Raw genomic sequence first — 57671 nt, forward strand, 5'->3', positions numbered from 1 at the left:
AGAAAAAATTATACAACAGGTCTCCATTAAAGCAAAAGCATGAGTCTCTCGACTCCAGAAATCCATATTTAACTGCAAGAATAGACATTTACTAAAAAAATACACTGCGACTTTCAGCTCCGATTGAAACTCTTGATATAAATAGCCATTTTGTAGATTATTATTATATACATCATATAACATTTGCAGGAAAGGTAGTAGTTTACCTACAAGCACCAATCTCCTACTTTTTTTGATACCTCTCCCTTGCCTGATTTTATAAAAGTAACTGTAAGTTACCCTTAATACTCATCACAGCACACTTCGATATAGATCTAGCTTAAACCCAAGTTATGCAAGGAGTAAAAGCTCTAGGCTGAGGTAATAACCTGCCAAGATTTACTACTGTGCTTGACTATATTGATAAAACATCAAAGATATTTGAAACGGCCAATTATATTAATCGTATAGTCAATAATAAAACTAATACACAAAAAATTATGTTTCCAAGCTTAGAAAATATTACCAAGAAGTGCTTGATCATAAGACTAAGAGATTACTATTGTCTTCTTATACTTCTATTAAATAAATCTCATCTAGGTTTTAAAAGACTTTACAAAATTTGAGCTTTGTATGTATTGGATAGTAATTATAAAAGTGAAGCTAAAATTATTAGAATAATAATGTTTATTTTTATATTGACTATTGAAGTTTATTATTTTATAACTAAAACTTAAGTTGTTTTAATGATCCTGAGTTTTTAATGTATGCCTACGATAAATCAGTTGGTACGCAAGGGTAGGTTAAAGTTACTCTGCAAGAAGAAGGTGCCTGCTTTAGGGAAAAGTAACCCTCAGAGAAAAGGTGTCTGCACTAAAGTATACACTACAACTCCTAGGAAACCCAACTCAGCACTACGTAAAGTGGCAAGAGTAAGGATTAGTGGATATGGTGAAGTAACGGCTTATATACCTGGTGAAGGCCATAACTTACAGGAGCATTCCGTCGTTTTGATACGAGGTGGGCGAGTTAAGGATTTACCAGGTGTACGCTATCACATAATAAGAGGTACTCTTGATCTACATGGTGTACAAAATCGAAAAAAGGCTCGTTCAAAATATGGTGTAAAAAAATCTGGTTAAGTTTATGGCCCGTCGAAACAAAGCAAAAAAGAGGGAGATAATTCCTGATTCACGTTATGGTAGTGTTTTATTAATGCGCTTTATTAATGTCATCATGAAATGTGGCAAAAAGTCCACTGCAGAAAAGATTGTCTATAATGCTCTATCTCTAGCCGAAAAGAAAATAAAGGAAAGTGGAATATCAATTTTCGAAACGGCGGTGGAAAATGTTACTCCTTCTATAGAAGTTCGTCCTCGTCGCATTGGCGGTGCAACTTATCAAGTACCTGTCGAGGTTAGAAAGGATAGAGCAGTTTCTTTAGCATTAAGATGGATTGCTGAAGCAGCCACTTCAGCTCGAAAAAAAAGTGGGAAAACTTCTGCTGATTGTCTACAAGCTGAAATGATAGATGCTTACAATAAACGCGGTGGCGCATTTAAGATGTATGAAGAAAAATATAAAATGGCTGAGGCCAATAAAGCTTTTTCCCATCTTAGTTTTTAATGTTAATTAATAGTAATATGGAAATTAGTATATCTGAATATAGAAATATAGGTATAATGGCTCATATAGATGCTGGCAAAACTACTACAACAGAGCGTATTCTATTTTATACTGGTAAACAAAACAGAATTGGCGAAGTGCATGATGGTGCAGCTTCTATGGATTGGATGGAGCAAGAAAAAGAGCGTGGTATTACAATCACATCTGCTGCTACAACTTGTTTTTGGAACGGTCATAAAATTAATATAATAGATACTCCTGGACACGTTGACTTTACTGTTGAAGTTGAAAGATCCTTAAGGATTTTAGATGGTGCAGTTGCTGTATTTGATGGAGTTGCAGGAGTAGAACCTCAATCTGAAACTGTCTGGCGTCAAGCTGATAAATATAATGTCCCTCGTATCTGTTTCATCAATAAAATGGATAGAATAGGAGCAAATTTTCATCGATGTGTTGATATGGTTAAAAGTAAGCTAGGAGCAGTACCTTTAGTTATTCAGCTACCAATAGGGAATGAAAAAGATTTTAAGGGTGTAGTAGATCTTATCTCTATGAAAGCTATTACATGGGAAGAAGAAACATTAGGTGCTAAATTTTTCCATGAAGATATTCCGTCTAATTTACTTGATAAGGCTCAAGAGTATCGAAGTCTTTTATTAGATACCGTAGCTGGGATGGATGACGAAGCAATGAACATTTACTTTGAATTTAACGACTTACCAGTAAGTTTACTAAAGAAGTGTGTGAGAAGCGGTACCATTAAAGGAATATTTGTCCCAGTATTATGCGGATCAGCTTTTAAAAATAAAGGGGTGCAACTACTCTTAAATAGCATAGTTGATTTTTTACCTTCTCCTATTGACGTTGATGAAATTATTGGAAATAATCCTAAAGATCTAGGAAAAAAAATTGTAATCAAGCCTTCAGAACAAGAAAAATTTGTTGCTCTTGCATTCAAAGTGATGACAGACAAATTTGTAGGCAGCTTAACATTTATTCGTATTTATTCTGGTAAGTTAAAGTCTAAGTCTACTATATTGAATGCAGGGAAAAATGAGACTGAATGGATTGGTAGAATGCTACTCATGCACGCAAATAACAGGGAAGATATAAGTGAAGCTAAGGTTGGAGATATAGTTGCTTTGGTTGGGTTAAAAAAAACAATCACTGGTGACACTCTATGTTCACATGATTTTCCTATATTATTAGAGCGTATGGAGTTTCCTGAACCTGTTATCGAGATTGCTGTAGAACCTAAAACTACTTCAGATCAAGAAAAATTAGGTATTGCTTTGAGTAGATTAGTAGCAGAAGATCCTTCTTTAAGAATGTCAATAAATGCAGAAAGCGGTCAGACTATATTAAAAGGCATGGGTGAGTTGCATCTTGAAATTGTCACAGACAGGGTAAAACGTGAATTTAACGTTGATGTTAATATTAGTGCGCCCCAAGTTGCATACCGTGAGACTATCACTAAATCTGTTGAGGTTGATTACACTCACAAAAAACAATCTGGTGGTGCTGGTCAGTTTGCAAGAGTAAAGATCTTATTTGAGCCTCTTCAAGCTGGCTCTGGATTTCAATTTGAAAGTAAAATTGTAGGTGGCGCAATTCCAAAAGAATATATTCCTAGTGTGCAAAACGGTTTGGAATTAATAAAAGAGGAAGGTATAATTTCTGGTTTCCCAGTCATTGACTTTAAAGCTACTCTTATTGATGGTGCTTTTCATGAAGTCGATTCAAGCCCTTTGGCTTTTGAGCTGGCTGCTAAAGGCGCCTTTAAAGACATGGCAAGTAAAGCTAGTCCAAAGATGTTGGAGCCTATAATGAGAGTTGAAATTATTACACCTGAAGAGTATATGGGTGATATTATGGGTAATGTAAATAGCAGAAGAGGGCAAGTTTCAAGTATGGAAACACATAACAACAGTACTATAATCCTTGCTTTAGTGCCTCTTGCAAGTATGTTTGGCTATATAAATGTTTTACGTTCTATATCTCAAGGAAGAGCTCAATATAGTATGCATTTTTCCTGTTATGAGCAAGTGCCACAACGTGTAGCTGACGAGTTAAAGTATAACTAGGAGTAATAATTATGGCACAAATAGTAGAGGCATTTGGTAAACCGCATGTAAATGTAGGAACAATAGGACATGTAGATCATGGGAAGACAACGTTGACAGCAGCAATAACGAAGTACTATGGACATTTCGTAGCATATGACCAAATAGATAAAGCACCCGAAGAGAGAAAAAGGGGAATAACAATAGCAACAGCACATGTCGAGTATGAAACAGATAAGAGACACTATGCACATGTTGACTGTCCCGGGCATGCTGATTACGTAAAAAATATGATAGTAGGTGCAGCACAAATGGATGCAGCAATATTGGTAGTGTCCGGAGTCGATGGGCCAATGCCGCAAACAAGAGAGCATATATTACTAGCAAAGCAAGTTGGTGTTAAGTATATTGTTGTGTATATAAATAAAGCTGATGTAGCTGATCATGATATGATTGGTTTAGTGGAGATGGAGGTCAGGGAATTGTTGAGCAAGTATGAATTTCCTGGTGATGATGTTCCTGTAGTGATTGGGTCTGCATTAAAAGCGCTAGAAGATGAAGACAGTGAATATGGAAAGAAGTCAATAGAAAGATTGATGGAAAAATTAGATGAATATGTAGCAGTTCCACCAAGGCCTGTGGATTTACCATTTTTGATGCCAATTGAAGATGTATTTTCAATACCGGGACGTGGGACAGTAGTAACAGGAAGAATAGAAAGAGGAGAAATAAAAACAGGTGAAGAGATAGAGATAGTAGGTTTGAAAGCAACGCGGAAGACAATATGTACAGGAGTAGAAATGTTTAAAAAGTGCTTAGATAAGGGGTGTGCTGGGTTGAATGTAGGAGTATTGCTAAGGGGAACAAAAAGAGAAGAAGTAGAAAGGGGTCAAGTATTGGCAAAGCCAAATTCAATAACACCGCATAAGAAGTTTAAAGCAGAGGTATATGTATTGAAGAAAGAAGAGGGAGGAAGACATACACCATTTTTTGAAAATTATCAGCCGCAGTTTTATATAAGAACTACGGATGTGACAGGAAGTATAAAATTGTTAGAGGGAAAAGAGATGGTAATGCCAGGAGATAATATAAGTATAGAAATAGAATTACAGGTACCGATAGCAATGGATAAGGGATTGCATTTTGCAATAAGAGAAGGCGGTAGAACTGTTGGTTCTGGTGTTGTTTCCGAAATTTTGGAGTAGAAAGTTTCAGCTATAGGAGCGTAGCTCAATCGGTAGAGCACTGGTCTCCAAAACCAGAAGTTGTAGGTTCAATTCCTATCGCTCCTGCATTAATATTGTATTAGAGATGTTAAAAAATTTGAGTAGTTTTTTTTATGATATAAAACAAGAAATAAGAAAAGTTGTCTGGGCAAAAAAGCAAGAGGTATTGTCGTCTTTATTTGTTGTAGCAGGCATTATATTATGCTTCTCAATTTTCTTTTGTTTAGTAGATTTTATATCTCTTTATACAATTAAAGCTTTATTTGGAATCGTTTATGGAATATAAATGGTATATCATCAAAATTAATTATGGGCATGAAAAACATGTACGTGAATTGGCAAATAATGCTCCCTACTTCAAGGAGGTATTTATTCCTTATCAAATAATGTGCAGTTCAAAATCTGATACACAAGAGCCATGTAATATATATATATATATGCATCTATGTGACAGGAGCAAGGATATATTGAATCAAACATTAAAATGCTGTAGCGATGTAACTAGTGATCTTGAAACAGTCTCAGATGATGAAGTAAGTCTGAAGCGTAGAGAATTCAATAAGTATAAATGGTATATCTTGAGAGTCGTTTCTAACTACGAGGAGAAAGTATGTCAACACATATTAGAAAATTCTATGAGATTAGGGGTCAGTAATTACTTTAAGGAAGTTTTTATTCCATATGAAGAACCAAATGAAGCAGAGTTAAGATCTAAAAAAACTGCCATGCGAAGAAAGTGCTTTCCAGGTTATGTCTTTTTATATGTAAATCTGTGCGACGAAGTGCTAAATTTTATTAATAATATACCAAAATCTCTTAAAGTTTATGGATTCTTAAAAAATGGTAACCTTCCTAAGGTAATCTCTAATGATGAGATTTACTTAATGTGTAATGCACTCTATAATGCTCAAGAAAAGAGAAAATTAAGTCACGGCTATGAAAAAGGAGAAAAAGTAAAGATTAATGATGGTCTTTTTCAAAATTTCACTGGCAAAGTAGACATGATTAATGATGAGAAAAAAATTATTAACGTAGAAGTGTCAATTCTAGGTAAACCAACAATAATAGAGTTAGATTTAGTTCAAGTAGAGAAAGTAGAAAATTAGCTATGAGTGGTATAATTGCCAAGATTAACTTATTAATAGAAGCAGGGAAAGCAGTCCCTTCTCCAAAGATTGCTTCAGTACTCGGCCCACGTGGTATATCAGTCCCTAAGTTTTGCGAGGCTTTCAATAAAGTGACCAGCACAGCTAATGCCAATTACAAAGTAGGTGATTTAGTAACAGTTCGAATTTCCATAAAGGATGACCGTTCCCACAATTTTATTATCAGTGGCCCACCTGTAGCTTACTTACTTAAGCAAGAAGCCAAATTAAATAAAGGCTCTCGTGAGCCAGGTAAAGAACTGGTGGTCAAGTTGGCTATGTCTGCTATAATTAAGATAGCAAGACATAAAATGGTTGATATGAAAGTGGATAATGAAAATTCAGCAGTAAAAATGATTATAGGCACTGCTAAGTCTATGGGCATAGAAGTTATAAAAGGTTAAAAATATGGGTACACATTATGATAATCTTAAGCAATGTTTAGAAAAGATTATCAAGTCCGCTCCAGCAAAGTTTAACGAATCAATTGATATTGCAGTCAATTTAGGTATAAACTCACGTAAATCTGAAGAGCAAGTACGTGGTATAGTAGTTTTACCTAAAGGTGTTGGAAAAGATATCAAAGTAGCTGTTTTTATTCAAAGTAATCATTTATTAGAAGTTGAAAAAGTCAGTGCTGATATTATAGGAGGAGAGGATCTAGTTGAAGAGATAAAAAAAGGTAGAAAGCTAGATGTTGATTGGTGTATCACTACTCCTGACTTTATAACAAAAATTACTCCTATTGCAAAAATACTAAGTGCTAAAGGGCTGATGCCTAATCCTAAATTTGGCACAGTAACTCCTAATATTGCAGGGACTATTAAAACCATTAAATCTGGTCAAGTAAAGTTCAGAACGGATAAAAATGGTATCATTCATAGTAAATTAGGAAATATCAAGTTCAGCATTGATGATTTACTAGAAAATTTTAAAGCTTTTCTTAAAGCAATTAAAAACAATAAGCCTATTTCTGCAAAGGGGGTATACTTTAAAAACGTCTTTTTAAGTTCAACTATGGGAAAAGCTTATGAAATAAGCAAAGTGGAAGATATAATCAGGGAGTAATAAAGTGAAGCGTAAAAGTAAGGATGAGTTTATACAAAACATAACAAACGTGTTTACAAACAATGATTTTTTAATACTGGTAAGTTTTAAATCTATAAATGCTAACGATTTATTAACTTTCAGGAACAAGCTAAAGTCTATGGCAGGCGGGATGTTAGTAGTCAAAAATACTCTAGCCCGTTTAGCTTTAGAAAGAGCTAGTAAGTTTTCTTATCTCTCAGATAGGTTTTTTGGTCCAGTTGCTATTATATACTCTAATGGTATAGTGAAAGCTACAAAACTGGTAGTTGATTTTACTAGTGCTAATAAAGAGAAGATGTCTGTGATTTGTGCAGCTCATTTAAATCAATTGCTTACAGTAAAGGATGTCAATAAATTGGCTAAATTGCCTTCTTTAGATAAGTTGCATATTAAAATTATGCGTTTAATATCTTATAATATCCCTGCTCGATTAGCGTTATCTATCAACTCACCATTCATGAGGTTTATGAGAGTGTTGGATTATTATAATTCTAAAAATAAATTTATTAATAATTAAGGTAGTAATATGAGTAATGTAACAAATAGTTTAGCCGATAAAATATTATCTTTAAATCTCTTAGAGGCCGCTGAACTTGTAAAAATTTTAGAAGAAAAAATAGGTTTACCTGCTGGCTCTTTTGTTGACAGAGCTGTTAGTGCTGACACACCAACTAATGACAATGCCATTAATCTTGCTGTTCAAGAAAAAACTGAATACAAAGTTGTAATTAAAGAAATTGATACGAGCAAAAAGATGGAAATTATTAGAACAGTCAGAAAGGTTAATTCTACATTAGGTTTAAAAGAAGCAAAAGAGCTAGTTGAATCTCTACCTCAAGATTTAACTGCTAATATTCCTAAAGATGAAGCAGAAAAAATAAAGCAACAGCTCATCGAAGCAGGAGCAACTAAAGTGGAACTTGAATAAGATGTTTGTTTTAGTATATTAGCTATATATTGATGCAGCATTTTCAGTTAGTTTGAGGTATTTTGATGGTTGATTCTTCTTGTATGCATGTTTCTAGTGCTTTTATTCCTAGAATTTCCTATTCTAGGTCAATTGATTTAAAAGATTCTTTACTCGATCCAGTTAAGGTTCAAAAAGAGTCATATAAGTCATTTACTCCTGGAGGCCACGGTAATGAAAGACTCGAATCTATCTTTCATTCAGTCTTTCCAATAGATGATCCTCTGCACAGGGCTACTATTGAGTTTATAAGCTGTAGGATAGATAACCCTAAATATGATGAGTCTGAATGCATAAAGCGCAGCATAACTTTTTCCTCTCGTGTTATTGCTTTTATACGTCTCATTGTTATGCAAGATGGTATTTCTCTCGATGAATATAAGCTCATTAAAAAAAACGGCGATCATGCTAAGCTTACAACCATTATAAAATTTACGGGAGAGCAAGAAGTCCATTTTTGCGAATTACCGATGATGACTGATAAGGGTACTTTCATCATTAATGGTGTGGAAAAAGTCATCGTTTCACAAATGCACAGGTCCCCTGGTGTATTTTTTGATAGTGACAAGGGAAAAACTTACAACTCCGGTAAGCTAATCTATTCTGCTAGAGTTATTCCTTATAGAGGCTCTTGGCTCGATATTGAGTTTGACGTCAAAGATCTTTTATATTTTCGTATTGATAGAAAAAGAAAACTACCAATCTCAGTTTTGTTAAAGGCACTAGGTCTGTCAAACAATAGTATACTCGATAAATTTTATGAGAAGGTAAAGTATACAAAATATAAAAATGGTTGGAAAGTACCTTTTATACTTGATAGGTTTAAAGGAATCAGGTTACCCTTTAATTTAATGGACACCGAAGGTAATATATTGCTTAAGGATAATATTCGCATTACTTCAAGGCTAGCCAAAAAGCTATATGAAGACGGTTTAAAAGAGTATCTAGTCCCTTTTAATTCTATATGTGGTTTATTTCTTGCAGAAGATTTAATAGACAGCGCTAGTTCTACAAAAATTTTATCTGCTGGTGAGCTTATAAAGGTGGAAGATGTAAAAAAGCTTGAGCTATTATCTATAAATGAAATATCAGTATTAAACATCGATAATCTATCTGTTGGACCTTATATATTAAATACACTTCTCCTAGACGAAAATATGTCTTATCAAGATGCGCTATATGAAATATATAGAGTCCTACGTCCTGGTGAAGTCCCTGTTTTAGAGATAGTAGAGGAGTTTTTTCATAATCTTTTTTTCAATCCTGAATATTATGACTTATCTAACATTGGCAGGTTAAAACTTAATTCCTGCCTTGGATTAAATTACAATGAAAATTTAACTGTCCTAACACATACAGACATTATTGAAATTGTAAGAAAAATAGTACTGTTACGTGACGGCCAAGGATCTGCAGATGACATTGATCACTTAGGAAATAGAAGAGTGAGATCAGTTGGGGAATTTATAGAAAATCAGTTTAGAGCTGGGTTATTAAAACTAGAACGTGTAATAATCGATTCTATGTCTACTTCTAGTTTAGATAAAGTTTCCCCATCTGATTTTATTAATCCGAAAGTGTTAACCAACACCCTAAGAGATTTTTTCAATTCTTCTCAACTATCCCAGTTTATGGATCAGACTAACCCATTATCTGAAATAACTCATAAAAGAAGGCTATCAGCATTAGGCCCTGGAGGTCTAACAAGGGATCGTGCAGGGTTTGAAGTGCGTGATGTCCATCCAACTCATTATGGAAGAATTTGCCCAATTGAAACCCCTGAAGGGCAAAATATAGGGTTAATCAATAGTTTAGCTATATATGCACGTGTTAATAAATATGGTTTCATCGAAAGTCCTTATAGAAAAGTAATTAATAGGGTCGTTACTAATCAAATTGAGTATCTATCTGCAATAGATGAAGGTTCATACTATATAGCTGATACTAGTGCAAAGCTTGATAAGGATAACTGTTTTATTGATGATATGCTATATTGTAGGTACGCTGGAAGTTTCGTTATGGTAAGTAGTGATCAAGTAAGCTACATTGATGTATCTCCTAAGCAAGTAATATCAGTCGCAGCCTCTTTAATTCCATTTTTAGAAAATGATGATGCTAATAGGGCATTAATGGGTTCAAATATGCAACGCCAAGCTGTACCTTTATTAAAACCTACTGCTCCTTTAGTTGCTACTGGCATGGAGTCTTTCGTGGCTTCCGGTTCTGGTGCCGTAGTTTTGGCAAAACGCGATGGCATAGTCGATAGCTCTGATAGCAATTCTATAGTTATACGTGCTTTTGATGAAAAAAGAGTTAACTACCTAGGCGTGGACATCTATCATTTAAAAAAGTTTCAACGTTCCAACCATAATACTTGTATTAACCAAAGGCCATTAGTACGTGTAGGTGACTATGTTAAAGAGGGTGATGTAATAGCTGATGGCCCTGCAATCAACAGTGGTGAGCTAGCACTTGGCAAAAATCTGCTAGTCGCCTTTATGTCTTGGCAAGGTTATAATTTTGAAGATTCTATTGTTATCTCCAGTGAAGTTGTTAGAAGAGATTTGTTTACTTCTATCCATATAGAAGAATTCGAGTGTATCGTACACGATACTCCTCTAGGATCAGAAAAAATAACTCGTGCTATACCTGGTGTCAATGAAGAAAATTTATATCACTTGGATGATAGTGGTATAGTAAAAATTGGCACAAGAGTAGGACCAGGGTATATTCTAGTAGGTAAAGTTACACCTAAGCCATCCTTTTCACTACCTCCTGAAACAAAATTGTTGATGACAATCTTTGGTGAAAAGTCATTCGATTGTGCAGATTCCTCTTTATATACACCTCCAGATGTTGAAGGAACAGTAATCGATGTACGGGTCTTTACACGCAGAGGGGTTGAGGAAAGTGAGAGAGCACTGCTTATTAAGCAAAAAGAAATGGAGGATTTAAAAAAAGAGCGAGATTACATAATTAATGTAACTAGTAAGTATTTTTATGATGAACTAAAAAAGCTTCTTGCCTATCCTTGCTCTCAAGATCAGAAGAAACTTGACACTATTGAACGTGAACAATGGTGGAGTATAGGATTAAAAGACCGGTCTATCTCTGAGCAAGTCAAAAGCTTAAAAAAGGATTTTGATGAAAAAATACTAAACGCAACTATACAATTCAAACAAAAAGTAGAAAAACTAGACGAAGGTTATGATCTGCCTCAAGGTGTATCGATGTCAGCAAAAGTCTTTATTGCTGTGAAGCATAGCCTACAGCCGGGAGATAAGATGGCTGGTAGGCATGGAAATAAAGGAGTAATTTCCAGAGTTGTACCAGTGGAGGACATGCCTTACTTAGAAGATGGTACTCCTATTGATATCATCCTTAATCCTCTTGGTGTTCCATCAAGAATGAATGTAGGACAAATATTAGAAGCTCATGTAGGTTGGGCTTGTAAAAAGCTAGGAGAAAAAGTGAGCGACATCCTAGATGAAATTAATAAAATTAAAAGTACTTTCTGTAAAGAAATTAGGTCCCTTGACAGTGATAGCTTTGCAAAATTCACAGCAGCATATCTCAACAATAAAAAAGTTGGAGAAGTTAGTGATGATGAAATATTAGCATCCATTTTCAACACATCTAATAAAAAAGCACTAAATGATAAGCTAAATGCATTAGTGGAAAATTATTTAAACTCTTATAAAAACGCACATGACAATTTACGTAATTTCCTTATTGAAGTTTATAGCTGTGGTAGTAACACATCTATTTGTAACAATATTTATGAAGTTAGTAATAGTAACTTAATTGAGTTTGCATACAAGTTACGTGATGGTGTCCCTGTGGCTGCACCTGTATTTGAAGGTCCAAAAGATGAAAACATAACAAAACTATTTAAACTTGCCGATTTAGATAATTCTGGGCAAACCATACTGTACGATGGCTGTACCGGTGAAAAATTTGACCGTAAAGTTACAGTTGGTTATATGTATATGCTTAAGTTACATCACTTGGTTGATGATAAAATTCATGCACGTTCAGTAGGTCCTTATAGCTTAGTTACTCAGCAGCCTCTTGGAGGAAAATCCCACTTCGGTGGCCAGCGTCTTGGTGAAATGGAATGTTGGGCATTACAAGCCTATGGTGCTGCTTATACTCTACAAGAAATGTTGACTGTGAAATCTGATGACATTAATGGCAGAATTAAGATTTATGAGTCAATAATAAAAGGTGATAGTAATTTCGAATGCGGAATTCCTGAATCTTTCAATGTAATGGTAAAAGAACTACGTTCTCTATGTTTAAATGTAGCTTTAAAGCAAAACGATGTGGCTATTGAGGATATATCTCATACTAATATTGCACAGTCCTTCGATAAAATTAGCATATCAATTGCTAGTCCTGAAAGTATTAAATCTATGTCTTATGGTGAAATAAAAGATGTTTCAACTGCAAATTATCGAACATTTAAAGTTGAGAAAGGTGGGCTATTTTGTCCTAAGGTTTTCGGCCCTGTCAATGACGATGAATGTTTATGTGGAAAATACAAAAAAAGAAGGCACAGAGGTCGCATATGTGAAAAGTGTGGAGTAGAAGTTACATCCTCTAAGGTAAGAAGAGAGAGAATGGGTCATATAGAGCTTGCGTCTCCTGTTGCTCATATATGGTTTTTAAAATCACTTCCTTCAAGGATTGGAGCATTATTAGATATGTCTCTAAAAGACATCGAAAACATTTTATATAGCGATAACTATGTTGTAATAGATCCTCTCGTTTCTTCCTTTGAAAAAGGTGAGATTATTAGCGAGAAAGCCTACAATGAAGCTAAAGATAACTATGGAACAGATAGCTTCATAGCTATGCAGGGTGTTGAAGCTATAAGAGGATTACTCACTCGTCTTGATTTATATGAAATTAGAAAAAATCTAAGACAGGAGTTAGAATCTGTTGCTTCTGAAATAAGAAGAAAGAAAATTATAAAAAGGTTACGTATTATTGAAAATTTCATTAAATCAGGAAATAGGCCAGAATGGATGATACTCACAACCATACCTATTTTACCACCTGACTTACGTCCTCTAGTATCTCTTGAAAGTGGCCGTCCTGCAGTTTCTGATTTGAATCACCACTACAGGACTATTATTAATAGAAACAATAGACTAAGGAAATTATTAAGCTTAAATCCTCCTGAAATCATGATTCGTAATGAAAAAAGAATGCTACAAGAAGCAGTTGACTCTCTTTTTGACAATAGCCGTCGCAACGCTTTAGCAAATAAAGTTGGTAGTATTGGATATAAAAAGTCTATCAGCGATATGCTAAAAGGAAAACAAGGTCGTTTCCGTCAGAATTTATTAGGAAAAAGGGTAGATTACTCTGGACGTTCTGTAATAGTTGTTGGTCCAACTTTAAAGTTAAATCAATGTGGGTTACCAAAAAGAATGGCTCTTGAATTATTTAAACCTTTTGTTTACTCAAAGCTTAAGATGTATGGTATGGCTCCAACTATCAAATTTGCTAGTAAATTAATAAGAGCAGAAAAACCAGAGGTTTGGGATACACTAGAAGAAGTAATAAAAGAGCATCCTGTTTTATTAAATAGAGCACCTACTTTACATAGACTTGGTATCCAAGCTTTTGAACCAATTCTTATTGAAGGCAAGGCGATACAACTTCATCCACTTGTCTGTACAGCATTTAATGCTGATTTTGATGGCGATCAAATGGCAGTGCATGTACCAATCTCACTAGAAGCTCAGCTTGAAGCTAAAGTATTGATGATGTCAACCAATAACATTTTAAGTCCTTCTAATGGTAGACCAATCATAGTTCCTAGTAAAGATATAATTCTCGGCATATATTATCTAACTCTACAAGAGCAGCCTAACAAAAAAAATGATTTGCTATTCTTAGGAACCTTTAGTGAAGTTGAACACTCTTTAAGTAATAAAACTTTACATATTCATTCTAGCATAAAGTACAGAATGAAACATAGTAGCAATGGCAAAATCTGCTACAAAACTGTTTACACAACTCCTGGTCGCTTAATGCTATGGCAGATCTTTCCTAAACATAAGAATCTAAGCTTTGATCTCATAAATCAGTTGTTAACAGTTAAGGAAGTAACTAATATAGTTGATTTAGTATATCGCAACTGTGGACAAAGTGCTACAGTGGAATTTTGTGACAAGCTAATGGTACTCGGTTTTGAGTATGCTACACTTTCTGGTATTTCTTTTGGTCGTTGTGACCTAGTTATACCCGAAACTAAGGCCACGCATGTTAATCATGCAAGAAGTGAAATTAAGAAATTCTCTATGCAATATCAAGATGGGCTAATTACTAGAAGCGAGAGGTACAACAAGGTTATAGATGAGTGGTCCAAGTGCACAGATATGATAGCCAATGATATGTTAAAAGTAATATCTGTATATGATAAAAGCAGCAAGTATAACTCAGTATATATGATGGTTAATTCTGGTGCAAGGGGTTCTACTTCACAGATGAAACAGTTAGCTGGAATGAGAGGACTCATGACTAAACCTTCTGGTGAAATTATAGAAACACCTATAGTTTCTAACTTCCGTGAGGGTTTAAACGTATTCGAGTATTTCAATTCTACTCATGGCGCACGTAAAGGTCTCGCTGATACTGCTCTCAAAACTGCAAACTCTGGATACTTAACTCGTCGTTTAGTTGATGTATCTCAAAATTGTATAGTCACAAAACATGACTGTGGAACTAAAAATGGTCTTGTTGTGAGAGCTACAGTTGAAAGAGGTACCATAGTTGCATCTTTAGAGAGTGTAGTATTAGGAAGAACAGCTGCAAATGATATATATAATCCAGTAACAAAAGAATTATTAGTAAAAGCAGGAGAATTAATCGATGAAAGTAAGGTAAAGCAAATTAATATTGCAGGTCTTGATGCTATAAAGATTAGGTCACCGTTAACCTGTGAAGTAAGCTCCGGCATATGTGCGTTATGTTATGGAAGAGATCTCGCAACTGGCAGAGTTGTCTCAATAGGTGAAGCAGTTGGTGTAATAGCTGCTCAATCCGTCGGAGAACCTGGTACTCAGTTAACAATGCGTACTTTTCATATAGGCGGAGTAATGACTAGGAGCGTTGAATCCTCAAATATCACAGCTTCTATTAATGCTAAAATAAAATTAAATAACAGTAATATAATTACAGATAAAAATGGAGATAAAATCGTAATAAGTCGTTCTTGTGAAGTTATATTGATTGATAGCCTCGGCAGTGAAAAATTGAGACACAGTGTACCTTATGGTTCCAAGCTTTATGCAGATGAAGGTCAATCAGTAAAAATCGGCGATAAAGTTGCAGAATGGGATCCTTATACATTGCCTATCATCACAGAGAAGACAGGTACAGTATCTTATCAAGATCTGAAAGATGGAGTATCAATTACTGAAGTAATGGATGAATCTACAGGAATATCAAGTAAAGTAGTAAAAGATTGGAAATTACACTCTAGTGGAGCTAATTTACGTCCTCGCATAGTATTACTTGATGATAATGGCGAAATAATGATATTAGCAAGTGGTGTTGAAGCATGTTATTTTATACCAATAGGTGCAGTACTCAACGTACAAGATGGTCAAAAGGTCCAAGCAGGCGACATTATTACAAGAATGCCAAGAGAATCAGTTAAAACTCGTGATATTACTGGTGGGCTACCAAGAGTTATAGAGTTATTTGAAGCACGACGTCCTAGAGAGCATGCTATTGTTAGTGAATTAGATGGCTATGTAGTTTTCTCCGAGAAAGATAGGAGAGGAAAACGTAGTATATCAGTTAAGCCTGTTGATGAACAAATTTCTCCAGTTGAATATTTGGTACCAAGAAGCAAGCATGTAATAGTCAACGAGGGTGATTTTGTGCGCAAAGGTGACCTCTTAATGGACGGTGATCCTGACCTCCATGATATTTTACGTGTACTTGGGTTAGAAGCTTTAGCACACTATATGATTTCTGAAATACAGCAAGTTTATAGATTACAGGGTGTTCGCATAGACAACAAACACTTAGAGGTGATACTAAAACAAATGTTGCAAAAAGTAGAAATCACTGATCCTGGTGATACCACATACCTGATAGGAGAAAGCATTGACAAGCTGGAAGTTGACAGAGAAAATGATACCATGAATGCTTCTTGCAAGCGTCCCGCTAAATATCTTCCTATTTTGCAGGGAATTACAAGAGCGAGCCTTGAAACCAATTCCTTTATTTCTGCTGCTTCTTTCCAAGAAACAACTAAAGTGCTAACAGAAGCAGCATTTTGTGGAAAGGAAGATTCTTTAAGTGGGTTAAAAGAAAATGTTATAGTAGGAAGATTAATTCCTGCTGGTACAGGTTTAATTATGAGCAAGATTAAGGCACTCTCACTTCGCGATGATGTAAATAAATACGAAAAGTATTTCGACATTGAAACTTATGATGAAAAATTATTAAGGAACAACAGTCATAGCTCACATCCTAGTGAGAAAGGAAGTTTAGTAGGATCACACTATGACCAACTAAGTTGAATGAACAACCAGAGCAGTGTTTAATAAGCATATACCATCGCATATATATCATATATAGCAGTTTATTGAATGTCTAGTATAGTTTTAAAATGCTTATTGTTCAAATTCAGGCACACAATTCCTCTACCGTAAATACCAAATTTACAAACTATTGGTATTCTCACGCTTTTCATCTATAATCTAGAATCAACGTTTCAAGCAGCTGTTCTTAACTTAAAGTACATAACTATATGTCACAATATTAGCTTTCAAAAATGTATCAAAATGCTGAGAGTCATAAGTTTGACAAAAAAAATCTTACGGCATTACTCTGTAATAAGCCATAAGCAAGAACTATTAACTTTTGCACAAAAGTGTTATGATAATTACAGTAATACATGGAAAACATGAATATAACTATACATTCACAAGAAGACTTTGATTTTATGCGCAAAGCTGGCAGGTTAGCAGCTGAAACTCTTGATTTTACTGCACCGTATGTAAAGGCAGGGATAACAACTAATGAGTTAAATGACTTATGTCATGACTTTATAACCAAAGCAGGCGCAATTCCAGCCCCACTTAATTACAAAGGATATCCTAAGTCAATTTGTACCTCAAAAAATGCTGTTGTCTGTCATGGTATTCCTGATAATAAACCACTCAAGAGCGGAGATATTTTAAATATAGATGTTACAGTAATTTTAGATGGCTGGCATGGTGATACAAGCCGCATGTTTTGGGTTGGTAAACCATCAATAAAAGCAAGACGTTTATGTGATGCAACCTATGGTGCATTGATGGAAGCAATAAAACAAGTCAAGCCTGGCAATAAATTAAATAAAATAGGACTTGCTATAGAAAAATATATTGAAGATTTTGGATATTCTATAGTACGTAACTACTGCGGACATGGTATAGGAAAAGTCTTCCATGCCCTGCCAAATGTATTACATTTTTATGACAGGAATGAAAATCTTATCTTAAAGGAAGGCATGTTTTTTACAATAGAACCTATGATCAACGCTGGGAAGCATGAAACCTTGCTCAGTAAGTTTGACGGCTGGACAGTAACAACATGCGACCTTTCACTTTCTGCACAATTTGAGCACACGCTTGGAGTAACAAAAGATGGTGTTGAAATATTTACATTATCACCCAAGGACTGGCACTTCCCTCCTTATAACTAAGCCGCCTTGCAGATATTACTCTGTATCTGTCTATGATAGCAGTAAAATTTACTTTAAAAGCTAAATAAAATAGCTGTTGTCTATTTCCCTGTCGATTTTAAGGATGATTTTTTTATACGGTGACTCTTATAGTCTTGCTAATAAGTTTTATTAGCAACTAAGTCTGAGAAAAAGAATCAAGAGTAGTAAACACTTCTATATTTACTGACAAAGCCTAGAGCAAGAATTACAATGATTACCGTAACTTTTTCCTTATCACTAATTAATTATATCTGCTGCTAATGCCTAAAGACCTAGATAGATTTTCCCTTCTTTATTGAAACATTACTCCACATTCTAGATTATACAGAGAACTTTCTTAGGTATCAAAATAGCTAAGATATTATAAAAATATCTCTAAAAATTAGAGAAGCCACGTACTTCACTATTTTAAATAGCGAAAACTGGAATTAGTAGGCATATTAATTACCCTTTTGTCATATCAAGCTCTTTCAAGTATATCCACTTTTCAGACCACTTTCTCTTACTCTCTACATTTGAGTTCTTAAAGAACAGAAGAGCATACTTTCTGCAGCACTTTGCTTTTCCCTTTAAAAGGATCAATCTTTTTCTTACTATATTTAATTTTCAGTGCATCTGATCCTTTAAAGAACTTTTTTCTACCACTATATTTTTTGAACTGTACATTACAATCAAAATTTGGTTCTCCTTCCGTTCTTGAAAGTGCAGGCAGCCTTCTTTCATCTTGAGGTGTGACAAAAGATAACGCATGTCCTTCAGCTCCAGCTCGTGCAGTCCTACCTATACGATGGATATAGTCAGCCTGCGATTGTGGTACATCATAATTGATAACATGTTGAACGTGGGGAATATCAAGACCACGAGAAGCAACATCTGTCGCAACCATAATTTGATTGTAGCCATGACGAAAAGAATTGATAACCCTTGCACGTTTGTGCTGCCTTAAATCACCATGAATTGCCAAAGCACTATAGTTATCTTTGCGCAATTTGCTAGCTAATTGATCTGCTCCTTGTTTTGTTTTGACAAAAATAATGATTGACCCTTCACATTGACATAACTGTGCAATAAGCTTACCATATTTTTCAAGCTCTGATGCATAAACAACCTCTTGCTTAACTTTTGTAGAAACCGTGACCTCATACTCAATAAAAATATACTCCGGTTGATCAAGGTATTCCGCAGCAAGCTTTACTATATTACTAGGAAGAGTTGCAGAGAACATAAGGGTTTGTCGTATTTTTGGAAGATATTTCATAATTTCTTCAACTTGAACCCCAAAACCCATATCAAACATACGATCTGTTTCATCAAGCACAAGAGTATTAAAATTGCGGGCTACTAAAGCTCTACGTTCAATATGGTCTATAATACGACCAGGAGTACCTATCACAATTCGTGGCTTTCTCCGAAGCTGACTTAGCTGCTTAAAAATAGGCTCACCACCAATTAGCAAGGCAATTTTTAACACAGAATCTTGAGATAAGAGCTTTTTCATTTCATTCATTATCTGCTGTGCAAGCTCTCTAGTTGGCACAATGATTAAAGCTGAACTAACAGTAGAATCATTTAATAACTTAGCAATCAACGGAATAGCAAACGCTAAAGTCTTTCCAGTCCCTGTTTGAGCAGAACCAAGAATATCTTTACCTTGTAGAGCCAGAGGAATCGCCTGTGTTTGAATAGGAGTTGGGATAAAAAAATTAAGTTTATCCAGAATTTGCTTAAGTGAAACTGGAAGATCCATCTCGTGAAAGCTGCTTATAGATTTGTTAAAAACCCCTACCATCAAAATCAAGTTAACCTTCTAACAACTTTAAGTTTATTGCAGATTTTCTCTCTTCTCCATTTTTACCACGCTCCTCCCTGAGCTCATAGCTCACCCTTTCCCCTTTTATTCCCTTTTCCTTATTTTCCCCTTTAAGAGAGTCAGGCCTGATCCCTGAACGCTCTAATGTACTAATGTGCACAAAAACATCACTACCCTTAGCTTCTGGTTTAATAAAACCATAACCTTTTTCAGTACTAAACCACTTTATATTACCAAATTCCATTTAAACAACCCTTAAAACTATTAACTAGTATTACTAACGTGACAAAAAACTTTGAAATTACAATTAAAAATGCTTGAAGCTTAGCTATTGAAACTAACCCCCATATACTTCATAGTCTCTATTCCAACATTACATGATTATAGTACACAACTATTGTATTTAATGCAACTAGAATTTCTAATTACCGAGCGAACCTGCAACTGTCATTTCACTAACTCTAATCGTTGGCGAATTAAACTGCCCACAAAAAGTTAAATCGTTTGCAACAACTAAGTTAGCAAACATATCTTTTAAGTTACTAGCAATAGTAACCTCGTGTACTGGATATGTTATTTTCCCATTCTCTATAAAAAAACCTGATGCACCTTGACTGTAATCACCATTAACTAAGTTAATACCAAAACCAAATAAATCAGTTACATATACTCCCTCCTTCACTTCCTCAATTAATTCTTCAAACGATACATTACCATTTTCAATATAGAAGTTACTAGCCGCAGGAATGATTGCAGCGTTGCTTGCACGCATTGCGTTTCCAGTTGTTTCTAAGTTCAGTTTTTTAGCTGAGTATAGATCTAAAATCCAATTTTGTAGCACTCCGTTCTTTATAAGTGCGTTTTTTTTACTAATCACCCCCTCTCCATCAAAAGGCCTTGATTCTGTACCCTTTAGTAATAATGGGTTATCAGTAATATTAACTCTATCACTAAAAACCTGAGTATTTAAACTATTTCTCAAGAAAGAACTGTTACTTACAATACTACTGCCATTTACAGCAGAAGCAAAACTTTTCACTAGTTCTTTTGCTGCTCTTTTTTCAAAAATAACTGGAAGTTTACCAGTCTTAATTGAACGTGAATTCAATTGATCAATTGCTCTTTTCGCTGCTTCTTTTCCTATTAACTTTGGCGATTTTAAATCTTTGAAATTACACGCTATATCATAACTATAGCCAGCCTTCATTTTACTTTTCTCTCCAGCAATAATAGAAACCCAGTTAGCAAAGGTTGATTTACTAAATGAGCCAATAAACCCAGAAACAGTAAATAATACTGTATTTACTAAAGTATATGAAGCAGAAGCTCCTTCAGAATTAACTATTTTCTCATACAAAAAAGCTGAACTTTCCGCAGCTTCAGCAATTTCTTTTAGATTATCAATAGTTATAATATTATTATCTAAGATACCTAAATCCGCAGAAGAAGTATAACCACCTCCATCTACAGCAAAATTAATGTAGGGGTCCTCCGGTGCATTCTCTGCCATCTCTACTACTTGGCTCACCGTATTACTAAGATTGTTTAAATCATTCGTAGAAATATATGCAGCTTTGGTTTTGCCTGCTATAGCTCTGATTCCTACAGTGCAATTTTTAGATTGTGATATTTGTTCAATTTTTGAGAGGCGTTGAGAAACTGAAATTTTGTTAATTTCATATATTGAAACTTCTGCATCTTGATTTTTCTCTTTCACTAGCTTTACAATATCCGCTGCAATATTTAATATATTCATTTTATCCTCTCAGGTTTTTTATAAAGATTCTGCACCACCTACTACTTCAATCAAATCTGTTGTAATTGCTGTTTGACGAGAACGATTGTAAAGCAGAGTTAATTTATTTAACATTTCTTTAGTATTTCTATTTGCTGATTCCATAGCAACCATTCTAGCGCTGTTCTCACTTACTGCACTTTCAAGTGAAGCAGAGTAAAGAGCAGCTATAACGTAATCCTGAATCAAAGATTGTAAAATAAATTCAGTATTTTGTGGCTCACACTCAGAGCTATAATCTATTATAGAAGTAGCTAAAGAACTATCAATCAAAGATGAGACTTTACTCCATGGCTTTATTGTTTCCAATATTGGTTTTTGTGTTAAGGAGTTATAAAATTTATTATAGAAAACTTTGATTTCATTGTATTTACTAAAATTAATACTATTAACTAAAAATTCTACTCTTCTGAACGTAATTCCCTTACTATTTTCAATCTTCAAAATACCTTTAGGATCAAACCTATTTTTACTCATATCAAAAGCTTTATTGCCAAGAAATATAACATCTACTTTTTTACCATTCGCAATTAATCTATTAATATTTTCTTGACTAAACCTTACAATAGAAGAATTAAAATTACCACATAAGCCACGGTCAGATGCAATAATAAATACCAGACAAGTACTGCTACCATCAATATTTAAAATCTTTGTTAGCAGTTCTTGATCAACTGACACCAGCAATGAAGAAACAATGTTATGCAGCTTAGATATATACAATTTTGAACTTGATAACCTTTTTTTACTCTGCAATAACTTTGCTGCAGAAACCATTTGCATTATCTTCGTGATTTTTTGCACAGACTTAATATTCTTAATCCTTAAAGATAATTCCTTTAAGCTCTTCATTCCATGAATAACTACGATCTACCAAAGAGTACAATTGTTCATTTAAAAAAACAAGTTTTTTAACACAAAGAGGACACAAGATACATAGTATTAGAATTAGTGTTTATAATGTTACCTAAGTAGTTAATACTAGAAATTTTAAAAAAGAAATACAGGTTGCAGTTCCTACATGTTGACAATGCCATCTGTTGTAAAAACAAATATTTACCTATAATTGTGATTAACTATAAATACTTAAGAAGCTTACTAAGTAGAAAAAAGGTAAAAGAAACCTCTTGGCAGCTGGTTATTTATTTTCTAACTCTGAAAGCTAACATTTTACACTATCTTAAACAATTTATAAGCACGCTTCAGTTTAAAAAACCTAAAAGCCTTTAGGTCAAATCTAATAAAGCCATGAATCACAGATAGTGTAAAAAAACTAAATATAAGATATTAACCAAATATATAACTTTCATTATTTAACCTGCATAGCTTTAAAATAATTAAATATTTTCGTTGCCATGAAGAGAAAATTGGCAAGTTTTACCAAGTAGTTCTATGACTGTACTCGAATTTATGAAGTCAAAATGTTTGTGCAGTGTAGATAATAAGGAACAAGTACTAAAATTATAAGTTTACAGCACCTTCTCACTTCCGCTCAAACAATTTTTCAATATCACTTAGTTTCATTTCTATATAAGTTGGCCTTCCGTGGTTACACTGTCCAGAATATGGCGTCTCTTCCATCTGCCTAAGTAGCATATCCATTTCTTCCAATTCCATTTTTCTGCCAGCTCTAATTGACCCACGGCAAGCAACCGTAGCTAATATCTTATTCACTCTATCTTCTATTGGTAAAGTATCTTCCATTTCTGTTAATCTATCAACTATACTCATCAGCATCTCCTTCACATCTATTATCCCCAAAATTGCAGGTATTTCTCTTACTACGATTTCATTCTCTGATTTGATTTCAATATCAAAACCTATTTCAAAAAGCTTATCTTTATAAATTTCAACCATCTCTATTCCAGATTGATTTTTAATCTCAACCGCTTCAGGAAGAAGAAGCTTCTGTCTTTTTATGCTTGACTTTCGTTTTAAACACTCATAAATTAACCTCTCGTGAGCTGCATGCTGATCAACTATAATCAATTTATCTCTAGCCTCAGCAATAATATAAACATTATAAACCTGACAACGTGCAAAACCGAGAGGATAGCTTTTTATCAAATTAATTTGTTCCTCTTCTAGAACCATAGTCTTTACCTGTGACAGAGATTTTCGCACACCATCATAACCACCAAATGACTCCCACCGCTTCAACAAGCTTTTCTTCCCCTTATTTGGTAAACTAAATCTTTCCATTATCCGACTTTCTAAATAGCTTGAGCTTGGCTTTTTTTTGTAAAATCTTTCGTGAGTACCAGTTACACTAGGTAACACACCTTTAATAAAACTATCTGTTATTGAAGTAACTGGATGCTGAAATTTAGTGCAGATTCCAGAGTTATACATTGAAACGACATCAGAGACACCTATTTTCCTTGATAATGCTTTTATTAACTCTCTTGTTACTATCTCATATATAGCCCTCTTATTCTGAAACCTCACCTCTAATTTGTTCGGATGCACATTTACATCCACCTGGTCATATGGTAACTCTAAATGTAACGCTACAAAGGGGTACCTATTACTCGGAATAAAATCATGATACGCATATCGAATTGCACTAATCAATAGATCGTCTTTAATTGGTCTCCTATTAACAAACGTATAGATTATAGTTGACTTACTACGATTAACAGTTGGCTTACAGATGTGTCCTATAAGTCTAATACCGTCTTTTTCTCCATCAATTCTCAAAGCATTACCCTGAAACTCCTCTTCTATTTCACATAATCTACTAAATAATGAAGCCTGCTTAGGGTATTTCAAGAGCTTTTTATTGTCTGAAGTGAGATTAAACCCAATATCATAGTTGATCATTGCTAAGTTATTTATAATATCAACAATGTTTTGAGTTTCTGCTCTTTCAGTCTTTAAAAATTTCAGTCTATTTGGAGTAGCAAAAAATAAATCACGAACTTCAACGTGCGTACCCTGAGATAAAGAGCAAGGAGTAATCTCTAGTACTCTTTCTCCACCCTCATAACTTATAGACCAAGCTTCACTTTCTCCTCTTACTCTAGACGATAATTTTACCCTACTTACTGCTGCTATCGATGGTAGCGCCTCCCCCCTAAAGCCAAGATGCTTAATTTCCATTAATTTACTATCGTTCACAATTTTGAAGTAGTATAGCGCATAATGCAAGTTCCAAATCACTCTTCCCTATTCCACTCCCATTATCTATCAACAGTATATAAGATTAGCACACCACTTTCTATTTTAATCTCTATCTTTGAACTCCCAGCATCTATTGCATTTTCTACTAGTTCCTTAACTACACTTGCTGGCTTCTCAATTACTTCTCCTGCTTGCTAGCTATACGATTTATGGTTTTTGCATCTAAAAGAACTATTGCCATTGGTCTGTCATAGCACTGGTTTTTCTTTTACTGAATCGGTTTGTTTTTTTCTCCATTTTTTCAACCTACCTGCAATTTCACTGTTAGAAATTGATAATATAGATGCAGCAGCAATAGCAGCATTGTATGCCCCATTTTCTCCTACAGACATTGTTGCAACCGGAACACCCTTTGGCATCTGCACTATAGATAATAGACTATCCAACCCACTCAACTCTTTACTATACATAGGAACACCAACAACAGGCAAATAAGTAAGCGACGCCACCATACCAGGTAAATGAGCTGCTCCCCCTGCACCAGCTATAATAATTTTATAACCCTTTTCTTGCGCAGATTTAGCAAAATTAAAGAGTCTTTCTGGTGTCCTATGCGCAGATATTATAAATATATCATGTGAAATTTCTAATGCCTCTAACATGTCAACAGTATAAACCATAGTGCTATAGTCTGACTGGCTTCCCATAATTACAGCAACATCCTTCCCCATTTCTGCCATATTAAATATAATTCATCTACTAACTAAACAATACCTAAGTTAAAAACAACAAATATTTGAACTATATTACGAGCAATAGTATATAATATCTTCGTTAAAATAAAAATTATAAGTAAGTACCTATATTTTATAAGATATAGAACATAAATTTCTCTTTTCTCACACAAGATAAAAAAATTCACTCTAAGTTTTATAGTTATTACTTGTTCTTGCTATGAATGACCTTTTTAGATTAAATAACGATTTAAGATTAAGATAAATTTGATAAAAATATCAATAGATAATAAACTCAAAGTCCTGAGTATTAATATCATATAATTATTCAGCACAAGTTATATGATATTAATACTTTGAGATATTAAATTTATGTTGTAATGTTTTACAGAGCTATTAATAGGTGAGTGTATATGGAAATAATATCGTTAAATAATAATTCATGCAATGTAGAAGTAAAAAAGAAGTTGCTTAACATAATTAGCAAAGTCATAGAAAGAAATGCTTGGACTCAAGCTCATGCAGCCGAAAAGCTAGGTGTTGACCAACCAAAGATATCACAAATTAAAAATGGCAAAACAGATGGTTTTTCTCTAGAGCGCTTGTTAAGCTTCCTCAAAAAATTCGAACATGAAATAACAATTACGATAACAGAAAACCAAGCAGTAAGACCTGAACATGAAGCTAGATCTTAACAGAGATACATAGTTGACATTTTGTTTTCCATAGTATAGTGTAAACCTTATTCAGGTAGTGTTTTATGGCTGAATCCATTATCGAAAAATGTATAGGGCAGGTAAATAACCGCTTTAAGTTAGCTCTGTTAGCAAGTCAGAGGACACATGATTTAAATACAGGAGCAAGAAGTTCAATTCAAACAGCTGAGTTCAAGGGCCATAAAAATACTATTATTTCCTTATATGAAATAGCAGAAAGGCAAGTTGATGTTTATGAGCTGTTTAGTCTTTTGGTAAGTAGGTGTAAAGGATACATGAAAGGAAATATAAGTAACACAAATAATCTAGAAAGGCTACTAAGTTCTTTCAATGATAGATTTAACATAAGCTCCAGTGCAGGTCAAGAGAGTACTAATATTCAAGACAACAAAGTAAAAAGTGAAATGGATAATCAAGATGACAAAGATGACAGAAAACAAATCAAGTAGAGTAGTACTGAAGTTGTATAATTTATAAATGATTCACGTTACTATTTATGTACTACTGTTTTGCATTATTGCAATGTTATACTATATAGTATCCAACTCAAATGATGTTTATAATAAGGTGCTAGCGTTTAATAGTTTTTCAACACAAGTAATTCTACTCATATCAGCAACATCAATTATTTTAAACAGTTTCTTTTTGCTTGATATAGCGCTAGTATATGCTAGTATTAGCTTTATATCAACTATAGCATTAATGAAATTAATGTTGCTTCAATAATCCATGATAGGATCCATTTTCACATTTCTAGGCATATGTTTAATAATTACATCAACTATAGGAGTGATTAGATTTCCTAATTTTTATACTAGATTACACGCAGCAAGCATTACAGATTCTAGCGGTGCAATGTCATTGTTAATTGGTTTTGCTCTGCAAAATGAACTTTCAACTAACACCATTAAAATTATATTACTGATTCTTATAATATGGGTGGCTAATTCAACTAATAGTTATATTCTAGCACGTACTTACTATAAAAGTAAGAAAAAGACTATTAAAGAAGATTAATATGTTTGAAATACTAAATATAACACTACCTTTGCTATTACTTATGGTCACAGTTTTTATAGTCCTTTCAAAACATTTAGTTGTAAGCGGTGTCCTAATGTGTGCATTTAGCTCACTTACTGCACTTATATACTTAATCATGAACGCACCTGATGTAGCAATGACTGAAGCTTCAGTCGGTGCGGGACTTAGTACAGTTTTTATGTTTGCTGCACTTTCTCTGATAAAGAATCATAAAATAAATCTATCTCACAGTCCTACAACGCTTTTTTTTATGTTATTTTTATCTGCATATTTATCATACTTTATGGCTCAATTACCAGATTTTGGCAGTTATGATGCTCCAATTCATCTGCATGTTGCTCCTTACTATATAGAAAATACTGAAAAAATTACTGATATTCCTAACATAGTAACGGCTATTCTAGCAAGCTTCCGTGGTTATGATACATTTGGAGAAACTATAGTAGTTTTTACTGCAGCACTTTGTATAATGTTGACACTAAAAGAAGGAAAAGAATAAAAATGATTAAAGATCCAGTATTAAATACAGTAACATTTTTAACAGTACCCTTTATTGTCCTGTTTGCTTTATATATACAATTTCACGGTGACTACACTCCAGGTGGAGGGTTTCAAGCAGGAATAATTACCGCTTCTGGAATAATACTGTATTCAATGGTATTTGGTATATCTACAGCTTTAAAGGCGATACCTTATTCTGTGATTAAATCTACTAATATACTAGGAATTTTAATTTATGGGGGAACAGGTATTGTACCAATTTTACTTGGCCAAAATTTTTTATCTTATAACATATTGTTAACTAATAAAGTTGCTGGTCAAAAATTAGGTATTTTTTTGGCAGAACTAGGTGTAGCATTCACTGTCTGTTCTTCCATGCTTACTATATACATAAGCTTCGCTCGTAAAAAAAACAATGACTTTATATAATTACACAACCATTATTATATTAATGATACTAGGTTTGTACATTATTATAAATGACAAAAATTTAATTAAGAAAATGATAGGAGTAAATATTTTTCAAGCATCAGTTTTACTATTTTATATATCTTTAGGATATATAAAAAGCTCTTTACCCCCTATACTAGTGCCAAATTTTTATTTATATAGTAATCCTATACCGCAAGTTCTAATGCTTACTGCCATAGTAGTTGGAATTGCAACATTTTCAGTTGGGCTATCTATAGCAGTGAAAATAGAAGAAAAATATGGAACAATTAACCAAGACAAATATATATGATGAATTAACAGTATCTTAAACTATATTAAGTAACAAGTAGCCAGAAGCTAAATCATAGCTTTTATTTACTGTAGGTCTACTTACTAGCAAGTAATAAAGTTTAAATTACAAAGGTAATGATGTCAGCTATTAACAACGAAGAAGATAAGAAAAAAATCATTAGAGATCTCGTAACAAAAAGTATAAGAAAGGGTGGTTTTATCACTTTTGATGATATAAATGAAAAATTGTCAGACGAGAATTTTTCGTCCGATTTTATAGATGACACTGTATCCCTATTGCAAGACTCAGGAATTAACATACTTGAAAGTAGTGAAGAAGAAGAAGCTTCTTCCAATAATGATGACAACAAACTCGATGAGGATGATACATTATCAAGCACTGCTACAACTTTAATACAAAATGACGACCCGGTAAGAGTTTACCTACAAGACATGAGCTCTGTAAAACTCTTATCAAGAACAGATGAAATTACAATAGCAAAGAAAATTGAATCTGAAAAGCACAATATGCTACGTGCAATAATTGAAACACCAGTAACATTAAGAATAATAAAGGCATGGCGTGATGATTTAAGCAGCGGATCTCTCTCACTAAGAGAAATTATAGATCTAGATGCGATTTATAACTCCGATTTTAACGCAATGCCTAAAGAAGATGTCAAAGATAGTATTGAAGATATTAAGAGTTCTGAAGACACTGAAGATAATAAACACTATGAAGATGATGAAACGGACAACAAAAAAGACGATGATGAACAAGAAAGTAGCAACGAAGATATAAATTCAACGAACTTAAATGTTTCTGTCCTTGAAATGGAAAACGATTTATTACCCAAGGTCATAGTTGCACTAGATGAAATAATTGCTTTAGCAAATAAAGCACTAGTACTAAAGAAAAATTCTTCCAGTGAATTAGCATACAAAGATTTATATAATCAAATATGGTCTACAGCACTGCAAATCAAGTTAAGTGATGCCGCTGCTACTAAAATCACACAAAAACTTTATAATATAAATAGATCTATCATGCTCGCGGAAGCCAACCTTATTTCTGAGGCTAAAAAATACGGAATCGATAGAGAAAGTTTCTATAAGGTTTATGATGACATATTATTAAAGTATGGGTTAAAAAATATAAATCTTTTGAAAATTGATAAAAATCTATCTCCTCTCAAAGACGAACTAAAAAACAAATTCACAAGGTTCATAGATGACAATTTTGAGCATGTAAATAACGTTTTAAATGATATAAAGCAGTACGTACAAGAAGATAATGTGCAAGAATTTAAGGAATTAATCAAAAGGATACAAAAACATGAACGAGAAGTCTCTGAAGCAAAACAAGAGATGATCAAAGCTAATTTAAGGCTAGTAGTTTCCATCGCTAAAAAATATTCAAACAGAGGTCTTGCCTTGCTTGATTTAATACAAGAAGGCAATATCGGTCTTATGAAGGCTGTAGATAAATTTGATTATAAACGCGGATATAAATTTTCAACTTATGGAACCTGGTGGGTAAGGCAATCAATCACTAGAGCAATACCTGAGCAATCTAAAGTAGTCAGAATACCAGTTCATATGGTAGAAATTATTAGCAAAATCAATAAGGCACTAAGAAAGCTAACTCATGAAATGGAAAGAGAACCTACATTAGAGGAACTGAGTACAGAACTTGGGATGCCCCTGGAAAGGATACGTAAAGTCATGAAAATAGCAAGAGATCCGGTAAGTCTTGAAGCTCCAACAGGAAAAGATGACAGTAGTACTTTCGGTGATTGTATAGAAGACAAGCGAGTCTCAAAACCAGAAGATGCCGCAATACTTGCTGACTTACGAGGTATTACAACTAATGTTCTTGCAACTTTAACACCAAAGGAAGAAAGAATTCTAAGAATGCGCTTTGGTCTTGGTAAAGATGGGAAGGAACATACATTAGAAGAAGTAGGAAGAATATTTAATGTAACACGTGAAAGAATTAGGCAAATAGAGGCAAAAGCTCTGCGCAAATTAAAACATCCAAGCCGCGCTAGAAAACTCAGAGGGTTCTTTTAAGGAATATTTAATCTCTACTATAATTAATAGTAAATATAGTATATCTCTTTTTTTTCTGATTAATAGCAGCTATAGTATAGCTATACAGACTTAATATTGTAAGTGTATATAAGAAACCAGTCAGTAAAAAAGAGAGCAAAAACAAGATTAGCATTGCTGCAACTTGAAAATAAAGAAGGTATATAACAACAATATTTGGACGCTAAGTTTTTTGCGTGGTTATACTATTTAATTCCTTGATGAGATTAATCTATATCAACTACTAATTACTAGAACTTGGCGATAATGCCTATTTAAGATACGAAGAAAATAAAATTGAAAACTAAATTTTCCATGTAAAAAAAGATTCTTATTAGTTACCTGTCAGTACGATACCAATAAGGTAATAAAACATCTACCAGACGCTTACAAAATGCTACTAAAACATATAGTAAAAAGAAAAAAAAAGGGACTTCTAAACAAAAAAGATACAAGATAAAGGATCTTTCTAATTAATTAATAATTCTGAAATAATTCCTTTTACATCTAACTAGAGAAGTAAAACTATACAAGTATAAATCAATAATATATAACCTCACTATATAATACTAACTAAGATTAGATTTTAGACAAGCTATTAAAAATCATGACTTTTTAAAATCAAGCCTGACCAAATCTAAAAACAGCAGCTTATTAAATATTTCATATTACTAAACCATCAAGACTCTTTAATTTTATTAAACTAGTAAACATAACATTTAGAACATCAACTGCTCAAGCAGCGGTAGCATGCTTTTTTAGTTCAAGTTTACTGCTGGATAATTTATAAAAAACTTTTCAGTTTAATAGATAAACTTCCTATAAATAAACCAGATTCAGCGTAAATTTGCTCACTTTTCCGGGAGATAAAGACAAGTTCACCCAATTTTTATTATATAAGGTACTTCATACAAGGCTCATTCAGTACCATACGGCATATATAAAATAGTATATAACGTAGACTTCTTACTAAGACCAGAAATAAAATGCCAAGAGGCAGTGATCATTTCATATTTCACTACATTTTTTTATATTTCCTGCTTTAACCTCCCTTGCGCCTTTTACATTCAAAAAATCCTCCTTCTATTTTTAAATATCAATTCTCTCATACTAACCTAGTGATAACTGAATATCAAGTACATATCTAATTTTAATGGCTAATTAGCTAACTACCTCCTTTACCAATTATAGTATTAAATATTAAATCTTCATCGAAACTCATTCTAGGATGCCAAATAGGACCATCTAAATGTACATCAACATAGATTGGATTACTATGACCTGGTGGGATAAAGAAGAACCTAGATAAAGAAATTAAAGCAAAGCTAGATAAAGTCAAATTAGAAGAGACAGACCCTGATGCTTGATCGATTTCAAACTGTAGACTAGTTGAACATATACCGTTTTTAATATTTGCTTTCCCACTGATATTCTTAAAAACCGTACTACCATTATATATACTAATATGAGTAAGTGTGGAAATCCCAGATTTATTTTTACTGCTGAATAAATCAGTGATGAAAGAATTAAAGTCTACATTAGCAAATTCTATTCCCTGTGCTTGCAGATTTACCTCCCCTGACAAAGTGTTAGCCCAATTATAAAAGCTTTTTCCTTGAGCTTTAATTTCACCGTTCAAGTTTATCTTACCACTTAAATTATCAATTCCAATAACTTGACCAACCCTTTTAGTATCTAAATCCACAATAAAAAATTTTATATACATTGAATCTAACCTTAAGTAACCCTGAAAAGAAACTTGTCCATGTTCTAGTACATAATTTACTTTTTTAATAGTAATAGTATTATTTATCACTACTGCATCCAAATTAAAGTCCTTTAAAATACCCTCTCCAGCCTTAAGATTTATAACATTGATCTGCACATTTGCATCAAAACCTTCTTTACCATCCAAGAAATTAAATTGTTCTGTTGACCACTGAACCTGATCTATCTTATTTCTCAAACCTTTTTTTACTTCTATTAAATTTGGTAACTTTAAAATATCGCCATTAAATCTATCACCAGTTAAGCTTACATTCAACAAAGGTTTAGTATATTTTTGATCTGCTAGTATTTTTACACTACCAGTAACATTAAAATCTTCTCCAAACAACTTTATTTTACCTGCAACAAGTCTGCCCTTTTCTATATTCAGCAAAAAACCTAAATCTTCAACTTTTATACCATTAAACATAAAATTATTAACATTGATTTTCATATTTACATCATACCTCAGGTTTTTTAACCATTGCATTCTTGATAAATCGCTTAGTAACAAATAATCGTATTTATTTACATCGAAATTGTACACACTAAATCTACCACTAATTGCATTATGCTTTTTTGTGTAGTTCACCTTAACTGATCCTCGCCAAAATTCTTCATCATTTAGTAATTTAATATCTGAAATAGAGAATATTCTAGGTGCAAAATGTAACCTTGAGCTTATCGTAAATTGATTTCTCTTGTTTTCTCTCATTTTTATAGAAGGAAAAAAACATGAAATGAACGACTCAAAATCATCTCCTTTTACTAATAAATCACCATCAAATTCAGACAGGATAAGATTATTTGAAACTTCCCCTGATAAACAAGATACATTGTTAACCCCTGGAAGCTGAAGAAGCATATCAACTTTTATTTTACCATCAGCAAATTTTAGCATAGCATGAAACTTGTCCAATATTCTATTTTGGTATTGAATGCTTAAAGCTTCTATATTAAAATCTAGATTCAAGTTTTTTGGTATAACTTTCCTAAAACACTCTAGAAGATCCTTAATACCCACTGTTTTTCGTGAGCCATCTTGCACAAAACCTAAGTCAACTTTACTGAAATTGATATCAACATTAGTGTGATTATTTCTTTTATCATTTCGTACTGCACCACTAGCTTGTATGCTTTTAGAATCAATCTTTAAGTCAGTTGCTATGAACTCACTTCTATTAAAGCTAATATTAGATGACATCTCAACATTTTCACTAGGAACAACATAAGTAAAAAAGCTAAGACCAACAACTTTTGCTAAATCATCTACAAAGCTAGAACTATTATCAATTGACAGCATTAATTTACCATGAAGCCATTCTTGGTTTCTATTGCCCTCAAATAGTACATTTCCAAAATTTGATTTGGCATTAATATATACATTCTTTTTCGTGATATTAACTTTTCCTAAAAAATTATAACTATTATCATCTACTTTTACTTTACCAAAAAAGTGTCCGTCCTTCTTAATAGCAACCTCTTTTATACCAACAATACTTCTATAATCAGCAAAATTATTGTTTAAATTTATCTTGCTATCTTTTATTACTACATCTACATCAATCTTACTGGCTCTTCCATTTATAATACCAGTAAAATTTTTTTTACTACCTTTCATACCAAATAAAGTAATCGACTTTGGTTGTAACGAAAACAAAAAAAACGATAGAAAAGATGGTCTTACTTCAATCCTATTTATACTAATTAAATCTGATAATTTTTGCTTCTCATCATCGAGACACTGCACATATACATTATCAATAGTGAGCTTTGGAGTAATCAGTGAAACTTCAATTTTTCCTCCAATATATATTTTAGCATTATAATTATTTTCCAATTTTTGTACAATAAGCTCCTTATAGCTGTCCCAATCTTTGAAAATTGTAACAATGTGTAGAATGGTTAACACTAAAGAGATTGACAATATTATGTATATGAAAAGTCTCATAATTTCATATATTTAAAATCATCCATAAACATTAGAGTACCAAAATAAATAACAACACCTAAAGCCACTAAAGCTGCTAAATGAATAATACAAACAAATGCTTTATCAAAAGATAATCCTGCCAGTAAGGAGCTAGAAATGTAAAGAGCTATCGACATGATTAAAGTTGCAACGATGATTTTTACAATATTTAATAATAGCACTTGGCTAATCTTATACATTTTGTTTATTATTAAATAATAAATTAGCAAAATAGAATTCACCCAAGTGGAAATAGAAGTAGCAATAGCAATCCCTACATGTTGGTACTTACCTATTAATAGAAGGTTAAGTACTACATTAATCCCGAGGCATATTAGTGAAAATATAGTTGGTATTTTAAAATCACCCTTAACAAAAAAGGTGATTAGTAATACTTTATTTATAATAAACGCAGGTAAAGAAAAAGAAAATGCTGTTAACGTAGAGGCAATCTGCTGCATTGCATAGTGATTAAACTTACTGTAGGAAAAAAGCGTAAGTAAAATTATATGAGGAACAATAATAAAAGCAGCAGTTACTGGCATAATCAGCATTAACCCGGCATTAAGGGCACTATTCTGTATTCTGATCATATTTTTAGTATCACTTACTTGTTTTGAGATTAAAGGAAGAAGTACTACACCGATTGTAATGCCAATTACTCCTCGCGGTAGCTGATTTATTCTATCAGCATAATATATATAGGATATTGCATTTGGTATAAAACTTGCCATAATTGTGTCAAACCATAGGCTTATTTGAGTTACACAGTTATTGACAATTGCTGGTATCACACGTTTGAAAAACAACTTTACTTCATTACTTAACTTTATACTAAAAAAAAAGGTAACTTTTGATTTATATGCGCTAAATACCATTAACAGTAGCTGCAAAATTCCCCCAACCAAAACAGCTATAGAAAGGTTGTGAACCGGTGTTTTTATATAAGGCACAAATAAACTGATAATCAGGCAGAGATTCAAGATAATCGGCGCAATAGCTATTGAAACAAAATGTTGTTTTACCTGCAACATTCCCCCAATAAGTGACGCAATTGAAATAAAAATTATGTAAGGAATCATAATTCTTGACAGAGTTACAGTAAGGGTAAGCTTGCTTTGATCAAAGCCAGGAGTAAATATTTGAACTATATAAGGAAAAAGGGTTTGCATAGTAAGGCAAAAAATTACTAAAATGATAAACGTAAGAGATATTACACTACTTGCAAAATTGAATGCCTTTTTATTATCACGTGATTCTGTTGAATATAACGGTATAAAAGAGGTAGTAAACGCCCCCTCTGCAAAAAATGCTCGAAATAGATTAGCAAAACGAAACGAAGAAAAAAATATATCTGCAAAAGAAGTCGCACCAATAATTTGAGCAACTAATACATCCCTTACTAACCCAGAGACTCTTGAAATAGCTGTAAAAAAGCTAAATGTGATAATATTTTTTAACATCGTGCTATTTAGCACTACTCCAGATTATATTCAGTGTCAATATAATTAACTGTAATAGCTTGATCGATAAGATAAGTGGCAATGGAAAATGGAGAAATAGTATTATAGAAATAATAAACATGATAAGCAGGTTTATATTACTATTATTAATAATCTATACCCATATATTAAATATAAAACTTGAAAGCTTAGTTAATATAGGCCTGATCTTGATTTTTGATCAGCCTCTAAAGCAACTAAACAATGGATAAAGATATAGAAGTCCATTAATTAAGTTTTAGTAAAAGTTCAAGTATGTCAAAAATACAAGTAAAAACACTAATAGAAATAAGCATTAGTAGAAACTGAGTAAGAGCAAAAGGTATGATATAGAGAGCTACATATCAATACTAAAAGCATTCTTAAAAAATACTTACTGTTTTACCTTGAGTAGGAAAATGCGAGAAAATATTAGAAAGCTGCAGAAACAAAAGCTCATAGCATAAATATGATATATAATAACATTAACACAAAATTAGAAGACTATATACAAAACCCTTAACTTACTGTGTGCGCTATATTAAGGTAATATCAACAGCACTAGAAACAACACTAGCATAATAATAATACTTCAAAAGTAAGCTACACCATTCAATTTCAGCTTAAATGAGCTGCTAGAACCATCAATTATCGGTGTGTTATCTTTAAGAAAAACATAAGGCACAAAGTTGAGTGTCACACTATCAATAAATATAAATACTAAATTTGTGATAAATTTAGTATTTATATTTAATGAGAACCATATCACAGTTCAAAGCAAAAGAGCCTACTTAAATAACTAATTGACTTTTTTTTGCCGATGTGTTATGGGTTTCATAATTTTACACTTGTATGCTGGAAATTTGGCGGGTGTAGCTCAGTTGGTAGAGTGTCAGTTTGTGGTACTGAATGTCGCCAGTTCGATTCTGGTCACTCGCCCCTATCAAGTTTTTTTACTCCATAAAAATAAAAGCACACCAAATACTTTTTTTATACATTTTTAGAGACCATTCCAAGAACTGATCTAATTTCTTAGTTAACTCTCAAATCATATAGACAACTTAACAGTACTATAAAATAATTAAGCTAATAAAAGATGCATTATCTCCTTGAAGGACTAAGTGTATATTTTTCGCTATTTTCTCTACTAAAAAGGTAACCTTATCAAGGTTGAGAAATTTAGATAATACATAATCTGCCAGACTTCCTTGATCATCAGGTCTACCTATTCCAAACCTCAGGCGCCAATAATCGTTACCAATAAGACTATCTATAGATTTAAGTCCATTATGTCCAGCAGAGCTGCCACCTTTCTTTATCTTTACTCTCCCAAATTCCAAGTCAGCATCATCATGTATAACAATAACATTATCTAATAAAAACTTATAACAGTCTCGTACTCTTGCAACAGGAATACCTGAGTTATTCATAAACGAATAGGGTTTTAGCAATATAACTTCATTTTTATCAATTATACCAGAAGTTACCAAATAATTAGCTTTCTTAGAAAATGGCTGGAAGCTCCAATATTTGCAAACTGCATCAATAATAAGAAAACCAATATTATGATAGGTTAGCTTATATTGGCTACCTGGGTTACCAAGTCCAACTACTAAATACACTATTCTCCTGTTTCTGCCCTAGATTCTTCAACATCACCATCAACAGTAGAAATTGTAACAACAGCAAAATTTCCTTCTTCATGTGTTGCAAGTTTAACACCTTCTGGCAATTTTATATCACTTATACGTATAGACTGGCCGATCATTTTGTCAGATAAATCAACTTCTATAGCTTTAGGTATCTTACCTAGAGAGCTTTTAACGGTAATAGAGCGGCATAAAACATTAAGCACCCCACCTAATTTAACCCCTGGAGATCTACTTTCATTCACAAATAATAAAGGTATATCTATCTTGACTTCACCATCTTTATCAATAAATTGGAAATCAACATGTTGTACAGTATCCTTTACCACATGCCACTGAGTATCGCGAACAAGAGCATACTCTTTTTTACCTGAAATGTTTAACTCTACTACGTGTGCAGAAAGAGAACCAAATCTATACTTTTTCATGAATTCCTTTATTGACAGTATCAAATTTATATTATCATGTCCTTTACCATATACAACTGCAGGTATATACCCCTTTTCTCTCAGAGAACGCATCGCTTTTGTTTTTGTTATATTACGTAACTCTGCATTAATTGTTACTATTTCCTGTTGTATCACTAGTTACCTCTATTCATCCAATTTTTTTTAACATAATTTAGCAGTAGTATAACACAAAAATATTTATTTCAAACTTTATTACTTACAATATATGCAAAAGACTTATAAAGTGCACGTACTCTACTATAAGGTATTATACTATTACATACTTATTAAAAAAGTATAAATTATACCTAGCATAGTGTCAATTATTGCATACAAACTTCACGAGACATTAAGAAAGCATTATCTAATAGTAAAAAAATTAAACTTAACCATATAAGATATATCAATTAATCATAAACCAGCAACTAACAAAGAAAGAGATATCTCTTTGGTCACAAATGGGACCTGAACTTAAATCAGGTCAATAGAGGAACTTAAGAATAAATTCAAAAAAGTAGGTAAAATACATGTATATTATAAGATAAGCTGCCATAAATACGATCTTTATTGAAAAGAGATTGATTAAAAGCAAGAAATAAAATTGGAAAAGATATAAACATTAATATACAGCAAAGAATTCAGGAAAGAACATTTCCTCAATTGAAAAGTTGATATCTCTCAATACTATTGCCACTTACCACATGCTATGCAAGCAAAGGAATTTTAATGCTCTTGAGAGCATTAGTAATGATAAATATCAAAGAAAACAGAAAGAAAAAACTTTATGATAGGAACGATAAGCGGAAGGTATAAGAAACAGCACAAAATAATACATAACAGAATTTAACGAATAAAAGTGGCAAGACATAATTATTGTACAGATTCACCTACACTTTAAAAAACTACAGTGAGCATAAATAAAATATACCCAATCAAGATAAAATAAAAGCAAGATCTAAAGAAAAGCTAGCAAAGAGAAAATTAAAGCATTAGTTTACGCTAAATCTGATAAAGGCATAAATTGGTGTGTAGTACTCTATCACAAGCCTGATAAACCATATCTTTTTGAGTAGAATATCATCAAATTTACTCTCAACCTGAATTAATAGGCATGTTTCACTCACACATGTTGACTTACTAAAAATAGAGATAAGTACCTTTCAATCAGTGATAGACAACCGATGATCAAAGAGTTAGCACCATAATAATATTCCTTAGTGCAAAATCCTTATACTTTATAAACAGCTAGTTTAATAATAATTAAACCATTTAAAATATAAAATTATAACATATTAATTAGCTAGAGGGTTAAAATGTCAACAAATTGGCTTCATGACTTATTATTCGGTTCTAATGAATTGAAAATAGAAGCACTAGAAAAAGCTCAAAAGCTTAATGCTAAGCAGCTTGAAAAGGTATTCAATACATTTGAAAAAATTGACAATGAACAGCTTCAACTTATGCAAGATCATTTAAACAGTCTGCAAGAAAAAGTAGAAACACTCACAGAGACAGTAGCAAATCAAGAAAAAATAACGCTAACTTGTTGCATTGCAGCCAGCGTTGTTGCTTTAGCGGCAATTAGCTTTATTGGCTTCTGTATCTATCAGGGAATGAAGAATGAAAAGGAGAAACAAAGGAACTCATTTCAGAGCGTGTCAACTAAGAAATTGACTAATTTATGTAAACTAAACCCAGATACGAAATTTAACATAGATATCAGTAACACTAAAAAATCAATAAAAGGTCAAGAGTCAGTGGCAGCGTACAAATAACATTTTCCTTTAAAGGGATTACAAAATATGTAACCCCTTTAAAGGAAAGTAATAAATTACTTTATTTTCTTAATCACTTGTCTCCTTTTTGTCATCACAAGCCTTCTCCTTGGCACATCTTTAACTATAATGCTACCTGCTGCAATTATAGACTCATCATGAATACTAAGCGGCGCAATCAACGAACTATTTGAACCAACAAAGCAATTGCTTCCAATATTTGTCTTATGTTTTTTCCTCCCATCATAGTTACAAACAACAGTACCAGCACCTATATTACTTCCTGTCCCTACTTTAGTATTTCCTATATAACTTAAGTGCTTTACTCTAGCGTTTACACCTATATCACTTGCTTTTGCTTCAACAAAATTTCCCACAATTGCATTATCACCAACTGTTGTACATTCACACTTAGTAAATGGACCAATTTTAACACCAGAACCTACTTTTACTCCAGGACCAAAAAAAACATATGGGTAAATAATTGAATCTATACCAATTTGAGTATCAAAAGAAAAAAAAACAGTCTCCGGAGCAACAAGAGTTACTCCCGAACTAGTAAAGAATTTTCTCTGACTTTCTTGAAAGAAAAACTCAGCTTTTGCGAGTTCATTCCTGTCATTTATACCAGCTGCCTCCTCCTCTTTAACAGTAATATAACCGACGTTTAAATTACTCTTTATCGCAATGGAAACTATATCAGTCAAGTAATACTCATGAGTCAATTTATTACATTCTATCTTTTCCACCAAGTTACGTAAATCTTTCATATATGCAACCATTATTCCAGCATTCGCAAGAAATTCTTCACCACTACTTTCTCCATTTCGCGCTTCTACAATTTCTCTCAAGAAATCATTCTCAATAATTAACCTACCATACCCTTTACTACTAGTTCTAAAACCAAGACAAACCAGAGCCTTACCTTCTAAGCAACCAATCATTCTAGTTATCGTGCTGCTTCTTATAAACGGAGTATCTCCATACTGTACAATAACTATATTTGAACCTGGTAACTCCCTCAGACTTCTCATCGCAGTCCTAACTGCATCTCCTGTGCCGAGCATTGATTCTTGTGTAATTAACTGTACACCTTCAAAACACTCTAATTTTTCAATCAAAGGAAGATCAACCACAATAGCTATATTCCCGGGATCTAACTGTTTTGCGTTATAAGTAACATGCTTAAGCATAGGGAAATTACCTATCTTATGTAGAACTTTAGGCAAGTTTGAATTCATACGCTTGCCATGCCCGGCAGCGAGTATAACAAATGTATAAGCTTTGTTTTTCACTTATTTTAAAGATAAAAAATGAAAACCATAATGGTTGATCCAGCTAATTTTATTGTTATAAAAGCTCCTTAGGTCACCAATTTGATATTTTAGCATCGCAAGCCTTTCTATGCCAACACCAAATGCAAAACCATTATATTTAGTATAGTCTATCCCAACACTTCGAAAGACATTTGGGTGTACCATACCACATCCAAGCACCTCAATCCATTTATTATCTTTATAACTTATATCCACTTCTATAGAAGGCTCAGTAAAAGGAAAAAAACTACCACGGAAACGTACCTTTAGCCCTCTATCTCCAAAGAACCTATTAAGGAAGTAGTGAATAGTAAATTTTAGCTGGCCCATATTGACATTTTCATTTACATATAGCCCCTCTATCTGATGGAACATAGGAGTGTGAGTTGCATCAAAATCATTTCTGTATACCCTACCTGCGGCCACTACTTTAATTGGGAAAGTTTTTACCTTTTCCATGGTTCTAACCTGCGCAGATGAAGTATGAGTACGCAGCAATATCCTTTTTTTGTTATCTATTTTGTTCTTTAAGTAGAAGGTATCTTGCCCCTCACGTGCAGGATGATAACTTGGAGTATTTAGCGCATCAAATACATAAAACTCATCCTCAATTTCTGGACTGTCTACTGCTTTAAAGCCCATATGTGCAAAAATGAGTTTTGCTTCGTTTATAACCTTACTGAGCGGGTGGATCTTACCAACTCTCTCTGGTCTAACAGGTAATGTAATATCAACTGCTTCACTCTGCAGTTTAAAGTTAATTCTCTCAGCTCTTAGTATATTTCCCTTATTTATTATAAGTTGATCTAGCTTATTGCGTAAGGCATTAATGGCCTTACCCAAATTATACTTCTTTTCCGTATTTTTCATCTTTCTTAAGCCATTAAAATATGCTTTAATTACACCCTTTCTCCCTAAATATAATAGCCTAACTTTTTCCAAACTTTGCAAAGAAGAAGCACTTTCAATTTCGGATACAGCTCTATTTTCAAGCAAAGACATCTCATTTAGCAGTTCTTTATTCATCCCAGAAACGCTAGCTTAAACATTCATTATAACAAAAACTTATACAACATCAACAATTCAAAAAACTATCCTATTCCAATTACTAATCTATTGATTAACTAAACTTTTTTTTACCTAACTCTACATTAAAACATATTATATTGACTATATATAATAGTAACATTGAAACTAAGAGAGAATATAAAGCAGAGGATTGCTAAACTCTCCAAGGGAGAGATATAAAGACATAAGTAAAGCATTCTCTAATATAAAGTAAAAGATCTATAGTATTGCTTACTTGAGTAAGGTTTACAAATAATTATATAAGAGTTTTTACCTAAGCGAATAATACGACAACAGTAGATCAAAGCATTAAGATACTATTACTCCAAGCAAAACATTTAATTAACTTCTTTAAATCTATCTCCTCCGAGAAAAAAATCTCTTTAATTAACATAAAAGTACTAAAAGAAAGTAGCAAATTATATTATGACCTAATAAAAATTACCGAAGAACTCATCAGTAACACTCTACCTAAAATCTCTCTATAGTAAATACTAATCACGCTACAAACAAATATTAAAATTAACTTTAGTAATTTGCACCAGATTCTATTCCTAAATTAGGAGCCAGAACACGTAAAAAAACTGAAAGCAAAGGGCAGAAATAAGTTACGTAAATCAAAGATTCCTTCAGCTAAAATGCAAGCAAGTAACAAAAAGCAAGTTACTATACACCAGTAACTGCTTCAGCAATGCATAAAAATGCACAGAGAACAATCAAGCAATCATGCCATATACAGAGTATGCCAAGGCCAATAAAAAAGCTAAAAAGTAGAAGATAGAAGAAGAAAGATGACCTACCATAAGACAAACTCAAACTAATACTAGGTTATTAGCTATGACAAATAATCTAACTGAGCACAAGAAAAAAATTAGATAAGATATTATTAAAGTAGTCGGTAAATACTAAAGACTAAGACACAGAAACATTTCACAATACTTTTAACCTAGTGTTTAACACCATTTATTTTGCAAACAAACAATCATATGAAATATTAAAAGTATTATAAAATGCTACAACCAACTGGCAAGTTTTCTACTCTAGAAGAATATTCACAAAAGTAAGTACATAGAGAAAAAGAGTGATTATTTAAATTAGTTTTAGGTATTCATACACAACAACCTTTTCCATAGCCTAAAAATACCTTACATGAAAATGGAAAATATACATGAATAAAGCCACAAATTGCTAAACCGAACAAAAAGCTCTGCTGGCCAATATTACCTTTAAAATCACTGTTCAAAACTGTTTTTCCTAAAAGACTCACTTTTGTCTATTTTTGATAGCGTTCTTTATACCGTATACCGATATTCTGCCTAGGCATTTACCTCTTGGAAAATGCACCAATCTTAAAAAGGATTAGCGCTATCAGAAATAAAGTATTAGGTCAACACTGAACATAAGGTTACTAATAACAATCACATTATGTGCTTTAAACTTAGCCGACCTTATATATTTAAATATTTAGTAGAATTTACTGAATAAATAAGTCAAAACAAGCTTCCTTTTCCTATTCAGAAGAATAGAAACAGTTGTTTTAAAGGACTTTATATAATAAAATGGATTTCTGTTTTGCTGTACGTTTAAAGGAGTCATTACAGATATTGAATTACAATTGACACCACATTTTACTCCGACTCTGATCAAATCTTCTACATGAAGGCACAAAACTTACTTTCCATATAAGGGAGATTCAATAGCCTGTTCCAGTATACATTTAACTGCTATTGACATAATCAATGATATATTCACAGTCCAAGCATCTTAAGAAATTATGAAAGTTTTTAACTTAAATATGTGGAAAGAGGGAAAAATAAACTTAGAGCAAGCAATAAGATTAAGTAATAGAATTGATGCTACTTAGTTCAAGGTCATGTAGACAAGATAGTATAAATTTTAGCAATTAGTCAAAACTTAGATTCTTATGAAATTAAGTTATCATGCCCAGAAGAATTAATAAAATCAGTTGCAAAAAATGGATCTGTTACCCTAGATGGGCTGGTTCCCCCATCACAGTAAATCCAATTATCAATCAGGAATTTACTGTAAATATTACTCTCTATACATAGTAAAATATAACTTTCCAGTATAATAAAGTAAATGATAGTTTAAATTTAGAAGTTAACATAACTGCTAGGCATTTAGACCAGCTTATGCAGCATAAAAACAATTAATTTTACAATCTTGTTATCTACATCTACACTTATTATACTTGAAAACCATAAGCGTATAGTATGCTTTTTGATTATCTAATCATCTTTATCATCGTTTTATGTATAATAATCTCAATCACTAGGGGCTTTATAAAAGAATTATGCGCATTAATGTTTCTGTTTTTATCGATCTTTCTAACAGTTAATTATTATGATTTTTTTACCATAAATTACAGTAAATATTTTGATTCCAAAGTCATGCAAAACATACTTTCTACAATTTCTGTATTTATTATACTTAACTTCATATTTATAATAATAAATAACTGGCTAATGTACATATTACTACCTATAAGGCTAGGGTTAATCGACAGAGTCACTGGAATCTGTATTGGAACCCTTAAAGGGATATTACTTTCTCACATACTACTTTCCGTCGTGCACTTATACTGCTATATAATATATGATAAAAAAGAGGAAGAGTCTAAAATAGAAGAAATATTACCTAACTGGATAATAAGATCACATTCTTATCAGACTTTATTTATAACAATAGAAAACATAGTTGATATGTATGTACCAGAGTCGTTTATACTAAAAATCAAAGAGATTGGAAAAGACATGACTAACCAAGAGAAACCTGAACGTAATCAGAAAGAAAAGTAACAATTATATCTATAAAGCAACAATTAATAATTTTCATTTAGCAGCAGTTTTTTTCTTGATCAGCATAACTAGCCTCCCGCTTATTAGCAGTTGTTTCCTATTATGAGTTAAGCTAAAATCCTGTGGTATATATTAAAGCTCGAAGAAATATCTTTTACATGGAAGTTATTATAGAAAATAGAAAAATAAGGTTTGAGTACTTTCTTTTAGAAGAATTTGAAGCAGGAATAGTTTTGTTAAGTAGTGAAGTCAAATCACTAAGGGAAAGAAAAGTAAATGTCTCTGACGCTTACGTCATCGAAAGAAACGGTGAAATATGGCTATATAATATGCATATTGCAGAATATAAAGCCGCAAACCGAAAAAATCATAAGCCAAAAAGAGAACGTAAACTACTTCTGCATAAAAAAGAGATAAATAAATTAATTAGCCAAATTAAGACTGCTGGAATAACTGTTGTACCACTTTCAATTTATTTTAATGACAAAGGATTAGCAAAAACTAAAATTGCTATCGTGAAAGGAAAAAAACTTTATGATAAGAGAGCAACCATAAAACAGAGGGAATGGAATCGCGAGAAAAGTGGACTATTTAAAATAACTTGTAGCAAAATATGTCTTTAAGCCCAGTAATTTTTAGGATTGGTTCTATCTCTATATACTGGTACTCTCTAGCATATATTTTCGGTATAGCGTTTGCACACTGGTATTCATATAAGCTAGATAACCAAAAGATATTTACTAAAAACTTTCATGATTCGTTATTAACAGTTACTATTATAGGTGTCATACTCGGAGGCAGGCTTGGCTATGTATTGATATATGATTTAGGTTATTATGTAAACAACCCTATTGAGATATTGAAAACCTGGAAAGGAGGTATGTCGTTTCACGGCGGTGCCATAGGAGTTTTTCTTGCGGTGGCAATTCTATGTAAAAAATATAATATTCCTGTGTTTTACACACTAGATCTAATTTCTTGCGGAGTTCCTGTAGGTTTATTTTTAGGCCGAATAGGCAATCTTATAAATGGAGAGTTATTTGGTAGAATTACAACTATACCTTGGGGTATAGTATTCTCAGAAAGCGATAATTTACCACGTCACCCAAGCCAACTTTATGAGGCATTTTTTGAAGGATTATTGCTTTTCATAGTTATGAATCTACTGTTTTTCTTGACTAGAATAAGATTATATCGTGGTACATTGACTAGCATTGCGGTTATATGGTACGGAATAGTACGTTTTATGGTCGAGTTTCTCCGTGAACCAGATTATCAACTTGGCTACCTATGGCTCGGGTTAACCATGGGACAGTTACTTTCAGCACCCATGATTTTGTTAGGAACAATCTTATTTTTGAGTGCGTTAAATTTAAAATTCACGAGCACAGAAAAAAGATAAACCTGATCAGAAAATATCATTTATGCAAATTAAAGTCTGTAGCTTGCCATTTTAAAAATCATATAGCAACAAATTCATAATAACTTCCAGTCTATTAAATAGAATAGCAAATATGTTAAAAAATTTTATCTAGAACTATCATATGAAAGAAAAACAGAAAGCTATTCTAGCGAGCTGTAAAAGCTAAGCTTTAAGGTTCAATCAGTCATACTATGATTATGTCTGTGCTATTAACTCTATGAAAGAGAAACATTAATATATTAACAATATTACTCGACTTAATGATGAGAGTAATTAATATTAATAACTTTATCAAACATTATCATTAAAGATAATTATTATTATTCAGGTGTGACGACTTATATTATAGAATTAATAATATTATTAATTCTAATAGCTTGAAATACTTTAGAAACGTGAGGTAAAGTACATATCAAGTCAGTAAATTTAGGTAAAATTATTCAGCACAGTTACCTAAAAAAGGTTTTCATAAAGAAATGGAAGTGTAATCATATCATTTTTCAGTGCCTGGAAAAGATCTTACCTATGGTCTTAGTTATCGAAAACAGAATTACTAGTCTATACTGCTAGTTACAAAAGCGCAGATTAGGGAAGCTCTTATAGTAATTTCAGGTACCAACATTAAAAGCATCTGCTTACAAGAAAGAGTACCGTATAACTAGAAAGTTTTTATAGAACATAAAAAAGAATACTGCTTAGTGTTTGGCGAATTAACAATACGTGACACAATATCTAAAAATAACAAAAGAAAAAAACATATTAAAGATTCACAAAAAAAAAAGAAAAAGTCTTAACAAGCCAAAGAGCACTAGTCAAATACTTTACTTTGCTTTTTAAAATTCTATCTACACTAAAGCGTGATTTTCAAAAAAAAAAGGGTAGAGAAAAAAGCAAAAGGTATAAAATCTAATTTTTGAGCTTATCATGGACTAGTGTAAAATAAAGTAAGTAAGTAAGCAAGAGTAGATGAAACCAAATGAACAAGACTCCAATATTCAATAAATCAGCAACAGACTAGTAATCGAAAAGTTGAGACCAAAGTTAGTATCAATACAAAAGGAATAAAATAAAGTCATAGAAGTAGAACTCAGGTTATAACTATTGTCATGAGTCTGATACAAAACTTAAACTATTAAGAATAGAATTTAAAGCCTCTGACCCTGAAGTAAATTCATCTAATACCTAGTATAAAATAGAAAAAAGTATTTGCATTACAAAACAATTAAAGCATCCATTTGGTGATTCAGTAGAAAAAAATTTCAAAAAATAAGTATTTTTATTAAAAATAAATATAAAAATATAATCATTTAAAAAATTAAAAATAAATTACTAAACACTCTACACAATACACCTTTCAACCACACCACTGAACACCTATAAGAAATCTACTAAACGGAAAAATAAAAGAAGCCCTAGAGATAATATCCTCCACTATTAAAAATTGATGTTCCATATTATCTTAAACGCTTTATAAGTACAATTTCATACTTATATAAATAAAAACCTAGAAGACTAAGCAAAATTTACAAAGATATAAAGATATAAGGTAAGCATAGTGTAAAAAAACTATGTATTAAGACACTAGCTACATAATACCTTTGATTTTATGGTAAAGAGAATTACAAAATTTGTCAAGTAATTTCCTTTATTTCTAATATATCTATGTGCTGCTAAATGTTATACAAGAGTCTATTGACTTTTAACACACTTTTGCCTATATAATTTCAATACTTCAAGTTACCACATATGTCTAACCTAAAGACGATGATGTTAAATTTTGGGCCTCAACATCCGGCTGCACATGGAGTGTTGCGTCTTGTTTTAGAAATGGATGGCGAAGTGATTGAAAGAGCAGACCCTCATATTGGTTTTCTACACCGTGGTACTGAAAAATTAATAGAACATAAAACGTATCTTCAAGCCTTACCTTATTTTGATCGCCTTGACTATGTATCACCAATGTCACAAGAGCATGCATATTCACTATGCGTGGAAAAATTGCTACGATGTGAAGTTCCAATTAGAGCAAAATACTTGCGTGTTCTATTTTGTGAACTAACAAGAATACTCAACCATCTACTCAATATCTCTTCTCAAGCACTCGACGTCGGAGCAATGACTCCTCTTTTATGGCTCTTTGAAGAAAGAGAAAAGATATTAGAGTTTTATGAGAGAGCTTCAGGGGCAAGGTTTCATGCAGCTTATATTAGGCCAGGTGGAATCGCAGCAGATGTTCCAGAAGGTTTAACTGAGGATATTGCAAAGTTTATAGAGCAGTTTCCAAAGTATATAGACGATATTGACGACCTCTTAACAGAAAATAGAATATGGAAACAACGTACTGTAGGAATCAGTGAAATGTCAATTAAACAGGTTCTTGACTGGGGCTTTAGTGGCCCAATGTTGCGTGCAGCCGGACTTGCTTGGGATCTGCGAAAAAGCCAGCCATATGAGATATATGATCAATTAGATTTTGATATACCGATCGGCCAAAACGGCGACTGTTACGACCGTTATTTAGTAAGGATGGAAGAGATTAGGCAGTCTACTAGACTAGTAAAGCAATGTATAGAGAAAATGCCTGAAGGACCAATAAAAACTGAAGATAGAAAAATTTCTCCACCGCCAAGAGCAGAGATGAAAAAGTCTATGGAAGCTCTAATTCATCATTTTAAGCTTTATTCAGAAGGATACCATGTACCAGAAGGTGAGGCTTATGTGGCTGTTGAGGCACCAAAAGGCGAGTTTGGAGTATATATAGTTTCAGATGGTACTAATCGACCATATAGATGTCGAATAAGAGCACCTGGCTTTGCACATTTACAAGCCTTAGATTTCATGGCAAAAGGGCACATGCTTTCTGATATTGTAGCAATCATTGGTTCACTTGATATAGTTTTTGGTGAGATTGACAGGTAGACTTTCAGTTACAGCCAGCATAAGTGAGCTGGTCTTTTTTATTATTTTTACAGCTTGAATTACCTCTTACTACTTTACGAATAAACAAAAACCTTATATCTACTCCCTAATTACACATTAGTATAAACTTACCGCTTATACTAACTACTTACTCTTCTATCAAAGCACATTTTCATTAAATAGGCAAACTGTGCTCAACCCGTTTCTTAAGGTAAACACAGAACCTACTTTTTCAAGTATAAGGTAATCATCAACTGTTCGAAAATTCACTATAGATTCATACCCTGCAGAGTCAACCATAAAAACTGCTGGAAAATCAGAATTTGTTTTATTAAACTGCAGATACGTGAATTTCCCATCATCAAAGACTTTAGTTGGTACTATTGATTCACTACCTTTAACATGTGAGACAGAATAATTAAAGTTTAAGCCTCTTTTTATAACTTCAATATCATTCATATCAGGCAGCACAGTAGTAGGATTAGCTTGCTCAAGAATATCACCGTTACCAGTTGTATAGATTTCATCACTGTTAAATAGTGGATAAAGAAACCTAACTTCATATGCTAACCTTGGATCATCTAGCCCAGTCGCTTCCTCAGCACGAAATTCAAAGTAATAAACTCTTTTATTAGTAATAATAGTTGCATTAGTATCAGCAATATCATCTATAGGTTTAATGAACAACCTATTGCCCTGAGGAATAAGCTGCCAACCAGTTGGATCGCCCATTGAAAGGTTCTGTATTATCTCACCTGACTCAAACAATATGCTAGACTGATAACCATAAAAACCTGTGTACTTATGTATAGCCTGCGGATTATAATTTATTACCTTTATATGACTGTCTGCAGCTATTGAACGTGGTTCCTGTTTTGCAAACGCATCACCACAAAAAAACACCAGCACTATAAATAACAAACTAATCATAATACTTAAACCGTATGCCAGTCATTATTCTACCATTGAGAAAAATTCACTGCAACTGTCAAGGCGTTATCTTATATATCACTTACTTACTACTTAAGCAATTGCATAATCCACTGCTCCTTTAAACTTACTGATCAGGTTTTTATACCTTTTAGTAAACCAGATTTAAATTCCATATACCCCTATCTTTTCAGATAGTATAATCCTTTAGTTTATACATATGTAATACTTTTTCTATTAAAGGTACAAACAAAAATTAGAATTCTATCACATTTGTACTCTTGTTATTATTTTCCCATAAATTTTGACCACCAAACAATGTAATATCACTACATAACCTGTAAGCCCAAATTTAGTGTTCCACCTGCTCCCAAACATACTTAACTGGTCTACTTATCCTACATAGCCATCTATATTAAATAATAGGAAATTTCCAGTTTCCCGTTGTTTTTGTTATATATAACATTTCTTTACTACCACGTTTGAAAGTAATATCAGTCTTATAATCACTTAGTTAGGGGAATACTCCACAAACTGTCATCGCAGCACCAGCTTACTAGCATTTTATCAAGTCTATAAACAATTTCTAATCTTACACAAGCATAGAGGATTTTAGTAAGACATATAATAATTGTACTTAAAAGTGTATCCATTACTTGTTCTAGCACCTAAGTAGACAAATCAATTTACTCCATTTATCGAGAATCACAATGTTCTCATCTTCGTAGATAATATCAAGCTCTATGTCATAATTAGTCTCAGTTGAGACTAATTATGACATAGGCAAAACCAAATTTTGCCAACGCACTATAACAATTAGAGCACTCAACACATATTGAAATAGAGAAGAGTACTAAATTTATTACTCCCTGCGCTATATACACAAACATGATTATCACAATTGAGACCTTTGTTCTAAGTTACTACACTTAGCATAGTTAAAAAATTTAACCCTGCCCATTTTGCTTCATTCATGTTTTAATAGCAAAAAGCTCCTGCTTCTCCCGTAAAGGATAGTAATTTACTACTGCTCTTTAATAGCAGCATTATCAGTACTGACTAAGATACCAAGAGATATATATAAAACTAGAGAAAATACCAAGCACAATAAAAAAAAATTCCAAAGAAACACCAAATTCTTCTCTACAAGCATACTATAATAACCTAAGTGCTATGATAATAATCAATGGTTCAGGGAAATGCGGATAAGAACAAAACTAAATGCCGTAAACTAACAACTCAGTTTATTATATAAAAAACCCTATATACTATAGGGATAATTTTATTCTTTTATTTTTTTATTATTACAGATATAATAGCTAAATAACGACGCGGGGTGGAGCAGCTCGGTAGCTCGTCAGGCTCATAACCTGAAGGTCGTAGGTTCAAATCCTACCTCCGCAACTTCATGTCTATATTCCAAAAGTTACTTTAATTATTAAATCGATCTCACCCTAATAATAACAGAAAATCAAAATTCCACAGAAAAAATCATTATTACCAGTTAATTAGAAAGGTTATATAGAAAAGGACTAAAGAACTTTTATAGTCTATTCTGCTACATTATCAGTAGCATGAGCTTCAAAATAGGAGCACTTGCAGATAAGATCAATTTACGTTTCATTATCTTAAGTTGCAGATCAAAAGTTATTGCTACTGTTTCTTCAATATTATTTTACGCATATTATATACAACAGTATAAGAAAAGAACTATTCTCCACAAAAGATTCTTTCGTATATATTTAATTACACATTGTAGATATTATAATTTGAGTTAGTCTCACCACAATTCACAACCACTACTTTTCTGATATAATACTTAAATAACACCAGTAGCTTTAAAAACAATTACAGTGTGCTGCAGCGTATAGCTATACAGACGTTAAGTTAATTTTGTCTTACTTCCAGTGAAGGTAATTACTAAATCAAAGTGTTCATTGTATTACATAGTTTTACATAGTTAAGGATACAGCTGTTCTATTTTCCAATTGCTCCTTGCAACAAGAGTATACCTAAATCTAGTATGCCTCCTATACTCACCTTCTTGCCAAAATTCAATTATTTTTGGAATCACGTAAAATCCTACCCAAAAAACAGGACAGGAAACTTGTATATCACTAAATTCCTTCTCTTTAACTTCGATATCTTGCTTGAAGTTTTCCCAATCTTCCAGAATGCTTGATTGCTTTGAGCACCATGCACTAATTTGACTATTGCGTGCTCGAGAAGAAAAGTATTTGCCAGCTTGCTCGTTATCTAAAAGTTTAACATCTCCTTCAACTCGTACTTGTCTAGAAAATTCTATCCAGTGAAATACTAATGCAGCTTTAGGATTTTCAGTTAATTCTTTCCCTTTTCTGCTATTCACGTTAGTGAAAAACGCAAAGCCTTTTTCACCATATTCTTTTAGTAACACTACTCTTGCGGATGGAACGCAGTCTTTACTGCAAGTTGCTAGTGTCATCGCAGTTGGTTCTTTACATGAAGAATTAAGCACTGCTGTATACCACATTGAAAACAAACCAAGTGGATCTTTCTCAGGTGAAAACGTCATATTTAAAAATATGAATCAATTTTGGCATGCATTACAAAAATAAGTGCTACGACCATTCTGTCGTATAAGTGTTATGATATTACCACAAACTTTGCAAGGATTTTGAACTCTACCATATACATAGAAACTATTTTGAAAGTATCCAACAGACCCAGATGGCTGTGTATAATTCCTCACCGTTGAACCTCCTGCAGCAATTGCATCATTCAAAGTATTTTTTATCTCGGTGGCAAGTTTCTCGCACTCTTTATATTTCAAATCCTGCGCCGGCCTGAGCGGTGATATGCGAGCTCTAAATAAGCTCTCAGAAGCATATATGTTACCCACACCAACTATTAGCTTATTATTCATTAATGTCGATTTAATATTTGCTTTTCTATTTTTCAGTAACTTCTGCAAATAACTTCCACTGAATTCACTTGTGAGAGGTTCTATTCCAAAATTATTAAAAAAATTACTTTTTTGCTCTTTACTTAAAATAATAACTGACCCAAACCTCCTTGGATCATAAAAGGTTATTGAAGCATTATCAGAAAATAAAAATATCACATGATCATGTTTACCCTGTGCTCGATTACCTTCAGCATATATAAGCTTTCCACTCATGCCAAGATGCATAATCACAGCTGCATCATTGTCTACACACCAGATTATATACTTACCTCTACGCTCGATATCACTTACACATCTATTTTTTAGTATATCATTAATATTCTTTGTTACTGACACACGCATACTCCAATTATTAACTATTACACTACTTATCTGCCTATTTTTTATCTCATTAAGTAAAAAATTAGAGATTACTTCTACTTCCGGCAGTTCTGGCATAAGGCCTTCCTTAAAACTTAAGTTTCTGGTGACAATTTTACTGTTAAAAATTCCAAAAACATGTTCAGGCATTCCATGAATCTCCTTTCCAAAAATTTCTCACCATAAATAAACTTTGAAAGTGGCCTATTTTGTCTAACCTGTTGCTGTTTTTTTCTTCTTAGGATATTTTGTTTTAAAGCCCTCGCTAATCTTTTTCTTTCTTCTTCTTTCTTCTCATTCTTTTTTATGTTACTCATATGCATGAACCTTGCCGTTATAGCTTAGGTGGTAGAGTACGTCATTGGTAATGACGAGGTCCCAAGTTCGAGTCTTGGTAACGGCACACTGACTATACTTAAAATAAGAACTCAGAAAAAAGTTACAGAGGCAGGTTATCATGCTTTTTCCATATTCTTTCTACTTTTTTATTTTTGAGTAACTCTAGTGCTTTATGAAGATGGTAACGCGTTTTACTTGGTATTATTATATCATCAACATACCCATATAATGCAGCAAAAAATGGACTAGCAAATTTCTCTTTGTATTCCTTAATCAAGGCTTGCTGATCCTTCTCATGTCGAAATATAATTTCAACTGCACTTTCAGGCCCCATTACAGCTATTTCAGCAGTCGGCCAAGCATAATTTATATCACCTCTTAGATGTTTAGAGCTCATAACAATATACGCACCACCGTATGCTTTTCTAGTGATCAAGCTAACTTTTGGTACAGTCGCCTCAGCATAAGCGTAAAGTAGTTTTGCTCCATGTTGTATTATATTATTATACTCTTGACTTGTACCTGGTAAAAAACCTGGAACATCAATGAGCGTGATAATAGGAATATTAAACGCATCACAGAACCTTACAAATCTTGCAGCTTTCCTTGAAGAATCAATATCTAAGCACCCTGCAAGATGCATAGGTTGATTTGCAACGATACCAACAGTACTCCCTTTAATCCTACCAAAACCAATTAGAACATTACGAGCAAAATCAGGCTTTAGTTCAAAGAACTTTCTTTCATCACATACCTTCTCAACAAGCTCATACATATCATAAGGAGTACTAGAATTATAAGGGATTAGAGTATTTAAAGATTCATCAACGTCATTAACATTACCGTAAGTCGGCACTAATTTTGGAGCCTCTTGATTATTCGCTGGTAAAAAGGTAAAAAACTCACGCATTTTTAGCAGCATTTCAATATCATTACTAAACGCAGAATCTGCTACCCCCGTTTTACTTGTATGAATTTTTGCTCCACCAAGATCTTCATGGCTTACATTTTCATACGTCACTTTCTTTACCACATCTGGTCCAGTTATAAACATATATGAGCTATTTTTCACCATAAAAGTAAAATCAGTTAATGCTGGAGAATAAACTGCACCACCAGCGCATGGACCCATGACTAGAGAAATTTGTGGTATAACTCCTGATGCATCAACATTCCTTTGAAAAATTTCCCCATAACCAGCAAGGGAATTGACTCCTTCTTGAATCCTAGCTCCACCAGAATCATTTAGCCCAATAATAGGAACTCTAGCATTAATTGCCATATCCATAATCTTGCATATTTTTTTTGCGTGAGATGCACCAAGAGACCCACCAAAGACAGTAAAATCCTGGGAGTAAACAAAAGCCTTTCTACCATAAATAGTACCATGGCCAATTATAACACCATCACCTAGAAAATTAGCATTTTGCATACCAAAATCAGTTGCGTGATGTTTCACAAATTTATCATATTCTTCAAACGAATTTTCATCAAGCAGTATACTCAGTCTTTCTCTAGCAGTTAATTTACCTTTTGCATGTTGTTTATCAATTCTATCAGAACCTCCTCCTTTTTCAGCTTCTAGTGTTTTTGCTTTTAGATTTTTTAATATCTTAAAATCTTGCATATCGAAAAAAAGTGATTTTTAGTTAACAAAGTATATACTACTTTTTTAGAAGTGTAAAAAATTCCATTCCTGCATAAATAGCCTTCTAAATGATAAATATAATTTTTAGCTATAGAAAGTCATAAACAACAGGTAAAAGTTCAGGGCAACATCTTTATATTAGTAATTTTGCTGCCTTTTTGGTTGAGTGTTTATCTAATAGCACTCAAATAAATAACTAGAAAATTTTTTATCCTAGAGTTAACTACTTTGAAGCATTACTCAATAACATAGCAAGTCTAGAAGATGAAGAAAAGATACAGATACCAATACAAAAGGAGCCTTTGCTCTAATAGGAAGAAAAAATTGAAGTTGCCTACAGTCTTTCCCAAGTCATTTCAGGATTTCTGCTAGCAGTGCTGAAGAGGACATTTGTCGAACACATGAAATGCTAAATCTAAAAACTTATACTTTCAAACTGAATCATGCGATAGAGATTATTAGAACAATAAGTCACTCAAAGCATGTTAAATCTCATTATGATAAAAAGTACCATGCTTAAGTAAAATATGATTTACTTTAGAAGAGCATCAAATTTTTAAGAAGTAAAAAAATGATGTTGGAAGAGACACTAAAAAGCATGCTAACGCTAATGCAGGCATTAAAAGCAGATTTTAGAGTCGCACTCAAAATGAAAAACGAAAGCTTTAATAATCTAGCTAGATGATTAATATATATTACTATTTTAACAGAGAAAGAATGTAATTACTCTGCACGCTGGTATTGGTGTAGTGTTAATTTAAGGTCAAATCTTCATAAGAGGACAAGATACGCATCTACTTACCAAGCAAAATTTGGTATTAATTAATCAATTTACACCACAAGTGTAAGTACTTGCCATTCTGTACTATCTTTAGCATTCTTAGCAATAGGTTTGAAGGCACTTTGTACCTATAATTAAAATACTAAAAGGTAAAAAATATACTTCCTATTGAAAAATAGCAGTAAAATCAATAAAATTAGGCGTATTAAATACACTACTGTAACTAGTACAAACAGGTTTAGCATATATAACTTCTAGGCTCTGGTATTAGCTTATCGTTCTTAGCCTGCTATTTAAAGTAGCAGCGAAGTAGAAAAATAGTTGAACATATTGTCTATTCAGTGACCTACTTTGGGTAAATTCACTGAAAGCTTATTTACTGAAGTAGTAGTTATATCAAAATGGTACTATTATAACAATTCCGTTGTGAATTTTTTTTCATTTTCTTAAAAGGGTACTGGCAATAGATACATCCAAGCACTCTGAATAGCACCATAAAATCACTACAATCAGATACATAAGACCTACAACAACCCTAGCTACTTTTAAAGTAAAAACAGACCTTTAGACCAAAAAATATCGCTATTATTAGGATGGTAGAACTATAAAAACACGTCAAGCAATGTAGATATTATATTATTTTAAAACACTATACTCTTTTTATAAAACATTTTAAACTTTCTCTCCACCTTTGCTCAGTAAGAGCAATCAACCATAAAATTACACATGTCAATCGTTATAAAATCATACAATTGTTTCATGGGATTATGTCCCGTGATAACCACTATACCATTTTGTTCAGAACGCGTTAAGATTAAACCCAGTACTAATTTATACGCCGTACTATCAAGATTACAAAATGGTTCATCTATTAACCAAACATTTGCATTAGAAATCAAAAGGCGAGCAAAAGCAACTCTCTTTTTCCATCCTGCAGAAAGTGCACCATATCTAACATTAAGTACAGGTCGCAACTGTAAACAACAAATAGCTGCCATGGTTAACTCTCTAGTATCCCGTATTCCTGCCCAGAATTCTATATTTTGAGCAACAGTTAGGTTATCTTTACAGGCATTCTTATGCCCCACATAGACCATAGAAGATACATAAGGTCGTGGATCATTATATATATCTTTTCCACAGTATCTTATGCTTCCCGATACTGGTGGCAAGAGCCTAGACAAGCTTCTAATTAAGCTGGTTTTGCCACTACCATTTGGACCAGTAATTAAAACTCTCGATTTTGGCTCAGCTTTAAAACTAAGATTTTTAAACAATATTTTGTTATTACGGACACAGGATAAACCTTCACATTCGAGCATGAATTACCTACCTCTTCCTTTATGCTTCTCACGAGTTGAAGCTTGAGCTCTTATAAATATCTCCCAGAATCCTTTCTGCCTATCTTTTTTATATATCAATTGTGCAAAACGCTGCATTAAATTACTGCCAACTATAACCATTTTTGTCCATTTACCTACTGGCTTTGCTATGCCAACTATTTTTGGATCCCCTTTATACTGTATATCCTTTTGCCTCTCACGTAGCATTTCTAAACGTTTTATTAGCTCTCTTCGCTTATTTTCTTGATATAGCTCATTATATTTCCTGTTTTCTTCACATTCTTCTTTAAGCCCTTCTTTAGGGAAGATAATTTTCC

43 protein-coding genes, 4 tRNA genes and 1 pseudogene (1 of these 48 only partly in view) are annotated in these 57671 nt (G+C 32.9%); 29 read left to right on the top strand and 19 right to left on the bottom strand.

Annotated features, from left to right (window positions below):
- The first annotated feature begins 746 nt into the window (after positions 1 to 746).
- The 13 genes from rpsL to map all read left to right on the top strand — a co-directional run bounded on the left by rpsL (position 747) and on the right by map (position 17813).
- Positions 747 to 1121, top strand: coding sequence for a 30S ribosomal protein S12 (gene rpsL, locus GOY12_RS02740; protein ID WP_175818529.1), 375 nt, complete (start codon positions 747 to 749; stop codon positions 1119 to 1121).
- 4 nt (positions 1122 to 1125) lie between these two features.
- Complete coding sequence (rpsG, locus tag GOY12_RS02745; protein WP_175818530.1) at positions 1126 to 1605, top strand: 30S ribosomal protein S7; 480 nt, start codon at positions 1126 to 1128, stop codon at positions 1603 to 1605.
- Between the two features lie 17 nt (positions 1606 to 1622).
- Positions 1623 to 3689: an elongation factor G gene (fusA, locus tag GOY12_RS02750; protein WP_175818531.1), complete on the top strand. Its 2067-nt coding sequence runs from the start codon at positions 1623 to 1625 to the stop codon at positions 3687 to 3689.
- An 11-nt stretch (positions 3690 to 3700) separates the two neighbouring features.
- Positions 3701 to 4873 (top strand): elongation factor Tu, encoded by a 1173-nt coding sequence (gene tuf, locus GOY12_RS02755; RefSeq protein ID WP_175818532.1) that lies wholly within the window; start codon positions 3701 to 3703, stop codon positions 4871 to 4873.
- Between the two features lie 14 nt (positions 4874 to 4887).
- Positions 4888 to 4960: transfer RNA gene (locus GOY12_RS02760), tRNA-Trp, on the top strand.
- Positions 4961 to 4979: 19 nt separating this feature from the next.
- Positions 4980 to 5180 carry a preprotein translocase subunit SecE gene (gene secE / locus GOY12_RS02765; protein WP_175818533.1) on the top strand — a complete coding sequence of 67 codons (201 nt, stop codon included), beginning with the start codon at positions 4980 to 4982 and terminating at the stop codon, positions 5178 to 5180.
- Entirely contained in the window at positions 5170 to 6000 is an 831-nt protein-coding gene (nusG, locus tag GOY12_RS02770) for a transcription termination/antitermination protein NusG (RefSeq protein ID WP_175818534.1), read from the top strand. Before secE ends, nusG begins: the two co-directional genes overlap by 11 nt.
- A gap of 2 nt (positions 6001 to 6002) precedes the next feature.
- The gene (locus GOY12_RS02775; RefSeq protein WP_175818535.1) at positions 6003 to 6443 is read left to right on the top strand and encodes an uL11 family ribosomal protein; all 441 of its coding nucleotides are present in this window, start codon (positions 6003 to 6005) and stop codon (positions 6441 to 6443) included.
- A gap of 4 nt (positions 6444 to 6447) precedes the next feature.
- On the top strand, positions 6448 to 7107 hold the full coding sequence (rplA, locus tag GOY12_RS02780; RefSeq protein ID WP_175818536.1) for a 50S ribosomal protein L1: 660 nt from the start codon (positions 6448 to 6450) through the stop codon (positions 7105 to 7107).
- 4 nt (positions 7108 to 7111) lie between these two features.
- Positions 7112 to 7645: a 50S ribosomal protein L10 gene (rplJ, locus tag GOY12_RS02785; protein ID WP_175818537.1), complete on the top strand. Its 534-nt coding sequence runs from the start codon at positions 7112 to 7114 to the stop codon at positions 7643 to 7645.
- A gap of 9 nt (positions 7646 to 7654) precedes the next feature.
- Positions 7655 to 8056: a 50S ribosomal protein L7/L12 gene (rplL, locus tag GOY12_RS02790; RefSeq protein WP_175818538.1), complete on the top strand. Its 402-nt coding sequence runs from the start codon at positions 7655 to 7657 to the stop codon at positions 8054 to 8056.
- A 65-nt stretch (positions 8057 to 8121) separates the two neighbouring features.
- Positions 8122 to 16644: a DNA-directed RNA polymerase subunit beta/beta' gene (locus GOY12_RS02795; RefSeq protein WP_175818539.1), complete on the top strand. Its 8523-nt coding sequence runs from the start codon at positions 8122 to 8124 to the stop codon at positions 16642 to 16644.
- Between the two features lie 386 nt (positions 16645 to 17030).
- A complete protein-coding gene (map, locus tag GOY12_RS02800) occupies positions 17031 to 17813 on the top strand; it encodes a type I methionyl aminopeptidase (protein WP_175818714.1) in 783 nt (260 codons plus the stop codon).
- A 544-nt stretch (positions 17814 to 18357) separates the two neighbouring features.
- Here the strand turns inward: map and GOY12_RS02805 are convergent.
- From GOY12_RS02805 to purE, 6 genes and pseudogenes are all read right to left on the bottom strand, one after another.
- Positions 18358 to 19599: a DEAD/DEAH box helicase gene (locus GOY12_RS02805; protein WP_458694629.1), complete on the bottom strand. Its 1242-nt coding sequence runs from the start codon at positions 19597 to 19599 to the stop codon at positions 18358 to 18360.
- A gap of 34 nt (positions 19600 to 19633) precedes the next feature.
- Complete coding sequence (locus tag GOY12_RS02810) at positions 19634 to 19888, bottom strand: cold-shock protein (RefSeq protein WP_175818540.1); 255 nt, start codon at positions 19886 to 19888, stop codon at positions 19634 to 19636.
- A 177-nt stretch (positions 19889 to 20065) separates the two neighbouring features.
- Entirely contained in the window at positions 20066 to 21400 is a 1335-nt protein-coding gene (locus GOY12_RS02815; protein ID WP_175818541.1) for a TldD/PmbA family protein, read from the bottom strand.
- Between the two features lie 18 nt (positions 21401 to 21418).
- Positions 21419 to 22291 carry an ATP synthase F1 subunit gamma gene (gene atpG, locus GOY12_RS02820; RefSeq protein WP_175818542.1) on the bottom strand — a complete coding sequence of 291 codons (873 nt, stop codon included), beginning with the start codon at positions 22289 to 22291 and terminating at the stop codon, positions 21419 to 21421.
- A gap of 630 nt (positions 22292 to 22921) precedes the next feature.
- A pseudogene (gene mutL / locus GOY12_RS02825) lies at positions 22922 to 24505 on the bottom strand (DNA mismatch repair endonuclease MutL); the annotation flags it as partial.
- A gap of 305 nt (positions 24506 to 24810) precedes the next feature.
- Positions 24811 to 25302 (bottom strand): 5-(carboxyamino)imidazole ribonucleotide mutase, encoded by a 492-nt coding sequence (gene purE / locus GOY12_RS02830; RefSeq protein ID WP_175818543.1) that lies wholly within the window; start codon positions 25300 to 25302, stop codon positions 24811 to 24813.
- A 407-nt stretch (positions 25303 to 25709) separates the two neighbouring features.
- On the opposite strand from purE, the gene GOY12_RS02835 reads away from it, so the two are divergent.
- From GOY12_RS02835 to rpoD, 8 genes are all read left to right on the top strand, one after another.
- Positions 25710 to 25991: a helix-turn-helix domain-containing protein gene (locus tag GOY12_RS02835; protein ID WP_175818544.1), complete on the top strand. Its 282-nt coding sequence runs from the start codon at positions 25710 to 25712 to the stop codon at positions 25989 to 25991.
- Positions 25992 to 26056: 65 nt separating this feature from the next.
- Positions 26057 to 26461: a DNA-directed RNA polymerase subunit omega gene (rpoZ, locus tag GOY12_RS02840; protein ID WP_175818545.1), complete on the top strand. Its 405-nt coding sequence runs from the start codon at positions 26057 to 26059 to the stop codon at positions 26459 to 26461.
- 73 nt (positions 26462 to 26534) lie between these two features.
- Positions 26535 to 26738, top strand: coding sequence for a monovalent cation/H+ antiporter complex subunit F (locus tag GOY12_RS02845; protein ID WP_246214367.1), 204 nt, complete (start codon positions 26535 to 26537; stop codon positions 26736 to 26738).
- Positions 26739 to 26741: 3 nt separating this feature from the next.
- Positions 26742 to 27029, top strand: coding sequence for a monovalent cation/H(+) antiporter subunit G (gene mnhG / locus GOY12_RS02850; RefSeq protein ID WP_175818547.1), 288 nt, complete (start codon positions 26742 to 26744; stop codon positions 27027 to 27029).
- Between the two features lies 1 nt (position 27030).
- A complete protein-coding gene (locus tag GOY12_RS02855) occupies positions 27031 to 27552 on the top strand; it encodes a DUF4040 domain-containing protein (protein ID WP_175818548.1) in 522 nt (173 codons plus the stop codon).
- 2 nt (positions 27553 to 27554) lie between these two features.
- Complete coding sequence (locus GOY12_RS02860; RefSeq protein WP_175818549.1) at positions 27555 to 27983, top strand: Na(+)/H(+) antiporter subunit B; 429 nt, start codon at positions 27555 to 27557, stop codon at positions 27981 to 27983.
- Positions 27970 to 28296: a cation:proton antiporter subunit C gene (locus GOY12_RS02865; RefSeq protein WP_175818550.1), complete on the top strand. Its 327-nt coding sequence runs from the start codon at positions 27970 to 27972 to the stop codon at positions 28294 to 28296. The genes GOY12_RS02860 and GOY12_RS02865 overlap by 14 nt, the downstream gene beginning before the upstream one ends.
- Positions 28297 to 28415: 119 nt before the next feature.
- A complete protein-coding gene (gene rpoD, locus GOY12_RS02870) occupies positions 28416 to 30350 on the top strand; it encodes an RNA polymerase sigma factor RpoD (RefSeq protein WP_175818716.1) in 1935 nt (644 codons plus the stop codon).
- Between the two features lie 1183 nt (positions 30351 to 31533).
- Here rpoD and GOY12_RS02875 read toward each other — a convergent pair.
- Positions 31534 to 34086, bottom strand: a complete 2553-nt coding sequence (locus GOY12_RS02875) for an AsmA family protein (protein WP_175818551.1) — start codon at positions 34084 to 34086, stop codon at positions 31534 to 31536.
- Positions 34083 to 35570 (bottom strand): murein biosynthesis integral membrane protein MurJ, encoded by a 1488-nt coding sequence (gene murJ / locus GOY12_RS02880; RefSeq protein ID WP_175818552.1) that lies wholly within the window; start codon positions 35568 to 35570, stop codon positions 34083 to 34085. The genes GOY12_RS02875 and murJ overlap by 4 nt, the downstream gene beginning before the upstream one ends.
- Before the next feature lie 884 nt (positions 35571 to 36454).
- Between murJ and GOY12_RS02885 the strand changes: the two genes are divergently transcribed.
- Positions 36455 to 36527: transfer RNA gene (locus GOY12_RS02885), tRNA-His, on the top strand.
- 131 nt (positions 36528 to 36658) lie between these two features.
- Here the strand turns inward: GOY12_RS02885 and pth are convergent.
- Both pth and GOY12_RS02895 read right to left on the bottom strand, forming a co-directional pair.
- A complete protein-coding gene (gene pth, locus GOY12_RS02890) occupies positions 36659 to 37210 on the bottom strand; it encodes an aminoacyl-tRNA hydrolase (protein ID WP_175818553.1) in 552 nt (183 codons plus the stop codon).
- The gene (locus GOY12_RS02895) at positions 37210 to 37821 is read right to left on the bottom strand and encodes a 50S ribosomal protein L25/general stress protein Ctc (RefSeq protein ID WP_175818554.1); all 612 of its coding nucleotides are present in this window, start codon (positions 37819 to 37821) and stop codon (positions 37210 to 37212) included. The genes pth and GOY12_RS02895 overlap by 1 nt, the downstream gene beginning before the upstream one ends.
- Before the next feature lie 1178 nt (positions 37822 to 38999).
- Here GOY12_RS02895 and GOY12_RS02900 point away from each other — a divergent pair.
- On the top strand, positions 39000 to 39461 hold the full coding sequence (locus GOY12_RS02900; protein ID WP_175818555.1) for a hypothetical protein: 462 nt from the start codon (positions 39000 to 39002) through the stop codon (positions 39459 to 39461).
- Positions 39462 to 39517: 56 nt separating this feature from the next.
- On the opposite strand, the gene GOY12_RS02905 is transcribed toward GOY12_RS02900, so the two are convergent.
- Both GOY12_RS02905 and pheS read right to left on the bottom strand, forming a co-directional pair.
- Positions 39518 to 40756 (bottom strand): NTP transferase domain-containing protein, encoded by a 1239-nt coding sequence (locus GOY12_RS02905; protein ID WP_175818556.1) that lies wholly within the window; start codon positions 40754 to 40756, stop codon positions 39518 to 39520.
- Complete coding sequence (gene pheS / locus GOY12_RS02910) at positions 40757 to 41803, bottom strand: phenylalanine--tRNA ligase subunit alpha (protein ID WP_175818557.1); 1047 nt, start codon at positions 41801 to 41803, stop codon at positions 40757 to 40759.
- A gap of 2276 nt (positions 41804 to 44079) precedes the next feature.
- On the opposite strand from pheS, the gene GOY12_RS02915 reads away from it, so the two are divergent.
- The 4 genes from GOY12_RS02915 (at position 44080) to GOY12_RS02930 (ending at position 49006) form a co-directional block, all read left to right on the top strand.
- Positions 44080 to 44664 carry a CvpA family protein gene (locus GOY12_RS02915; RefSeq protein WP_175818558.1) on the top strand — a complete coding sequence of 195 codons (585 nt, stop codon included), beginning with the start codon at positions 44080 to 44082 and terminating at the stop codon, positions 44662 to 44664.
- 158 nt (positions 44665 to 44822) lie between these two features.
- On the top strand, positions 44823 to 45287 hold the full coding sequence (gene smpB, locus GOY12_RS02920; RefSeq protein WP_175818559.1) for an SsrA-binding protein SmpB: 465 nt from the start codon (positions 44823 to 44825) through the stop codon (positions 45285 to 45287).
- Complete coding sequence (lgt, locus tag GOY12_RS02925) at positions 45278 to 46066, top strand: prolipoprotein diacylglyceryl transferase (protein WP_175818560.1); 789 nt, start codon at positions 45278 to 45280, stop codon at positions 46064 to 46066. The genes smpB and lgt overlap by 10 nt, the downstream gene beginning before the upstream one ends.
- Before the next feature lie 1767 nt (positions 46067 to 47833).
- The gene (locus GOY12_RS02930; protein WP_175818561.1) at positions 47834 to 49006 is read left to right on the top strand and encodes an NADH-quinone oxidoreductase subunit D; all 1173 of its coding nucleotides are present in this window, start codon (positions 47834 to 47836) and stop codon (positions 49004 to 49006) included.
- Positions 49007 to 49165: 159 nt separating this feature from the next.
- Here GOY12_RS02930 and virB9 read toward each other — a convergent pair whose 3' ends face one another.
- On the bottom strand, positions 49166 to 49936 hold the full coding sequence (virB9, locus tag GOY12_RS02935) for a P-type conjugative transfer protein VirB9 (RefSeq protein ID WP_175818562.1): 771 nt from the start codon (positions 49934 to 49936) through the stop codon (positions 49166 to 49168).
- Between the two features lie 1330 nt (positions 49937 to 51266).
- Between virB9 and GOY12_RS02940 the strand changes: the two genes are divergently transcribed.
- Positions 51267 to 51340, top strand: a tRNA-Met gene (locus GOY12_RS02940).
- A gap of 556 nt (positions 51341 to 51896) precedes the next feature.
- Here the strand turns inward: GOY12_RS02940 and pdxH are convergent.
- Genes pdxH through GOY12_RS02955 form a run of 3 tightly spaced genes read right to left on the bottom strand, consistent with a single transcriptional unit; the run spans position 51897 to position 53560 of the window.
- On the bottom strand, positions 51897 to 52490 hold the full coding sequence (pdxH, locus tag GOY12_RS02945; RefSeq protein ID WP_175818563.1) for a pyridoxamine 5'-phosphate oxidase: 594 nt from the start codon (positions 52488 to 52490) through the stop codon (positions 51897 to 51899).
- Between the two features lie 15 nt (positions 52491 to 52505).
- Positions 52506 to 53321, bottom strand: coding sequence for a bifunctional DNA-formamidopyrimidine glycosylase/DNA-(apurinic or apyrimidinic site) lyase (mutM, locus tag GOY12_RS02950; RefSeq protein ID WP_175818564.1), 816 nt, complete (start codon positions 53319 to 53321; stop codon positions 52506 to 52508).
- A 17-nt stretch (positions 53322 to 53338) separates the two neighbouring features.
- Positions 53339 to 53560 carry a hypothetical protein gene (locus GOY12_RS02955; protein WP_246214369.1) on the bottom strand — a complete coding sequence of 74 codons (222 nt, stop codon included), beginning with the start codon at positions 53558 to 53560 and terminating at the stop codon, positions 53339 to 53341.
- 13 nt (positions 53561 to 53573) lie between these two features.
- Here GOY12_RS02955 and GOY12_RS02960 point away from each other — a divergent pair.
- Positions 53574 to 53646: transfer RNA gene (locus tag GOY12_RS02960), tRNA-Thr, on the top strand.
- A 36-nt stretch (positions 53647 to 53682) separates the two neighbouring features.
- Here the strand turns inward: GOY12_RS02960 and GOY12_RS02965 are convergent.
- The 3 genes from GOY12_RS02965 to GOY12_RS02975 all read right to left on the bottom strand — a co-directional run.
- Positions 53683 to 55209, bottom strand: a complete 1527-nt coding sequence (locus GOY12_RS02965; protein WP_175818566.1) for an acyl-CoA carboxylase subunit beta — start codon at positions 55207 to 55209, stop codon at positions 53683 to 53685.
- Positions 55210 to 56706: 1497 nt separating this feature from the next.
- The gene (ccmA, locus tag GOY12_RS02970; protein ID WP_175818567.1) at positions 56707 to 57333 is read right to left on the bottom strand and encodes a heme ABC exporter ATP-binding protein CcmA; all 627 of its coding nucleotides are present in this window, start codon (positions 57331 to 57333) and stop codon (positions 56707 to 56709) included.
- Positions 57334 to 57336: 3 nt separating this feature from the next.
- Positions 57337 to 57671: the 3' portion of a hypothetical protein gene (locus tag GOY12_RS02975; protein ID WP_246214371.1), read on the bottom strand. The gene runs 133 nt beyond the window's last position; only the last 335 of its 468 coding nucleotides appear in the window; the start codon falls outside the window, past its right edge; its stop codon occupies positions 57337 to 57339.

Source organism: Wolbachia endosymbiont of Dirofilaria (Dirofilaria) immitis, assembly GCF_013365455.1.
GTDB lineage: Bacteria > Pseudomonadota > Alphaproteobacteria > Rickettsiales > Anaplasmataceae > Wolbachia.

What these genes read in the sequence shown, in the direction of transcription:
- pheS (WP_175818557.1), bottom strand. Translation starts at nt 41,803, where the DNA reads ATGAATAAAGAACTGCTAAATGAGATGTCTTTGCTTGAAAATAGAGCT.
- GOY12_RS02795 (WP_175818539.1), top strand. Translation starts at nt 8,122, where the DNA reads ATGGTTGATTCTTCTTGTATGCATGTTTCTAGTGCTTTTATTCCTAGA.
- purE (WP_175818543.1), bottom strand. Translation starts at nt 25,302, where the DNA reads ATGGCAGAAATGGGGAAGGATGTTGCTGTAATTATGGGAAGCCAGTCA.
- GOY12_RS02845 (WP_246214367.1), top strand. Translation starts at nt 26,535, where the DNA reads ATGTTATACTATATAGTATCCAACTCAAATGATGTTTATAATAAGGTG.
- virB9 (WP_175818562.1), bottom strand. Translation starts at nt 49,936, where the DNA reads ATGATTAGTTTGTTATTTATAGTGCTGGTGTTTTTTTGTGGTGATGCG.
- GOY12_RS02930 (WP_175818561.1), top strand. Translation starts at nt 47,834, where the DNA reads ATGTCTAACCTAAAGACGATGATGTTAAATTTTGGGCCTCAACATCCG.
- pdxH (WP_175818563.1), bottom strand. Translation starts at nt 52,490, where the DNA reads ATGACGTTTTCACCTGAGAAAGATCCACTTGGTTTGTTTTCAATGTGG.
- GOY12_RS02965 (WP_175818566.1), bottom strand. Translation starts at nt 55,209, where the DNA reads ATGCAAGATTTTAAGATATTAAAAAATCTAAAAGCAAAAACACTAGAA.
- GOY12_RS02875 (WP_175818551.1), bottom strand. Translation starts at nt 34,086, where the DNA reads ATGAGACTTTTCATATACATAATATTGTCAATCTCTTTAGTGTTAACC.
- rplL (WP_175818538.1), top strand. Translation starts at nt 7,655, where the DNA reads ATGAGTAATGTAACAAATAGTTTAGCCGATAAAATATTATCTTTAAAT.
- secE (WP_175818533.1), top strand. Translation starts at nt 4,980, where the DNA reads ATGTTAAAAAATTTGAGTAGTTTTTTTTATGATATAAAACAAGAAATA.
- tuf (WP_175818532.1), top strand. Translation starts at nt 3,701, where the DNA reads ATGGCACAAATAGTAGAGGCATTTGGTAAACCGCATGTAAATGTAGGA.
- GOY12_RS02775 (WP_175818535.1), top strand. Translation starts at nt 6,003, where the DNA reads ATGAGTGGTATAATTGCCAAGATTAACTTATTAATAGAAGCAGGGAAA.
- smpB (WP_175818559.1), top strand. Translation starts at nt 44,823, where the DNA reads ATGGAAGTTATTATAGAAAATAGAAAAATAAGGTTTGAGTACTTTCTT.
- nusG (WP_175818534.1), top strand. Translation starts at nt 5,170, where the DNA reads ATGGAATATAAATGGTATATCATCAAAATTAATTATGGGCATGAAAAA.
- rpsG (WP_175818530.1), top strand. Translation starts at nt 1,126, where the DNA reads ATGGCCCGTCGAAACAAAGCAAAAAAGAGGGAGATAATTCCTGATTCA.
- lgt (WP_175818560.1), top strand. Translation starts at nt 45,278, where the DNA reads ATGTCTTTAAGCCCAGTAATTTTTAGGATTGGTTCTATCTCTATATAC.
- atpG (WP_175818542.1), bottom strand. Translation starts at nt 22,291, where the DNA reads ATGAAGAGCTTAAAGGAATTATCTTTAAGGATTAAGAATATTAAGTCT.
- rpsL (WP_175818529.1), top strand. Translation starts at nt 747, where the DNA reads ATGCCTACGATAAATCAGTTGGTACGCAAGGGTAGGTTAAAGTTACTC.
- rplA (WP_175818536.1), top strand. Translation starts at nt 6,448, where the DNA reads ATGGGTACACATTATGATAATCTTAAGCAATGTTTAGAAAAGATTATC.
- mutM (WP_175818564.1), bottom strand. Translation starts at nt 53,321, where the DNA reads ATGCCAGAACTGCCGGAAGTAGAAGTAATCTCTAATTTTTTACTTAAT.
- GOY12_RS02815 (WP_175818541.1), bottom strand. Translation starts at nt 21,400, where the DNA reads ATGAATATATTAAATATTGCAGCGGATATTGTAAAGCTAGTGAAAGAG.
- fusA (WP_175818531.1), top strand. Translation starts at nt 1,623, where the DNA reads ATGGAAATTAGTATATCTGAATATAGAAATATAGGTATAATGGCTCAT.
- GOY12_RS02865 (WP_175818550.1), top strand. Translation starts at nt 27,970, where the DNA reads ATGACTTTATATAATTACACAACCATTATTATATTAATGATACTAGGT.
- GOY12_RS02955 (WP_246214369.1), bottom strand. Translation starts at nt 53,560, where the DNA reads ATGAGTAACATAAAAAAGAATGAGAAGAAAGAAGAAGAAAGAAAAAGA.
- GOY12_RS02810 (WP_175818540.1), bottom strand. Translation starts at nt 19,888, where the DNA reads ATGGAATTTGGTAATATAAAGTGGTTTAGTACTGAAAAAGGTTATGGT.
- GOY12_RS02900 (WP_175818555.1), top strand. Translation starts at nt 39,000, where the DNA reads ATGTCAACAAATTGGCTTCATGACTTATTATTCGGTTCTAATGAATTG.
- GOY12_RS02860 (WP_175818549.1), top strand. Translation starts at nt 27,555, where the DNA reads ATGATTAAAGATCCAGTATTAAATACAGTAACATTTTTAACAGTACCC.
- GOY12_RS02915 (WP_175818558.1), top strand. Translation starts at nt 44,080, where the DNA reads ATGCTTTTTGATTATCTAATCATCTTTATCATCGTTTTATGTATAATA.
- rpoD (WP_175818716.1), top strand. Translation starts at nt 28,416, where the DNA reads ATGTCAGCTATTAACAACGAAGAAGATAAGAAAAAAATCATTAGAGAT.
- rpoZ (WP_175818545.1), top strand. Translation starts at nt 26,057, where the DNA reads ATGGCTGAATCCATTATCGAAAAATGTATAGGGCAGGTAAATAACCGC.
- murJ (WP_175818552.1), bottom strand. Translation starts at nt 35,570, where the DNA reads ATGTTAAAAAATATTATCACATTTAGCTTTTTTACAGCTATTTCAAGA.
- mnhG (WP_175818547.1), top strand. Translation starts at nt 26,742, where the DNA reads ATGATAGGATCCATTTTCACATTTCTAGGCATATGTTTAATAATTACA.
- GOY12_RS02855 (WP_175818548.1), top strand. Translation starts at nt 27,031, where the DNA reads ATGTTTGAAATACTAAATATAACACTACCTTTGCTATTACTTATGGTC.
- GOY12_RS02835 (WP_175818544.1), top strand. Translation starts at nt 25,710, where the DNA reads ATGGAAATAATATCGTTAAATAATAATTCATGCAATGTAGAAGTAAAA.
- ccmA (WP_175818567.1), bottom strand. Translation starts at nt 57,333, where the DNA reads ATGCTCGAATGTGAAGGTTTATCCTGTGTCCGTAATAACAAAATATTG.
- map (WP_175818714.1), top strand. Translation starts at nt 17,031, where the DNA reads ATGAATATAACTATACATTCACAAGAAGACTTTGATTTTATGCGCAAA.